Annotated in this window: 50 protein-coding genes and 3 tRNA genes (1 of these 53 running past the window's edge); 37 read left to right on the top strand and 16 right to left on the bottom strand. The window is 50.4% G+C overall.

Annotation, left to right across the window (positions count from 1 at the left end):
* Positions 1-330: 330 nt before the first annotated feature.
* On the bottom strand, positions 331-1,083 hold the full coding sequence (locus ABD028_RS04775) for a DUF3307 domain-containing protein (RefSeq protein ID WP_343842382.1): 753 nt from the start codon (positions 1,081-1,083) through the stop codon (positions 331-333).
* Positions 1,076-1,711 (bottom strand): hypothetical protein, encoded by a 636-nt coding sequence (locus ABD028_RS04770; RefSeq protein WP_343842379.1) that lies wholly within the window; start codon positions 1,709-1,711, stop codon positions 1,076-1,078. The genes ABD028_RS04775 and ABD028_RS04770 overlap by 8 nt, the downstream gene beginning before the upstream one ends.
* Positions 1,712-1,896: 185 nt before the next feature.
* Here ABD028_RS04770 and glnS point away from each other — a divergent pair, with 185 nt between their 5' ends.
* Positions 1,897-3,561, top strand: coding sequence for a glutamine--tRNA ligase (glnS, locus tag ABD028_RS04765; protein ID WP_343842377.1), 1,665 nt, complete (start codon positions 1,897-1,899; stop codon positions 3,559-3,561).
* A 302-nt stretch (positions 3,562-3,863) separates the two neighbouring features.
* Here glnS and ABD028_RS04760 read toward each other — a convergent pair whose 3' ends face one another.
* Positions 3,864-4,610: a YciK family oxidoreductase gene (locus tag ABD028_RS04760; RefSeq protein ID WP_343842374.1), complete on the bottom strand. Its 747-nt coding sequence runs from the start codon at positions 4,608-4,610 to the stop codon at positions 3,864-3,866.
* A gap of 301 nt (positions 4,611-4,911) precedes the next feature.
* Here ABD028_RS04760 and ABD028_RS04755 point away from each other — a divergent pair, with 301 nt between their 5' ends.
* Together ABD028_RS04755 and sohB are read left to right on the top strand one after the other, a co-directional pair.
* On the top strand, positions 4,912-7,503 hold the full coding sequence (locus ABD028_RS04755) for a VolA/Pla-1 family phospholipase (RefSeq protein ID WP_343842371.1): 2,592 nt from the start codon (positions 4,912-4,914) through the stop codon (positions 7,501-7,503).
* A 102-nt stretch (positions 7,504-7,605) separates the two neighbouring features.
* Positions 7,606-8,634 (top strand): protease SohB, encoded by a 1,029-nt coding sequence (gene sohB, locus ABD028_RS04750; RefSeq protein WP_343842368.1) that lies wholly within the window; start codon positions 7,606-7,608, stop codon positions 8,632-8,634.
* Between the two features lie 258 nt (positions 8,635-8,892).
* Here sohB and ABD028_RS04745 read toward each other — a convergent pair whose 3' ends face one another.
* Positions 8,893-10,239 (bottom strand): dicarboxylate/amino acid:cation symporter, encoded by a 1,347-nt coding sequence (locus tag ABD028_RS04745; RefSeq protein WP_343842366.1) that lies wholly within the window; start codon positions 10,237-10,239, stop codon positions 8,893-8,895.
* Between the two features lie 128 nt (positions 10,240-10,367).
* Between ABD028_RS04745 and ABD028_RS04740 the strand changes: the two genes are divergently transcribed.
* Positions 10,368-12,596 carry an Ig-like domain-containing protein gene (locus tag ABD028_RS04740; RefSeq protein ID WP_343842365.1) on the top strand — a complete coding sequence of 743 codons (2,229 nt, stop codon included), beginning with the start codon at positions 10,368-10,370 and terminating at the stop codon, positions 12,594-12,596.
* Positions 12,597-12,652: 56 nt separating this feature from the next.
* On the opposite strand, the gene ABD028_RS04735 is transcribed toward ABD028_RS04740, so the two are convergent.
* Positions 12,653-13,207 (bottom strand): M15 family metallopeptidase, encoded by a 555-nt coding sequence (locus ABD028_RS04735; RefSeq protein ID WP_102796954.1) that lies wholly within the window; start codon positions 13,205-13,207, stop codon positions 12,653-12,655.
* A 101-nt stretch (positions 13,208-13,308) separates the two neighbouring features.
* Here ABD028_RS04735 and ABD028_RS04730 point away from each other — a divergent pair, with 101 nt between their 5' ends.
* From ABD028_RS04730 to ybaK, 9 genes are all read left to right on the top strand, one after another.
* Entirely contained in the window at positions 13,309-13,653 is a 345-nt protein-coding gene (locus ABD028_RS04730) for a VOC family protein (RefSeq protein ID WP_343842362.1), read from the top strand.
* Between the two features lie 53 nt (positions 13,654-13,706).
* The gene (locus tag ABD028_RS04725; RefSeq protein ID WP_343842359.1) at positions 13,707-14,195 is read left to right on the top strand and encodes a TlpA family protein disulfide reductase; all 489 of its coding nucleotides are present in this window, start codon (positions 13,707-13,709) and stop codon (positions 14,193-14,195) included.
* Between the two features lie 111 nt (positions 14,196-14,306).
* Positions 14,307-15,431: a M14 family metallopeptidase gene (locus ABD028_RS04720; RefSeq protein WP_343842357.1), complete on the top strand. Its 1,125-nt coding sequence runs from the start codon at positions 14,307-14,309 to the stop codon at positions 15,429-15,431.
* 168 nt (positions 15,432-15,599) lie between these two features.
* Positions 15,600-17,282, top strand: a complete 1,683-nt coding sequence (locus tag ABD028_RS04715) for an alanine/glycine:cation symporter family protein (protein ID WP_102796950.1) — start codon at positions 15,600-15,602, stop codon at positions 17,280-17,282.
* A gap of 62 nt (positions 17,283-17,344) precedes the next feature.
* Positions 17,345-17,737 carry a zinc ribbon domain-containing protein gene (locus tag ABD028_RS04710; protein ID WP_102796949.1) on the top strand — a complete coding sequence of 131 codons (393 nt, stop codon included), beginning with the start codon at positions 17,345-17,347 and terminating at the stop codon, positions 17,735-17,737.
* Complete coding sequence (locus ABD028_RS04705) at positions 17,737-18,012, top strand: YeaC family protein (protein ID WP_343842354.1); 276 nt, start codon at positions 17,737-17,739, stop codon at positions 18,010-18,012. Before ABD028_RS04710 ends, ABD028_RS04705 begins: the two co-directional genes overlap by 1 nt.
* Positions 18,002-20,779: a DUF349 domain-containing protein gene (locus ABD028_RS04700; RefSeq protein ID WP_343842352.1), complete on the top strand. Its 2,778-nt coding sequence runs from the start codon at positions 18,002-18,004 to the stop codon at positions 20,777-20,779. Before ABD028_RS04705 ends, ABD028_RS04700 begins: the two co-directional genes overlap by 11 nt.
* Positions 20,780-20,870: 91 nt before the next feature.
* On the top strand, positions 20,871-21,284 hold the full coding sequence (rnk, locus tag ABD028_RS04695; RefSeq protein ID WP_343842348.1) for a nucleoside diphosphate kinase regulator: 414 nt from the start codon (positions 20,871-20,873) through the stop codon (positions 21,282-21,284).
* A 40-nt stretch (positions 21,285-21,324) separates the two neighbouring features.
* Entirely contained in the window at positions 21,325-21,789 is a 465-nt protein-coding gene (ybaK, locus tag ABD028_RS04690; RefSeq protein ID WP_343842345.1) for a Cys-tRNA(Pro) deacylase, read from the top strand.
* Between the two features lie 455 nt (positions 21,790-22,244).
* Here ybaK and ansA read toward each other — a convergent pair whose 3' ends face one another.
* Positions 22,245-23,252, bottom strand: coding sequence for an asparaginase (ansA, locus tag ABD028_RS04685; RefSeq protein ID WP_343842343.1), 1,008 nt, complete (start codon positions 23,250-23,252; stop codon positions 22,245-22,247).
* A 170-nt stretch (positions 23,253-23,422) separates the two neighbouring features.
* Here ansA and ABD028_RS04680 point away from each other — a divergent pair, with 170 nt between their 5' ends.
* The 8 genes from ABD028_RS04680 (at position 23,423) to ABD028_RS04645 (ending at position 31,792) form a co-directional block, all read left to right on the top strand.
* Positions 23,423-25,231 (top strand): DUF885 domain-containing protein, encoded by a 1,809-nt coding sequence (locus ABD028_RS04680; RefSeq protein WP_343842340.1) that lies wholly within the window; start codon positions 23,423-23,425, stop codon positions 25,229-25,231.
* 190 nt (positions 25,232-25,421) lie between these two features.
* Positions 25,422-27,686: a carbohydrate binding family 9 domain-containing protein gene (locus tag ABD028_RS04675; RefSeq protein WP_343842337.1), complete on the top strand. Its 2,265-nt coding sequence runs from the start codon at positions 25,422-25,424 to the stop codon at positions 27,684-27,686.
* Between the two features lie 461 nt (positions 27,687-28,147).
* Positions 28,148-28,792: a UvrY/SirA/GacA family response regulator transcription factor gene (uvrY, locus tag ABD028_RS04670; RefSeq protein ID WP_102796940.1), complete on the top strand. Its 645-nt coding sequence runs from the start codon at positions 28,148-28,150 to the stop codon at positions 28,790-28,792.
* Positions 28,793-28,880: 88 nt separating this feature from the next.
* Positions 28,881-30,701: an excinuclease ABC subunit UvrC gene (gene uvrC, locus ABD028_RS04665; protein WP_102796939.1), complete on the top strand. Its 1,821-nt coding sequence runs from the start codon at positions 28,881-28,883 to the stop codon at positions 30,699-30,701.
* A gap of 61 nt (positions 30,702-30,762) precedes the next feature.
* On the top strand, positions 30,763-31,326 hold the full coding sequence (gene pgsA / locus ABD028_RS04660) for a CDP-diacylglycerol--glycerol-3-phosphate 3-phosphatidyltransferase (protein WP_343844025.1): 564 nt from the start codon (positions 30,763-30,765) through the stop codon (positions 31,324-31,326).
* A 153-nt stretch (positions 31,327-31,479) separates the two neighbouring features.
* A tRNA-Gly gene (locus ABD028_RS04655) sits at positions 31,480-31,555 on the top strand.
* Positions 31,556-31,559: 4 nt separating this feature from the next.
* Positions 31,560-31,633 (top strand) — tRNA-Cys (locus ABD028_RS04650).
* A gap of 72 nt (positions 31,634-31,705) precedes the next feature.
* Positions 31,706-31,792, top strand: a tRNA-Leu gene (locus ABD028_RS04645).
* A 370-nt stretch (positions 31,793-32,162) separates the two neighbouring features.
* Here ABD028_RS04645 and ABD028_RS04640 read toward each other — a convergent pair.
* Both ABD028_RS04640 and ABD028_RS04635 read right to left on the bottom strand, forming a co-directional pair.
* Positions 32,163-33,326, bottom strand: a complete 1,164-nt coding sequence (locus ABD028_RS04640) for a serine hydrolase domain-containing protein (RefSeq protein ID WP_343842333.1) — start codon at positions 33,324-33,326, stop codon at positions 32,163-32,165.
* 395 nt (positions 33,327-33,721) lie between these two features.
* Positions 33,722-35,035, bottom strand: a complete 1,314-nt coding sequence (locus ABD028_RS04635; RefSeq protein ID WP_343842331.1) for an aminotransferase class V-fold PLP-dependent enzyme — start codon at positions 35,033-35,035, stop codon at positions 33,722-33,724.
* Between the two features lie 177 nt (positions 35,036-35,212).
* Between ABD028_RS04635 and ABD028_RS04630 the strand changes: the two genes are divergently transcribed.
* From ABD028_RS04630 to ABD028_RS04615, 4 genes are all read left to right on the top strand, one after another.
* Positions 35,213-35,566 carry a YciI family protein gene (locus ABD028_RS04630; RefSeq protein WP_343842329.1) on the top strand — a complete coding sequence of 118 codons (354 nt, stop codon included), beginning with the start codon at positions 35,213-35,215 and terminating at the stop codon, positions 35,564-35,566.
* A gap of 48 nt (positions 35,567-35,614) precedes the next feature.
* Positions 35,615-36,166 (top strand): YdeI/OmpD-associated family protein, encoded by a 552-nt coding sequence (locus tag ABD028_RS04625; protein WP_343842326.1) that lies wholly within the window; start codon positions 35,615-35,617, stop codon positions 36,164-36,166.
* Between the two features lie 61 nt (positions 36,167-36,227).
* Entirely contained in the window at positions 36,228-36,785 is a 558-nt protein-coding gene (locus tag ABD028_RS04620; RefSeq protein WP_343842324.1) for a DUF5655 domain-containing protein, read from the top strand.
* Between the two features lie 59 nt (positions 36,786-36,844).
* Positions 36,845-37,129 carry an Rdx family protein gene (locus tag ABD028_RS04615; protein ID WP_343842322.1) on the top strand — a complete coding sequence of 95 codons (285 nt, stop codon included), beginning with the start codon at positions 36,845-36,847 and terminating at the stop codon, positions 37,127-37,129.
* A gap of 25 nt (positions 37,130-37,154) precedes the next feature.
* Here ABD028_RS04615 and cmoB read toward each other — a convergent pair whose 3' ends face one another.
* Positions 37,155-38,123 (bottom strand): tRNA 5-methoxyuridine(34)/uridine 5-oxyacetic acid(34) synthase CmoB, encoded by a 969-nt coding sequence (gene cmoB / locus ABD028_RS04610; protein WP_343842319.1) that lies wholly within the window; start codon positions 38,121-38,123, stop codon positions 37,155-37,157.
* Between the two features lie 51 nt (positions 38,124-38,174).
* Complete coding sequence (gene cmoA, locus ABD028_RS04605) at positions 38,175-38,906, bottom strand: carboxy-S-adenosyl-L-methionine synthase CmoA (RefSeq protein ID WP_102797085.1); 732 nt, start codon at positions 38,904-38,906, stop codon at positions 38,175-38,177.
* Positions 38,907-39,057: 151 nt separating this feature from the next.
* Between cmoA and ABD028_RS04600 the strand changes: the two genes are divergently transcribed.
* On the top strand, positions 39,058-39,984 hold the full coding sequence (locus ABD028_RS04600; protein ID WP_343842316.1) for a M14 family metallopeptidase: 927 nt from the start codon (positions 39,058-39,060) through the stop codon (positions 39,982-39,984).
* 15 nt (positions 39,985-39,999) lie between these two features.
* Here the strand turns inward: ABD028_RS04600 and ABD028_RS04595 are convergent, their stop codons facing one another.
* Complete coding sequence (locus ABD028_RS04595; RefSeq protein ID WP_343842313.1) at positions 40,000-41,223, bottom strand: EAL and HDOD domain-containing protein; 1,224 nt, start codon at positions 41,221-41,223, stop codon at positions 40,000-40,002.
* A 445-nt stretch (positions 41,224-41,668) separates the two neighbouring features.
* Between ABD028_RS04595 and pheS the strand changes: the two genes are divergently transcribed.
* The 6 genes from pheS to phrB all read left to right on the top strand — a co-directional run bounded on the left by pheS (position 41,669) and on the right by phrB (position 48,275).
* A complete protein-coding gene (pheS, locus tag ABD028_RS04590; RefSeq protein ID WP_102796925.1) occupies positions 41,669-42,649 on the top strand; it encodes a phenylalanine--tRNA ligase subunit alpha in 981 nt (326 codons plus the stop codon).
* 14 nt (positions 42,650-42,663) lie between these two features.
* Positions 42,664-45,051 (top strand): phenylalanine--tRNA ligase subunit beta, encoded by a 2,388-nt coding sequence (pheT, locus tag ABD028_RS04585; protein ID WP_343842309.1) that lies wholly within the window; start codon positions 42,664-42,666, stop codon positions 45,049-45,051.
* A 4-nt stretch (positions 45,052-45,055) separates the two neighbouring features.
* Positions 45,056-45,352: an integration host factor subunit alpha gene (locus tag ABD028_RS04580; RefSeq protein ID WP_102796923.1), complete on the top strand. Its 297-nt coding sequence runs from the start codon at positions 45,056-45,058 to the stop codon at positions 45,350-45,352.
* Positions 45,353-45,602: 250 nt separating this feature from the next.
* Positions 45,603-45,836 (top strand): DUF3912 family protein, encoded by a 234-nt coding sequence (locus tag ABD028_RS04575; RefSeq protein ID WP_343842305.1) that lies wholly within the window; start codon positions 45,603-45,605, stop codon positions 45,834-45,836.
* A 63-nt stretch (positions 45,837-45,899) separates the two neighbouring features.
* Entirely contained in the window at positions 45,900-46,832 is a 933-nt protein-coding gene (locus tag ABD028_RS04570; protein ID WP_343842302.1) for a YbgA family protein, read from the top strand.
* Positions 46,833-46,835: 3 nt separating this feature from the next.
* On the top strand, positions 46,836-48,275 hold the full coding sequence (phrB, locus tag ABD028_RS04565) for a deoxyribodipyrimidine photo-lyase (RefSeq protein WP_343842299.1): 1,440 nt from the start codon (positions 46,836-46,838) through the stop codon (positions 48,273-48,275).
* 32 nt (positions 48,276-48,307) lie between these two features.
* Here phrB and ABD028_RS04560 read toward each other — a convergent pair whose 3' ends face one another.
* Positions 48,308-48,649 (bottom strand): hypothetical protein, encoded by a 342-nt coding sequence (locus ABD028_RS04560; protein WP_343842296.1) that lies wholly within the window; start codon positions 48,647-48,649, stop codon positions 48,308-48,310.
* A gap of 129 nt (positions 48,650-48,778) precedes the next feature.
* On the opposite strand from ABD028_RS04560, the gene ABD028_RS04555 reads away from it, so the two are divergent.
* Positions 48,779-49,537 (top strand): Nif3-like dinuclear metal center hexameric protein, encoded by a 759-nt coding sequence (locus ABD028_RS04555; protein WP_343842294.1) that lies wholly within the window; start codon positions 48,779-48,781, stop codon positions 49,535-49,537.
* A 10-nt stretch (positions 49,538-49,547) separates the two neighbouring features.
* Positions 49,548-50,312 carry a methyltransferase domain-containing protein gene (locus tag ABD028_RS04550; RefSeq protein ID WP_343842292.1) on the top strand — a complete coding sequence of 255 codons (765 nt, stop codon included), beginning with the start codon at positions 49,548-49,550 and terminating at the stop codon, positions 50,310-50,312.
* Here ABD028_RS04550 and ABD028_RS04545 read toward each other — a convergent pair.
* Together ABD028_RS04545 and ABD028_RS04540 are read right to left on the bottom strand one after the other, a co-directional pair.
* Entirely contained in the window at positions 50,296-51,282 is a 987-nt protein-coding gene (locus ABD028_RS04545; RefSeq protein WP_343842289.1) for a 2-hydroxyacid dehydrogenase, read from the bottom strand. The two genes, ABD028_RS04550 and ABD028_RS04545, sit on opposite strands and share 17 nt — an antisense overlap.
* A gap of 17 nt (positions 51,283-51,299) precedes the next feature.
* The gene (locus ABD028_RS04540) at positions 51,300-51,788 is read right to left on the bottom strand and encodes a glutathione peroxidase (protein ID WP_343842287.1); all 489 of its coding nucleotides are present in this window, start codon (positions 51,786-51,788) and stop codon (positions 51,300-51,302) included.
* Between the two features lie 86 nt (positions 51,789-51,874).
* Between ABD028_RS04540 and ABD028_RS04535 the strand changes: the two genes are divergently transcribed.
* A complete protein-coding gene (locus ABD028_RS04535) occupies positions 51,875-52,738 on the top strand; it encodes an NAD(P)-dependent oxidoreductase (RefSeq protein WP_245921619.1) in 864 nt (287 codons plus the stop codon).
* 3 nt (positions 52,739-52,741) lie between these two features.
* On the opposite strand, the gene ABD028_RS04530 is transcribed toward ABD028_RS04535, so the two are convergent.
* Together ABD028_RS04530 and sbcB are read right to left on the bottom strand one after the other, a co-directional pair.
* A complete protein-coding gene (locus ABD028_RS04530; protein WP_343842281.1) occupies positions 52,742-54,397 on the bottom strand; it encodes a flagellar assembly protein A in 1,656 nt (551 codons plus the stop codon).
* An 89-nt stretch (positions 54,398-54,486) separates the two neighbouring features.
* Positions 54,487-55,917, bottom strand: a complete 1,431-nt coding sequence (gene sbcB / locus ABD028_RS04525; protein WP_343842279.1) for an exodeoxyribonuclease I — start codon at positions 55,915-55,917, stop codon at positions 54,487-54,489.
* A gap of 326 nt (positions 55,918-56,243) precedes the next feature.
* Here sbcB and ABD028_RS04520 point away from each other — a divergent pair, with 326 nt between their 5' ends.
* A complete protein-coding gene (locus ABD028_RS04520) occupies positions 56,244-57,275 on the top strand; it encodes an isoaspartyl peptidase/L-asparaginase family protein (RefSeq protein WP_425542057.1) in 1,032 nt (343 codons plus the stop codon).
* A 228-nt stretch (positions 57,276-57,503) separates the two neighbouring features.
* Positions 57,504-57,671: the 5' portion of a CBS domain-containing protein gene (locus ABD028_RS04515; protein ID WP_102796910.1), read on the top strand. 252 nt of this gene lie beyond the right edge of the window; 168 of the gene's 420 nt are visible here — the first part of the coding sequence; it begins with the start codon at positions 57,504-57,506; the stop codon falls past the right edge of the window.

Here is a 57,671-nt window from a genome sequence, read left to right as displayed (position 1 = left end):
AACCTGAGAGGCTTGGGTGTGAGGTCAGGCGCTATAGTGCTGAGTGTATGTTGCCGGTTATCTATGCTGAAAACGTTATCATTGGCAGTTTAGTCTGCCTCGCGCTCATGCTCTGTCAACGGATTTCTGCCATCTGACCACTTAATTCAGCTAACTGCCGACTGATTTACTGACCACTTCCCCCTGTCGGAATCAATTCCGACCCACTGTGGGTTGGGCTTCAGCCCAACAACAATGAAGCATGATTGCTCTTTTTTATCACAAAAAAGTGAAAATATTTATATATCAACAGGTTATTCTGATACCTTTTCGCACGTCGCACGTCGCACCTCACACCAAGCCATTAACCAGGCGCAAAGTCAGGATACCCAGCAACAAACTGATAGTGACACTGAGTAAGGTGCCGAGCATCACATACTCAGTCAGGCGACGGTCTTTCTGGTGAGTCAGATCACCGAAACGGAAGACAGATTTGGCCGCCAGCAGAAAGCCGACGCCAGCAAATTGCTCTAACAGCGTAAAGGTCAGAATCAGTATACGCTCAAGCAAACCTATGGCGTGTCCTGCTTTAGGCAGGCTGCCTTCGGTGACATCCAGTGTCCAGTTGCGTAATAACAGCGCAATAAGTACCGAACTGGGACGTAATATCAGCAGGTAGGCTATCAGCACGATCAGATGTGTTGGCGTGAGCAGCCAATCCCAGCACCATTTAAGCCAATGCCAGCTTTGTGATAATTGCATGGCAATCAACAATATGATGGTCAGGTGTAAGCACTGATCCAGCAGGAAGTAACGGGTATGGACAGGACAATAAGATTTAGCTAAATCAATAACATAGTGACTGCATCCGAGTAATAAGGCGAGCCACAGCGGCTGCCAGAAAGTCGGTCCCCAGCCAAAAGTCCATTCCCAGATAAACAACACCAGCCAACTTAACAGGGTATGCACTAAGGCATGCCAGATAAGCTTAGATGAACGATAGTGGCGGTTTAGCCTGTCATTAATCCAACTGAGTGGATGCAAAAAGAAGTCACCAAGCAGGTGGGCGCTAAGCAGGCCGAGAAGGAGTAACAGTTCATCCATGAAAATACCTGTCTGTCAGTTGTTCACAGTAGCGGATCGCGTCTGTCAGTAGATCATAGTGTGCCTGGTTTAGCAACTTGGTGGCATTCACCCGGGAAGTATGCAGGCGCTTGGCAACGGCCAGGTGATTCTTGTCTTCCAGGGTCAGGTATTCAAACAGTGCCTGGGCTTGGCGGGCTGTCATTTGCTGAAGCAGAGCGTCTGTCAGCCTCAGATGAATTCCGGCATGCCAGTTAAATCGCTCATTTGTGCTGCCGATGCCTAACAGTTGCCCCTGTGGAAGACTATCCAGTTTGGTGCCAGAAAGGGTAAAGGCTTCACCTGTGGCACTTTTTATGTCTGGTCTGGGGTTGCTGACCGAGCCTATACCTATACCTAAGCGACAATCCTGCTGGCGGCTTTTCATGGCGAGTCTTAGCAGCAACATGGCATTTGCCCAGTCTCTGGGTGTGTGCAACTGTAATTGGAAGGCATCGCCCCGATAGATGTTGTATTGGCCCGCGTATACTTCATTGAGATATCGCAGAGTCTGGTCGAGGTGGTAGAGCAGGGCATCGTATTGATCACTGGGTACCTGGCCTGAGGCGACCAAATCCCCTGTGAGTACGGCATTGGCTGATATTCCCATGTAACCTCCTGTGGTTACTTTTCTTTATGTAACCAAATTTAGTTACTTTTTGCTAAGTAATCAATAGGGGTTACATAGATGTCAGTTAGAATCCATCAACCTACTCAACACAAGGCTGCTGTAATCCCTCCACAAACTGGTATAATGCCAGCCTTTTAAATAAACCTATAACGACAGGGGTGGTAATGGCCGAGACAGACATTCGTCCGACCAATTTTATTCGTCAAATCATTGATAAGGATCTGACAGAAGGTGTACATGATCATGTGCATACCCGTTTTCCACCAGAGCCTAATGGCTATCTGCATATTGGTCATGCCAAGTCCATTTGCCTCAATTTCGGTCTGGCTCAGGATTATCAGGGTCAGTGCAATCTGAGATTTGACGACACCAACCCCGAGAAAGAAAACATTGATTACGTTAACTCTATTCAAAGTGACGTTAAATGGTTGGGTTTTTCCTGGGACGGTGAGATTTGCTATTCCTCTGATTACTTTGAGCGCCTGCACGGCTACGCCGTGGAACTAATCGAAAAGGGGCTGGCTTATGTGGACTTTTCCAGTCAGGAAGCCATGCGTGAGCTGCGCGGCACCCTGAAAGAGCCTGGTAAAAACAGCCCTTATCGCGATACATCCGTGGCAGAAAATTTGGCCCACTTTGCCAAAATGACGGCAGGGGAATATGCCGAAGGGCATTGTGTATTGCGCGCCAAAATTGATATGGCCTCGCCCTTTATGTGTATGCGCGATCCGGTTATCTACCGGGTCAAGTTTGCCCATCACCATCAGACCGGTGACAAGTGGTGCGTATATCCAATGTACGACTTTACCCACTGTATCTCCGATGCTATCGAAGGGATTACCCATTCACTTTGCACTCTGGAATTTCAGGACAACCGCCGTTTATACGACTGGGTTCTGGACAATATCAGCATTGAGTGCCGACCGCGCCAGTATGAGTTTTCCCGGCTGAATTTGGAATATACCGTATTATCTAAGCGTAAACTGATTCAGCTGGTCGACGAAAAGCATGTGGATGGCTGGGACGATCCGCGTATGCCGACTATTGCAGGCCTGCGTCGCCGTGGTTACACCGCAGCGTCTGTGCGGGAATTCTGCAAACGCATTGGTGTGACCAAAATGGACAATATGGTGGAAATGGGCATGCTGGAAGCCTGTATCCGTGATGATCTGAATCAAAATGCTGCACGGGCCATGGCGGTGCTGGATCCCCTTAAAGTGGTGATCGAAAACTATCCGGCCGATCAGGTTGAAACTCTAAGTGCCCCTAATCATCCCTCTGATGAGAGTATGGGCAGCCGTGACATACCCTTTACCCGTGAGATTTACATTGAGCGTGAAGACTTCCGTGAGGAAGCCAATAAGAAATTCAAGCGCTTGGTATTGGGCAAGGAAGTGCGTTTACGAAATGCTTATTTCCTTAAAGCTGAGCGGGTTGAAAAAGACGCAGAGGGTAATATTACCACCTTATACTGCACGTACGACCCGGATACCTTGGGTAAAGATCCTGCTGATGGACGTAAGGCCAAAGGAGTTATTCATTGGGTCTCTGCCAGTCATGGGGTACCGGCCGAAGTACGTTTGTATGACAGATTATTCAAAGTGCCAAACCCGGCCGGTGAAGAAAACTTTACCGACAGTATTAATGCTGAATCACTGACTGTGGTACAGGGGATATTGGAGCCGAGTCTGGTCAGCGCTGAGCCTGGCAAGGCCCTGCAGTTTGAGCGTCTGGGCTACTTCTGTAAGGACAAGCAGGCCGATAAACTGGTATTTAACCGCACTGTTGGTCTGCGTGATACCTGGGCCAAAATAGAAGGTCAGGAATAAGGTTTAGCCTTTTAACAAGATTATTCTGCTGTATGGCGGAATAATCTTGTCTTGCCTGACAGATTGCTGGCTGGTCTTGATTACCTTTGTCGGACCCCGCCAGCTTAAGTTGTTGGAAACCCAACCCACAGTGGGGAGGGATGTATTCCAACTGTAAAACACCGATAAACACTGTGGGTCGGACTTGAGTCCGACGGGATTGACGTCGTCAGCTTTAAGTGAGCAGTCGGCAGATAGCAGAGGTTAGTTGTCAGAGCGCGAGTGCAAATCATCAAGCTGCCTCACACCTCACACCTCACACCTCACACCTTAGGCTGAGCGTCGATGCTCTGACCATTTACGTCTTTGCTGTTATCTGCCATCAGGTAAAGATACAAGGGCATAATATCTTCTGCTGTTTTCAGCGTTTCCGGATTTTCGCCAGGATAAGCTTTCGCACGCATTTTGGTGCGTGTGGCGCCAGGATTAATGCAATTAAAACGGATCGGCGAATTGGCGTACTCGTCGGCTAATACCTGCATCATGCCTTCAGTGGCGAACTTAGAGACGGCATAGGCGCCCCAGTAAGCGCGACCGTTCCTTCCCACACCCGATGAGGTAAAAATCACCGACGCACTCGGCGCCCGCTTCAATACCGGCAGCAATGCCTGTGTTAACAGAAACTGACTGGTCAGATTGACCTGCAAAATTTCCTGCCATTCCTTTTCTTCAATTTGCGCAAAAGGGCGCAAATAACCCAGCAGGCTGGCATTGTGCAGTACGCCATCCAATTTACCGAATTGTTCACTAATGGTTTGGGCAAACTGCTGGTAATGACTGGACGTTGCGCCGTTCAGATCGAGCGGAACTATGGCGGGTTCAGGTCCACCAGCTTGCACAATCTGATCATAAACCGCTTCGAGCTTACTCACTGTGCGGCCCAGCAGGATAACCGTAGCGCCTGCCTTGGCATAATTCAGAGCGGCGGCCTGACCAATGCCATCGCCAGCCCCTGTCACCAGTATGACTTTGCCCGCCAGGGCATTTTCCGGAATTTGATATTGCTGCATGAATAACCATCCAAATGCATGAAAACCGGCGGATTTTAGCACTTAATTAGCATCCTGTGCGGGAAAAATACCGCCCAACAAGGCTGTCACAAACAGTTAACAAAACTTTGCAAATCACTAGCAAAGTCCATAATATTGCATTAACTTTAACTGGTCATACTTGTTGGGATATCCCAGTGAAATCCCTGCTTTGACTGGCTAAAACGCAAGCAAGATGGTGCGTTTTTACCCAGGTGCCGACAAGGAAAGGTCCAGTCGGGCTGGTGCAACAAGAACAAAAAACAGGTTTTGGGGAGACACAATGAGAAAATTAGTAATCAGCGCTGCAGTAGCTTCGGTATTGGGGCTGACTGGTTGCGGCGGCGGTGAGTCATTAAGCGACATCCAGTCCGATGCAGACAACACACCGGCCAAACCTTTTGCCAGAATCGTGTTCGATCCTGGTGCCAGTACACCAAGGCTGAATGTACCAAACGATTTGTTGATGGCATCTAACCGCAGTCCGAACTTTTTTGACTTTACCATCAATACCGCCCTGGACTCAGGTTTTAATGCCGGGGATCCACAATCTGCGTTAACTGCACTGGACGGCTGGTCCACCCAGCATCCGTTTAAAATTGATATCGATGTGCCTAGTGGCGTTAGCCTGGATGGCGCTTCGGTCAGTGCCAGTTCCATTCGTTTGTTTGAGTCTACTCAGGCACTGGAAGGCCAGGAGCCCTTGTGCCAGGCCATTGCTGCTGAAGCGGGTGCTCCAGGATTGCCATGTGTTCTGGGGGATGAACTGCAATGGGGAGTCGATTATATTGCCCAATTGCCAACCGGCCAAAGTGGTGCGGTGCAATCCATTCAGGTTATTCCGCTTAAGCCTTTCAAACCCGCGCAGGGCTATATGCTGGTGGTGACCGATGACCTGAAAGATACCGATGGCAGACCGGTAAAAGGCTCAACCAGTTGGGAACTCGCCTCGCAGGACCCAGAAACGCATCCTTTAAGCTCTGCTGCGCAAAAGCAGTTACAGAATATACTGAACTTCTTTATGACCTTGCTCGGCGGTGAGGGGTTTGAACGGACCGATATCTCTTATGCGGCATATTTTTCAACCCAATCTGCAGGTAAGGTCCTTTCAACAGTAAAATCCATGCAGGTTGCTCAGTTTGCTCAGGCAGTCGGTGCAGGTATGGACCCGCAAACCGCAGCAGCTCAGTATTTGCCTGTTATTCAGATTGGTAGTGCGGCTGCCCCGGATGTGTATTCAGCCTTGGCCCCAAGGGCACTGGGCGAAGCTATGTGGACACAAATATCCGCCCTTGGCCTGAATACCTGTGCTGGTTTGGTGGCGGGCTTACAAAGTGCCAATCCGCAAATTGCCGGTACGGCCACGCAAGTATTTAATCAGTTGGGTATGTACTGCGCAGCAGGTATGCGTCAGGGCAGTATGCAACTGGATTATTATCTGAGTAAAACCGCACCTACCAGTGATTGGTGGCGCGCCGCCTGTACTAACGGTGCCATGCTTAAAAGCATGGGGGCAGAAGCCATCGGAACTATTGTGGCAGCGGGCCTGACCGGCCCTTACAATGCGCAGTGTCAGGCCTTATCTGAAGGACAGTTGTTTGACTTGGATTTAAAAACGGCGGGTGTGATTGATTTTGACGACCCACGCCACCTGACCAAGTTCAGCCCGATTCCTAAGAGCCGTGGAAAAGAATCCCTAACCGTTCAGATTACCGTGCCTGATCCTAATTACGCCAATATTATCAACGCGCAATTGGGGCAACCGGCCATCAGTAAACCTGCAGCAGGCTGGCCTGTGGTGATCATGCAACATGGTATTACCTCAAGGAAAGAGGACATGCTGGCTGCCACCGGGGTGCTCTCGCTGGCAGGTTTTGCCACCGTGGCTATCGACCATCCTTTGCATGGCAGCCGCGGTTTTACCATTGACGGCAAAGTGGTTAACGCCACAAGCGGTACCGGTGGTGCGCCCACTGATTATCTGAATCTGAGCAGTCTGCTGACCGCCAGGGATAACCTGCGTCAGAGCATTGCCGATATTCTGGGTTTACGTTTGGGGCTAAATGCTGATGTAGACTTGTCTAATGGCAGCCCTGCCTTGCTGGATGGCACCAATGTGTCCTTCCTTGGGCATTCGCTGGGGGCCATTACCGGTACCAGTGCAGTTGCCTTAGCCAACACCAGTCTGGGTGGTCAGTTGGTTCCCTTTGATGGTATGTATAAGATGCAGGCTTCTACATTGGCCATGCCTGGTGGTGGTGTAGGGGGCTTCCTGCTGGAATCACCTTCATTTGGTCCTTTAATCAAAGGCTCACTGATGGCGCAGGCTTCACCAGAGTTTCAGGCGGCGCTGCAGCAATATATGCAGGCCAATGGCATTCCTGCCGTGACGCCAGCATTACTTTCTGCCTTCTATCCACTGTTTGAAGCGCAGCTCAGCCCGGCTCAACTAGCCACTGCTAATGCCACCTTCTCAAGTTTTGCCTTTGCCGCGCAAACCCTGATTGATGCAGGCGATCCTACCAACTATGCCATGTCAGTTGGGGCCAGCACCCCAGTGCATATGATTGAAGTGGTGGGTGGCAATCAGGTTAATGGCGAAGTGAGTCTTCCTGACCAGGTCATTCCAAACAAAACCAGCCTGCCACTGGCCGGAACAGAACCGCTGGCTAAGCTGATGGGATTGTGGCCGCCTGTTGTGTCTGATACTCAGGGTAGTGGTCTGGTGCAATTTGCCGAAGGTACGCATAGCTCCATATTAGACCCTGGCCCAAGCGCCGCCGCGACAACAGAAATGCAGCGTCAGTTGGCTACCTTTATGGCGTCAAAAGGTATGCTGATTAAAATCAATAACACTGACGTGATTGCCCAGTAATCAAGCAAAGTGTAGAAACATAAAGCCAGGTCCTTGACCTGGCTTTATTTTTTCTGCCATCGTCCCCACATTCAACTGCATGACCAATTTGGAGAATCAAGCTTGGAATTTCTATACGAATACGGACTTTTTACGGCCAAGGCCGCCACCCTGGTTGTTGCCCTGCTATTAGCGGTGGGGGGCATTATTGGTTTGGCCAGCCGGCAGAAAGCCGACAAAGGTGAGCTGGAAATCCATTCTGTTTCTGAACGTCTTGATGAGCTGACTCAACATGCTAAGCAGATGATTCTGAGTAAGGATGAATGGAAACAGCAGGAAAAGGCACTGAAGAAACAAAAGAAGCAGGAGCAAAAAAAGAACAAATCTGAACCCGACGAGCCAAAACCTAACTTATTTGTGGTGGATTTTAAGGGCTCTATGGATGCCCACGAAGTGGACTCACTAAGAGAGGAAGTTACCGCGATTCTATGTATTGCCAAACCCCAGGACGAGGTTTTAGTACGTCTGGAGAGCGGTGGTGGTGTGGTACATGGCTATGGGCTGGCCGCCTCACAATTGCAGCGTTTACGCGACGCCGACATTAAGCTAACCGTTGCGGTGGATAAAGTGGCGGCCAGCGGTGGCTATATGATGGCTTGTGTGGCGGATAAGGTTATTGCATCCAAGTTTGCCATTATTGGCTCCATCGGCGTGATTGCCCAGCTTCCCAACTTTAATAAGTTGCTGAAGAAGCATGATATTGATTGGGAGCAGCATACTGCCGGCGAGTTTAAACGTACCCTGACTGTATTTGGTGAAAACAACGAGGCGGGCCGTCAGAAGTTTCGTGAAGAGCTGGAAGAAGTGCATAAGCTGTTTAAAGGTTTTGTGCAGCAGCATCGCAGTGAACTGGAACTGGACAAAGTTGCCACTGGCGAGTACTGGTACGGAGTGCAGGCACTGGAACTAAAACTGGTGGACGCGCTACAGACCTCAGATGACTTTTTGCTTAAAGCCAATCAGGACAAAAAAATCTTCCAGGTTAAATACAGCCGTAAGAAAAACCTGATGGAAAAACTGGGCAAAGCAGCCAGTCTGGCCATCGAGTCCAGCATTGGCCGCTGGTGGCAGAAATCACAGCATCCGCTGTAAAAGCTGTGTCGGCGAATGTTCTTACAGCGCCGACCTGTGGCCATCCCTGGATATCGTCGGTGAGTGCTCCATGCCACACCGGAATACGACCACCATGGATGGTGGAAGTGCAGAAAACGCAGGAGCAGCTTTTCTGCCCATCCATCCCTGGATATCGTCGGTGAATGCTCCATGCTACACCGACATACCATCCATCCCTGGATATAAAAAACCGCAATGACTTGCGGTTTTTTTGTGTTGCTAGAAGGGCGGTGAGCTTTATCGATTTTTCTCGAAGTGCTCGAAATCCACATTTTCCTCACGGGCACCGGCATTGGGGTTGTTGTAGGTATCCAGGTCCAGTTCCCCTTCGCTTTTGGCCACAATACAGGCCACGGTGCAGTCTCCGGTGACATTGACGGCGGTGCGGGTCATATCCAGCAACCGATCAACCCCAATAATCAGGGCAATCCCTTCCACCGGCAAACCAACCTGCTGCAATACCATGGCCAGCATAATCAGCCCTACACCAGGTACACCCGCCGTGCCAATGGATGCCAGGGTCGCGGTCAGGATCACCATCAGATAGTCTGAAACCGACAAATCCACCCCATAAACCTGAGCAATAAATACCGTGGCTACGCCCTGCATAATGGCGGTGCCATCCATATTGATAGTGGCGCCCAAAGGTACGGTAAAAGAGGCCACGGTATTTTTAACGCCTAACTTATTGCGTGCTGTTTCCAGAGTAACCGGCAGGGTAGCGCTGCTGCTGGACGTACTAAAGGCAAACAGTGCCGCGTCGCGCATCTTTTTAATCAGTTGCACAGGATTAAGGCCGGACAACAGTTTAAGCAACAACGGGTAAGATACAAAGGCGTGTACCAGCAGCACAAAGAGGACCAGGAAGAAGTACTTCAGTAAGCTGGTAAAGGTGTCAAAACCGATGGTGGCAAACAGCTTGGCCATCAGGGCGAATACCCCATACGGTGCCAGATTCATCAGAATCGTTACCAGGCGCATCACCACCTTGTTCAAATCTTCAAATAAGTCGCCCAAACGTTTGCCTGCACTGCCAGACATGGCCATCGCCACACCGAACAAAACTGAGAAAACAATAATCTGCAGCATGTTTCCTTCGGCCATGGCATTGATGGGGTTGGTGGGGAACATATTAATGATCACCTCAGACAGGGAAGGCGCTTCCTTAGCGCTGAAGGTGGTGTTGGTATCCAGGTTTATACCTTCACCCGGGGCGACCAGCAATGCAAACGACACCGCCAAACTGATGGCCAGCGCTGTGGTAAATAAGTAGAGCAAAATTGACCTGCCGCCCAGACGCCCCAATTTACTTGGGTCTGACAGATTACAGGTGCCACAGACCAGCGACACAAAAACCAGCGGCACCACCAACATTTGCAGGCTGGCGATAAAAATTTTACCTATGATATTAAATATACCTTCTACCAGAAGCGTATACGTAGAAACCTCCAGGCCTAATACCCGGAAGGCAAAATCTCCGCTATCATCAAACAGAGCTCGAAGAAGGGTTCCTAACAGAATGCCGGCCAGCATGCCGAAGAAAATTCTGGTGGTAAGACTGTACTTGGTTGCAGTGTGGGCCATAGATGTCCAGGTCGTTATAGTTATAAGCGGCTAAGACTAACAATTTTGCCGGATAAGCTGAAATTAAAAAATACCCAATTCAGACAAACGGCTTATCCATAAGACAATCAGAGGTTAGGGAGATAAGAATGAAGTCAACCTTTAAAGTCGTAGCTGTTTATTTATTGAGCCTGCTGCTCGTTGCCTGTGGTGGTGGCGGCTCGCTTAGCACCGATGGTGGGGGTAATCCCACTACACCGGTTGAGGAAGTCACCATCGGCTTTACTGTTGTGGATGCCCAGGGTAATGAAGTGAATCCCAGCAATAGCACGCTGAGTGCTGCCACGCCGTGGCGTATCAGAGCCAAAACTCAGGTAAATGGTGCCAATGCTGCCAATAAACTCGTCACCTTTGTTATGCCTGCCGATGGCTATGCGACATTTGATCCTGCCAGCGGCACAGCCACGTCAAATTCTGATGGCATTGCTGAAATTGGCATTAAAGCTGGTGAAGTTGCAGGTGGCTTTAGTGTGGTTGCCCGCAGCGGTGAATCTGATGACTTTACCCTGAATCTCACCTCTGCAGGGGATGGCAATCAAACATCCGTGGATATTGCCAAACTCAGTTTGTTTGCCAAAGGCCAGAATACCATTCTGCCTTCATCAGGTGCTGACGGTATTGAACTGATTGCCCTGGTGCAAAATTCATCTAATGCGGTGGTTGAAGATGTTGATGTGCGCTTTAGTGCCAGTTCAGGGCAGCTAGCCAGTAGCCTGGTGACCTCCGATGCTGAAGGTTTGGCTAACAATGTACTGAGTACCCGCAACGAACCGGAAAACCGGGATATTACCGTTACTGCAACGGCTGGAAACCAGACAGCACAGCTTACTATTCGGGTGGTTGGAACCACAGTGAAAATAAATGGTCCGGCTTCGGTCATCATCAATGATGAGGCAGAATTTGCTATTACTGTTGCCGATTCAGACGGAAATGGTCTGGTTGAACGGGCAGTGCAGCTCACCAGTCAAAGTGGTGAATTTCCAGATTTAAGCAGTGATACGGTGTTAACCGGTGCCAATGGGCAGATTCTGGTGAAGTATCGGGCTACCAGTGCAGGGCAAGATGCTATTACCGCGCGGGCACTTAATGCGCAGGCCAGCTTTACGGTTACCATTCAGCAGGATGACTTTAGTTTTCAGGGCTTACCTGCTTCCACAACTAAACAGATCCCAATTAATACCTCCAGTTCAATCAGTGTGCGCTGGTTTAAAAATGGTGTGGCTTACTCAGGTGGCACGGTGGCTTTTAATACCTCACGCGGGGAATTTGTTTCTTCCCACACGGCCACAACCAATGCCAGTGGTATCGCGGCGGTCAATATTCGCTCAAGTAATGCCGGGCTGGCCGCAATTTCTGCCGAGGGTACGGACGCTAATGGCAATATTGTCACTGCCCGCGCTCAGGTTGAGTTTGTGGCCACGCAGGCGGATCGCATTATTGTGGATGCCACGCCGGATACCGTCGGTCCTAATGGTCAAACTGCGACTATTACCGCATTGGTGTTGGATCCTGATGGTAACCTGGTTAAAAACAAACAGGTGGAATTTACCGTGGATGACACCAGCGCTGGCTCTATTTCTGCGCCAACCGCTATTACTGATAATCGCGGGGTTGCTACAGTGGTCTTTACGTCTAATGCCGTCACCGGTGCCGAATCTGTCAATATTAAGGCTGTGGTGGCAGACAATCGTAGCGTGGAAAGCTCAACATTGTTAACTGTGGCCAACCGTCCGTTTGATATTACGCTGGGTTCGGGCAACGTTGTTGTGGTACCCGAGGATAACACCACCTATATCAAAGAGTTTGCCGTTTTCGTTACCGGCTCCGATGGTGCGCCTATAGCGAATGAAGACTTACGTGCCGTGCTGGAGCCTCTGCCATACAGCCAGGGCGGCTATTACCGTAAAGGGACCTGGCAATGGGACAGTATTAGGGAAGTATGGGTACCGGTTGTCACCGCCACTTGTGTCAGCGAGGACGTCAATGATAACGGTTTACTGGATCAAAGCGCTACGGTTGACGAAGATACTAATGGTGACACCTTCCTGACGCCGGGTATTGTTGGCAGCCTCAGATTCAAAGACAGTGATTCGATCACCGATGAGAACGGACGGGTTACCTTACAGTACGAATATCCAAAAGACCGAGCGCCCTGGACCAGTGTGATTATTAAAGTGCTGGGTCGTTCTGAGCGTACAGAAGATGCAGAAGGCCAAGTCTATATTCTTGACTATGCCGGTGCTGATGCCGCAGACGAAAAGTCATCTCCACCCAATAGCTGGTATGGTACCGGGGCTAATTGTACTGATGTACTCTAATCGTCTTCTCTGAAGAGCAAAGTACCGGGCTTGTCCCGGTATTTTGCATTTAGGGGTTAAACCAACATCCCCTCAGCAAGCAAACCATTACCGCGTAAAATGGCCAGCAGTTCATCTGGCTGTTGTGTTTTTAACGGGTTGCCACCCGGGCGTAACTGGGCGTGGGGGAATTCGCGAAAGCTTTGCCAGTCCCCGGCCCAGTGCATACCGACTTCTCGGACTCCCTGACCATAAATATCCCAGTGTTCTTTGGCATCCACATAGCTCCATTCCGGTTTGCCACCCAGCAGTGGCACCGCGTCCCAGGCCTCGCCATAGTTATGCCAGGACTCGCCCGGCGCGGCATTAGTGACATGACGGCCATAACAAGGGCCAACCTGGTGAATAATATCGGCCAGAAAGCCAAAGCCACGTTGGCGAAACTTGTTTTGTTTGTCCTCTATTTCCGCTCTGGCCCTGGACTGCCGGTAAAGCCTGGCCTGCTCTTGCAATGGCCTTAACGTGCAGTAAATTAACAAGTCAAAGCCACCAACATCACGACAAAACTGTATTACTTGTTGCGCTTTGACTTTTACTTCAGGCACCAGGTCATTTAGGTCCCGTGACGCCATAGTGATTCTCCAGCAAAGGGGATAAAGTGACTCTAGTCGGTGAATAAAAATTCGCCAATTCGAATAAAAAAAGTAGACTCAGATTTTTAAGGAGAATAACGATGCAGATTCTGGGATTACGTTTTTGCCGCATTACTGATAATGCGGATGAGGTGATCGCGTTTTTTGACAAGTTGGGGTTACCTCGTCTTGATGGCTGTGATTTTGGTGACAGTGGCGCGATTTTCCCGGCCGGAAGCAGTTGGCTAGAAATCTGGCAGCAATCCGAGCATATGCCGGCCGGTTTTATGTTGCAGATCCTGGTGGACGATGCCGATGCCTTTGCGGCCCAGGCCAAAGAACAGGGATTGTCACCGCAGGGGCCCATGGATGAACATGGTGAACGTATCTACTTTTTACAGCCACCTGGCGGATTTGCCTTGTCTTTTCAGTCAAAGTTGCAATAAGTTTCGCCTTTTACGGTCTGTTTAAAGACTTTTTCAGGGTGAATACTTATTTAATGCCTAAAAGACTCTTATCCTCCCTGCAGTGGCTGCTGTTATTACTGGCTCTGGGGGCCATTTATCAGTGGCAGAAACGCCATTTGCTGGACACCGGCAGTGAGGTTTCCGTGACCGCCTTGCCACTGCTACAGGGCGGTACCGCCGAATTGGCAGAGCCAGGTAAGCCAACGCTGATTTACTTTTTTGCCCCCTGGTGCAATATCTGTGCAGTTAGCATAGGTAATTTGGACGGTCTGGATCACGAGCAGCTTAATATCAAACGCGTGGCAATGGATTATGCCTCGCTCAATGATGTGGCTGAATTTGTTGAGGATAACCAGGTGAAAGGCGATATTCTGCTGGGCCACGAAGGGCTAAAGCAGCACTTCAGGGTGTTGGGATACCCCACCTATTATTTGCTTGACGCAAACAATCGCATCGTTGCCAGCGATATGGGCTATAGCTCAACTATCGGCCTGAAAGTGCGCCAGGCTCTGGCGCTTTAGGTTTCACGCGCTGATTGGGGGCTAAGCGGCTGGTTCGACCCTTTTAGCTTGTGAGAAATGATGCACTTTATGTTAGATTAGCGCGGTCATTCACCTAACGTCATATTTACAATGAGAATAAGCTGCAATTTTGATAGCGGTAATATTCAGGTGGTGCGGGCTGAGTGCCCCGACGATATCCATCTGACCATCAAAAAAGACAACCAATCTGACTTTTATCAATGGTTCCATTTCAGGCTGGAAAGTCAGCCTATGGTTAACCACAAACTACGTATTGGCGATTTAGCCAAATCAGCATACCCAGACGGCTGGCAGGGTTATCAGGCGGTTGCGTCTTATGACCGTCAGGAGTGGTTCCGCGTGGACTGCGAGTTTGACGGTGATACCCTCACGATCGACCACACCCCCGAATATGCCACCACCTATTACGCCTACTTTGCCCCGTATTCATATGAACGTCATTTGGATTTACTGGCCTGGGCGCAGACGTCTTTTGACTGCGAACTAAGTCATTTGGGCGAAACACTGGACGGTCGCGATATGTCATTACTGACCATCGGCCATGCTGAACCCGGCAAAAAGGCCGTGTGGATTGTCGCGCGTCAGCATCCGGGTGAAACCATGGCCGAGTGGTTGATCGAAGGCCTGCTGGAAAGGCTGTTGAATGAAGACGACGGTCTTTCAAGACAACTGCTGGAACAGGCGGTGTTCTATGTGGTGCCTAATATGAACCCAGACGGCTCGGTCCGCGGCCATTTACGCACCAATGCCAAAGGGGTGAACCTCAACCGTGAGTGGGCGCATCCCTCTTTGGAAAACAGCCCCGAGGTTTACCATGTGCGGCAAAAAATGCAGCAAACAGGCGTTGATATGTTCCTGGATGTGCATGGTGATGAAGCTTTACCCTACAACTTTGTCGCCGGTGGTGAAGGTACGCCCAATTACAACGATAAGCTCGCTCATCTGGAAAGTACCTTTAAACAGGCATTAATGTTAGCTACGCCGGAATTTCAGGATACCTACGGTTATCCCAAAGATAAGCCAGGTGAAGCTAACCTGACCGTGGGCTCCAATGCCATTGGCAATGACTACCAATGTCTGGCTTATACCCTGGAAATGCCGTTTAAAGATAATGCTGAGTTGCCCTGTGCAGCCTATGGCTGGTCACCTCAGCGAAGCAGAAAACTGGGCGAGGATGTACTGGTTGCCATTCGCGCCGTACTCAGCCAGCTTTAACGACTCTATAGGGTAGGGAAGCCCGAATAAGCAAAAGGGAAAGTCTGACTTTCCCACTATAACAATAAGCGGTATTGCCGCAGTGCCTGGCACGCTGGACGCGCGCCGGGCAGATTTTAGCAACAGATGGTCATCTGAACCTGAATAACGATAACAAAGGGGAACGCGTTGGAATCCTTCAATCAGTTTTTACTCAGCCTGGACGGCATGTTGGGAAGTGCCGCCTGGTTTCCTTATGTGCTGCTGGGCGTTGGTTTGTTTTTTACTCTGTATCTGGGCTTTCCCCAGATCCGCTACTTCAAGCATGCCTGGCTGGTCGTCAGCGGCAAACTGGATAAGAAAGGTGCGCCCGGCGATACCACGCATTTCCAGGCCCTGACCACGGCTTTGTCAGGTACAGTAGGTACCGGGAACATCGGTGGTGTTGCTTTTGCCATTTTTCTGGGTGGGCCGGCTGCACTGTTCTGGATGTGGGCCACCGCCTTTTTGGGCATGACAACAAAGTTTGTTGAAGTCACGCTTTCACACAAATACCGGGTGAAAACCGAAGACGGTACCATGGCCGGTGGTCCCATGTACTACATGGACCGTCGACTGAATATGAAATGGCTGGCGGTTGCGTTCGCCATTGCCACAGTAATCAGTTCCTTTGGTACCGGTAACCTGCCGCAAATTAACAATATCGCGCAGGGTATGCAGGCAACCTTTGGCCTGGAACCGATGCTGACCGGCGGCGTACTGGCGGTATTGCTTGGTTTGGTCATCCTGGGGGGGATTCACCGCATTGCTAAAGTTACGTCCAAAATCGTACCTTTTATGTCGGTGCTGTATGTCATTGGTGCGTTGGCCGTTATTTTGTACAACGTCGAGAACATAGGCCCGGCCTTTGCGTCGGTTATCTCTGACGCCTTTACCGGCTCAGCAGCGGCAGGCGGCTTTTTGGGCGCTACTATTGCATATGCCTTTAACCGTGGGGTAAACCGTGGTCTGTTCTCTAACGAAGCGGGACAAGGCTCAGCCCCTATTGCTCACGCTGCTGCCAAGGCCGACGAACCCGTATCAGAAGGTATGGTGTCCATCCTTGAGCCGTTTATCGATACCATTATTATCTGTACCCTGACAGGCTTGGTGATTTTGTCTTCTGGTGTCTGGAAAGAAAAATTCGACAACGAATTTGAACGCGCCGATATGATGATTCTGGCCGGACAGTACGAAGAGCAACGGGACGAAGACCGTCATCAGTTATTCCTCTACCTCAACAAAGAAGAGGGGCACAGTGTTGAAACGTTCAACGGTAAAATTGAAGTGGTGGCAGGTAAAGCGGTAAGTCGCGGTTTCACTATTATCAATGCCCGCTCCATTGCCGAAGAGGTGGTATTTAGTGTTGATGCCAAAGAAGACCTTTACACCGGAACCCTGAATGTAGTGGACGGTCGCCTGCAAAAAGACAATATTCTGGTGTCGGGCAAATCGCTGGTGCATTCGGCGCAGCTTACTACGCTGGCCTTTACTCGCGGATTTTTTGGCGACTACGGTCAGTACATCGTATCTATCGGCTTGCTATTGTTTGCGTTCTCCACCGCCATTGCCTGGTCTTATTACGGTGACAGGGCCATGACCTATTTGCTTGGCCCCCGTTCGGTGATGCCATATAGGGTGTTTTACGTCGCGGGCTTCTTCTGGGCGTCATTCTCTGATACCACCCTGGTATGGAACCTGGCGGCCGTGGCCATTGTAGTGATGACCCTGCCTAACCTGTTCGGTATTATGGTGCTGCATAAGGAAATGAAAGAAACGGTCAACGAGTACTGGCGTGATTTCAAGGACAAACAGGCTAAAGACAAAGCCTGATTGGAATAAAACAAGCGCGGCCCAGGCCGCGCTTATGTTATGTCATTAAAAAAGGGGGAACCATGGCCCTGACTAATTGCCCATCGTGCAATAAGAAGATTTCCGACAAGGCCAAGTCTTGCCCACATTGTGGTTTTGCTGCCGGGGCGGCAAGTGAAGACGATATTCTGCGTAAGCAGCGCTTTAATAAATTTAAAAAGGCCCAATCCATTCAAACCCAGTCTATGGTTGCCATGCTGATGTTTATTGCTGGCTTTGCCATTTTGTATTGGGGGGACGGCCCGTCGACCGAGTTTGCCTGTAAGTTGTCATTTAATCTGGTGAATAACAGCAGTCCCATCTGCCTTTGGCATGGGCAGTTGCAGTACAATATTGCCATGAGTTGTTCGGTGATTGGCTTTGTCTGGTACGTGGTCAATCGCATTCGTTTGATTTTTATGAAGAAGTTCGATTAATGAATATTCAGCAGATGGTCAATGCCATGACCCCGCAGGTTTACCAGCGCTTGCTACAAGCGGTGGAAACCGGCAAATGGCCTGATGGTTCCACCTTAAGTGAAGCACAGCGTGACAGCAGTATGCAGGCGGTGATGCTTTATCAGGCTCAGGTCCTGAAGTCCGATGAGCATATGACCATTGGTGCAGATGGCAGCATAGTGCATAAGTCTAAACAAGAATTGAAACAGCAGTTCCAACCCTCTATTGCCAGGTTTAAAGCGGATGATATTTAAAAGTTTGTTTCGTCCCAAGTATCAGCATCCTGATCCTAAGGTCAGGCAGGCGGCCATTGCGGACTTAGACCCAGCCCAGCCAGAGCACAAGACGCAGTTACATGAAATGGCGTTCAACGATGAAAATCTTAACGTCAGGCTGGCCGCCCTGGATCGGCTGGACAGTTTTGCCCTGTGGTGGAAACTGGCACAGACCGAAAAGCAGGAACGCATTCATAAAAGGGCGCAGCAGCGGGTGGAAGCCACCTTACTGGAAGGTCAGGGGGAAAGTCTGAGCGATAAACAACGTCAGACCTTTGTGCAGGAATGTACCAATCATGGCTTGCTGGAAAAACTGTTACTGCAAAAATGGCAGCATGACGAGCCAGCGCTCAGTCAGGCAATTCTGGCTAAGCTTAACAAGGCATCTCTGCGGCAACGGGTAATGTTTGAAAGCCACAACGCAGATCTGCCGCTGCGACTGGCTGAACTGGAACAGGACGAAGACTGCCTGCAACGCATGCTGCGCAAGCATAAAGATAGCCGCGTGGTAGCGCTGGCCAGACAAAAGCTTGAAAAGTTAAGCCAGGATAAAATCGACAAGCAACAACTGGAAAAAAACTTGCGCCTGATCCTGGCTAAGTTACTGGCCCTTAAAGATAACCAGGATTATCCGTTATTGTGCCAACAACTGGATGAGCTCAAAGCACAGTTTTCTGCTTATCAGCAGCAGTTGTCTGAGCTGCCACAGGCAATCAACGAGGAGATCAGTCAGAAGTATCAGGATTTGTGTCAGAAGGCCGAGCGGCGTGCCGAGTCTGTCAAACAGGCCTGGCAACAAGCTGAAGCTGAGCGTGAAGCGGCTGAACTCGAGCAACAGTTGATAGCAAAGACCCGCAGTTTGCTTGAGACATTGAGCAGTCAGGATACTGCGCTGCAAATGACTGACCCACAAAGGCTGGATTTTATCCAGCGTATTGGCCAATGCCGGGCTGAGCTGAGTCATATCAGCAACAGTCGCGACACAGAGTCATTGCAAAATCGTCTTAATCAGGCCGAAATGGATCTGCAAAAACTCCCGGCCTTGCAACAAGCAGTGCAAGGGGCCAAGGCACTGCTGAGCACCTTGCAGGATGTTGCCGTGCCAGACAATTTGGCTGAATTGAATGAGGCGCAAAAAGCCTGGCAGGAAGCACGCAGTGCTTACCGTGCACTGAAACGTCAGTTTGATGCCTTATGGCCGCAGTCGGTGCAAAAAGACTGGCAGACGTTGGACAAGGCCTGGCAAAACGCTATTCATACCCTGAATCAGGAAGCCAAAGCACAACTGAATAAGGTCAGAGGCAGTCTGCGCAAAGTTCAGGAGTTGGTGCAAACCGGTAAGTTCCACGCTGCGATGTCCATGTATCAGCGAGTACAGCAATGGCATCAGGCCCTGCCTGAAACAGAGCAGGACAAAGTACAGCGTTTGTTCGAACAGGTCCGCGAACATATTGAAAACCTGAAAGAATGGCAGGCCTATATCGCCCAGCCGCGCAAACCTGCGCTGCTGGAAGAAATTCAGGCATTGGCTGATAAACCGCTGGATGCTAAAGCGCAGGCAGACAAGGTTAAACAACTGCGCAGCCAATGGAATACCTTAGGCAAGCTCGACACCGAGGAAGATCTGCAATTGAATCAGACCTTTGACTTGGCTTGTGAACTGGCGTTTGCGCCAGTCAGGGAACAATATGCGCTGGAACAACAACGCCGTGAAGCCAACTTGCTGGCCAAGCAGGGGCTGCTTGAACAGCTTCGGCAATTGCAGGTGCAGACAATGGACATGGACCAACTGGCCAAGTCTTTGCAGAGTCTGCAACAACAATGGCGTGATGTGGGCGACGTGGATTATCGCCAGTTACAGAATTTGAATCAGCACTACCGAGAGCTATGTGCACCGGTTAAAGCCAAACTGCAAAGCTGGTATCAGGACAATGAAGCGCAAAAACAGCGCCTTATCGATAAAGTGCAGGAGCTGTTGGCACTGGATGATATCAATGAAGCCACCCATCAGGCCAAGCAGGTACAGGAGAGCTGGAAGCAGGTTGGTCGTGTACGGGCTAAACAGGAAAGATTGTTGTGGGACGCATTTCGCCGTGCCAATGACGCACTGTTTGCTAAGCGCAATCAGGAGTTTGACAACCGCCGTCAGGCCAATCAAACCCTGCTCAGCGAAGTACAAGACCTTCTTAAACAAACGGAGTTGGCACTTGTTTCGCTGCAAAATCATGCAGAGTTGCTAACCTTGCAAGAGCAAACCAGTGAAAAGCTGCAAGCGCTTTTGGCACAACTGGATGATAAAGCTGCGCAGCAGGTGCAACGTGACTGGCAGAAAGTGCAGGACAAATTTGCGGCTAGGGCTGACACCTTGCGCCAGCAGCAGCAACTGGCTAAGTATGAGCTGCTGTTCGATGTGTTGGGTGGTTGGTCACAAAATCCGCCGCCAGAGCAGATTGAACGTTTGCCTGGCAGTTGGCGTCAGGCATTTTTGCAACCTGGCAGCGAGCAGAGTCGCTTGCAGTTGCTGATTAAAATGGAATTACTGCGTGGCCAGGCGTCAGCTACAGAAGACACTGAGCTTAGACGTGAAGTTCAGCTACAGATGATGACCGACAAACTTGAGCAGGGTGAAACACCGGATATGGACCAATTGTTATGTCAGTGGATTAATCAGGGGCCGTTAAGTGTTGAAGAACAGGAGCAATTGCCGCGCCTGACACGACTTTTTGCCCCCCCAGGTGGCATTTGACCCGCAAGCAATAACGCTGGCCCCGTCAAATGACGGGGCTTTTTTTTATGTACTGTCCATTTCCTGAATACGGAAGGACTAAAGAGGAAAAATGACAACGCAACCCAGAATACTCATTTCCAACCAGGACGCTGATCGGCTGGAAGCCATGCTGGATTCATTATCGGACAAAGCCTTTCCCGGTAAAACGGAATTGCTGAGGGAACTGGATCGGGCCGAGAATGTTGACAGCTGCGACATTCCGCCCGGGGTGGTTACCATGAATTCCACGGTGCGATTTAAGGTCGTGTCCAGCGGTGAATCATTCTGTAAAACCCTGGTGTTTCCCAAAGATATGGATGACACAGGCGACAAGATTTCTATATTGGCTCCGATTGGCAGCGCCCTGATCGGCCTCTCGCAGGGGGATGATATGCAATGGCCGGCGCCAGGTGGTAAAACATTGACCGTGCATATTGATGAGGTACTCTACCAACCAGAGCACGCAGGCCAACTGCACCGATAACCAGACGCCCAGCAATGGGTGTCATCTATTCAGGATAAGCATGACACCGGCAATCAACAGTCTGCAAAAGGCCAGGGCCGAGTTTAGATTGCATCAGTATCAGCATGACGCGGGTCACCCCTCTTTTGGTCTGGAAGCGGCCGAAAAGCTGGCGGTGACTCCAGAGCGCGTGTTTAAGACGTTGGTTGCTGAAACAGAAAAAGGCCAACTGGTGGTGGCCGTTGTGCCGGTAAATCAGCAGTTAAATCTTAAGCAACTGGCCAAAGCGGCCACATGCAAAAAGGCCGAAATGGCAAAACCTGACAAAGTGCAGCGCACTACCGGCTATGTTTTAGGTGGGGTCAGCCCGATTGGGCAGAAAAAAGCGCTGGCTACTTTTGTACATGTGTCCGCCAGAGAATATACCAGTATCTTTGTTAGCGGTGGACGTCGGGGCCTGGAAATTGAGCTGAGCCCGGATACCTTACTGAGTGCCACTGGCGGCTGCTTTGCCGAGCTGGTTTAGGGCATATTTGCCACTAAAACCACTAAAAGCCGAAAGTTATTCACCGCCGAGTCGCTGAGAGCGCTGAGAAGAGCAAGAGGTGCTTACTTCGTAAGTTGTCAGTTAGCAGTAGACAGTTGGCCGTAAACAGCATGACACTGGCTGAGTGATGGAAGCCAGGGTAGCCATTGAAATTTGTTGGGCTTAAGCCCAACCCACAGTGGGTCGGAATTTATTCCGACAGCAAAGCTAATTCTATGCACCGTGGGTCGGACTTGAGTCCGACAGGGGGGAAGTAGTCAGTAATCAGTCGGCAGTTAGCTGAATTAAGTGGTCAGATGGAAGAAATCCGTTCACAGAGCATGAGGGCGAGTCAGACTAAACTGCCAACTGCCAACTGCCAACTGCCAACTGCCAACTGCCAACTGCCAACTGCCAACTGCCAACTGCCAACTGCCAACTGCCAACTGCCAACATCAAACGCTTAATTCACCACGCAGATTTTCCATCAGTAAACGGCGGGTGTCTTCTACCGGCAGCTTTTTGCTGAGCAGATAATGCAGCTTAGCCAGAGCGGCTTCCAGGGTCATATCGCCACCAGAGACAACGCCTACTTGTGCCAGCGCATTACCGGTGGCATAGCCCGCCATATTAACCTTGCCGCGCAGACACTGAGTACAGTTAAGCACGATAATGCCTTTTTGCCTGGCTTGCTCAAGTTGTTCCAGTAACGCCTGATTTTGCGGTGCATTACCTACGCCATAGCTTAGTAAGATCAGAGCATTTACCGGCTGTTGCAGGGTATTTCTGATCACTTCGCTGCTGATCCCTGGATACAGGGTTACCACCCCTATAGGCTGGGCGGTGACCGGGCTAACCTGCAGTGGTTGCTGCACCACAGGTTTGACTTGCCCTTCCAGTACCTGAATGTTGATGCCGGCTTCCATTAGTGCCGGAAAGTTCGGCGAAGCGAAGGCATTAAAACCATCAGCGTGGATCTTGCGACTGCGGTTACCGCGCAGTAATTGGTTGTTAAAAAATAAACACACCTCATGGACCGGATAATTGGCCGCCAGATACAGCGCATTGAGCAGATTAACCTGTCCGTCACTGCGGATCTCGGCCAGTGGAATTTGTGAGCCGGTGACGATCACCGGCTTAGTCAGGTTTTCCAGCATAAATGACAGTGCCGAGGCGGTGTAGGCCATAGTGTCGGTGCCATGCAGAATAATGAAACCGTCGTAGCTGTCGTAATTGGCCTGAATATCATCGGCGATATGCTGCCAGTCCAGCGGCGACATATCCGAGGAGTCCATGAGCTGGTCATATTCATGAATAGTGAACTGCGGCATTTCATCACGGTGAAACTCGGGCATTTTGCTTAAGGTTTTCGACAGGAAACCAGGTACACAGACATAGCCCTTGCTGGAAGGACGCATGCCGATAGTGCCGCCAGTATAGGCCACATAGATATGTTTTTTCATAGGGTAGGGCTATTGGTATTTTTGCCGTTATTCTAGCGGGTTGCGCTATTGGGCTCAAACCGCACAGCCACAATCTTTGGTCGTCTTTTGCTGCAAGTGGTGGAATTTCATAGTGCAAATACACAAAGCTGTGCTTGAATACCGCAAAAATACAATCAAACAGGAACCCTATGCGTGTACATATTCTTGCTGCCAGCCTGGCACTGGTATTGGCCGGTTGTCAAAGCAACCCTCCGGTGACAGAGATTCAAAGCACCGTTAGCAGCCAACCGGCAGAGAGCGAAGCGGCTAAATTACGTGAACTGGTAGATAACTACTTTAATGAAAACCTGGCAATGAACCCGCTGTCCGCCACCATGGTGGGGGTGATGGATTACAACCACCTGTTTAGCGCGCCTATCAGTGCTGAAAGTCTGGCGAAAACAGCCGCCTTTGAACGTAAATATCTGGCTCTGGCCAAGCAGATCGATGCCAGTCAGTTGCAAGGACAGGATCGCTTAAGCCATGAGATTTTCCTGTATGCCCGCCAGCAGGCGGTGGACGGTCTGCGGTTTCCCAGCCATCTGATGCCCTTTAACCAGATGTGGGGAGTACAGAATTTTTACCCAATGCTGGGCTCTGGCAGCAGTGCCCAACCATTTAACAGCGAAGCCGATTACAACAACTTTATTCAGCGTAGCCAGGGCTTTGCCACATATATGGATAGTGCCATTGCGGCCATGCGTGAAGGGATACAAAGGCAGGTTGTGCTACCTAAAAGCCTGATCGTCAAGGTGCTGCCGCAGTTGCAGGCGCATATTGTCAGCAACCCCCAGGACAGCGTGTTTTATGGCCCGGTTAAGATGCTTGACAGCAATGCCCAGCTCAGTCCGGCGCAAAAAGCCAGTATCAGTGAAGCTTACAATAAGATGATTATGCAGGTCATTGTGCCTGCTTATCAGCGTACTTATGATTTTATGCTGAACGAGTACCTGCCTGCGGGGCGTGAATCCGTTGGGTTGTCAGCCCTGGTGGATGGAAAGGCCTGGTACGAACATATGATAGCGGTGAACACCACGTTACCATTAAGTGCGGATGAGATTCACCAATACGGCTTAAACGAAGTGGCCAGAATTCGCAGCGAAATGAATAAAGTGCGCCAACAGGTAGGCTTTAGTGGTGATTTGCAGGCATTTTTTACACACCTTAAAACCGACCCGCAATTTTTCTTTAGCAGTGAAGAACAGGTGATCCAGGCTTATGAGCGGGTCAAAGCCGATATCAATAGTCGTTTGCCAGCCCTGTTTGAGGTATTTCCTAAGGCCGACTACGAGGTGAAAGCGGTGGAAGCCTACCGGGCCGCGTCATCGGCTGGTGCCAGTTATCAGCAGCCCGCACCAGATGGCTCCAGACCGGGGATTTTTTATATTAATACCCATGATTTAAAGTCGCAGCCCAAATACCTGGTGGAGACCTTAAGTATTCACGAAGCGGCGCCGGGCCATCATTTCCAGATCGCCATACAGCAGGAAGTGGACGCGCTTCCGGATTTTCGTAAATACGAGTTTTATACCGTGTTTGCTGAAGGCTGGGCACTCTATGCAGAAAGTCTGGGTAAAGAGCTGGGCCTGTTTACTGATCCCTACATGTGGTACGGCAGGTTGTCAGATGAACAGCTACGCGCCATGCGCCTGGTGGTAGACACCGGCCTGCATGCCAAGGGCTGGACCCGTGAACAGGCCATCGACTTTATGCGCCAGAATTCTTCCATGGGCGAGGCGGACATTGAGGCCGAGGTGGAGCGCTATATCGCCATACCTGGTCAGGCCCTGTCCTACAAAATTGGTCAGCGTAAAATCCGCGAGTTGCGGGAACAACTGGCTGCCCAGCTTGGCGATACATTTGCTGTTCGGAAGTTCCATACCCAGGTGCTGATTGACGGTGCCATGCCGATGCCGGTACTGGAAGCCAAACTCAAGCGTTGGGCCGCAGGGCTATAAGCTGAATATAGCCGACCTGCTGGTCGGCTTTTTTATACAGGCTTGTTGTTTATGTACTGTCGTCGCGGCAGCAGAGACTTGCCTGGCATCACAAAATAGTTGAAGATCAGCGCCTTAATTTTCAGGGGAAGGGCACTCAGCCCAACGACGAGCCTGCCACAGAATGCATGGCCGTAAGGACAAATTCACAATGCAACAAGCCAGACTAACCGCCATGCTTGGGCTACTTAGCCTGAGTGTGCTGGCCGACGAGACCATTCCGCATCTAAATCAGCCCATTGAACTGGATGGCTGGTTTGACGAAGCCATCTGGCAACACGCCAAAACTATTGCTATCTACCACATTACTGAGCCGTCCGATCAGGGCGAGGCAGAGGTGCAAACCAGCGTCAGGGTATTTGAAAATGGTGAGTATTTATATCTTGCCTTTGACGCCAAGGACCCAAACCCACAGCAAATCAGAGCCGCCTATCGAAAGCGCGACAATATCTGGGGCGACGACATCGTTGGGGTGAAAATTGATACCTATGGTAACCACAGGCTGGCCTATCAGTTTTTTGCCAATGCTTTGGGCAGCCAGGCTGATGTGATTGAGAATGCTGTAACCGGCGATGAATCATCCGGTTGGGATGGCCACTGGCAGGCGGTCGGTCATATTACCGAGCAGGGTTATCAGGTGGAAGTGGCGATCCCCTTGCATATTATGAATTTCCCCAATATTCAGGGGCCGAAGCAATGGGCCATGGAATTTGTGCGGTTCTGGCCCAGAAATCAGGAACAACGTATTTCCAGCGTGGATATCAGCCATGCCAACGAATGCTGGGTATGCCAGATGCCTTTGTATACCGGCTTTGCCGATATTCGTTCAACACAAAGCCTGGTGCTGGCCCCGGCCTTGGTCAGCAGCATTGAAGACAGCCGGGACCGCAGCACAAATTCAGCCTGGCAACGTCAACGGCAACAGCAGTTAGGGCTGGACCTGAAATGGAGTATCAGCGAAGACGTGACGCTGAACGCTACCCTGAATCCCGACTTTTCGCAGGTTGAGGCGGATTCGGCACAATTGGCGGTAAACGAGTCATTTAACTTGTTTTTCGACGAGAAACGCCCATTTTTTACCGAGAATGCTGACTATTTCACATCGCCCTGGGATTTAGTCCACACTCGTAACCTGTTAGCTCCTTCGTTGGGGGTAAAAGTAACCGGGCGGGTGGCAGAGCATACCTTTGGCTTGTTTGTCGCCGATGATGACAGCACGTCATTTATTGTGCCGGGCAACCTGAGCTCTGCGTCTGCCACGTTAGCCGAAAAAAGTAAAAACCTGGCAGCCCGCTATGCGCACAATCTGACCAAACAGCTGACGCTGGGCGCAATGACCACTTATCGTCAGGCTGATGACTATGCGAATCGTTTGGGGGCACTGGATCTGAACTATCGTTTCACCGAACAGGACACGCTGACCTTGCTAGTGGCGCATTCAGAAACGGATAACCCGGCACAGTTATCGTCCTTACTCTGGGATGAAGCCGTCGTTCGCGCCAGTCAACCGACCCAGTCAGACCATGCCTGGTATTTGCATTACGAGCATAGTTTCCAAAATGGCAATGTGTTTATTGAACATGAAAATATTGGCGAGGATTTCCGCGCTGATTTGGGCTTTATGCCTCAAGCTGACTGGAAACGCAGCGTGGTAGGGGGCGGGCATAGCCTGTATCCGCAGCAGCCAAGTTGGTGGAGTGCACTGCACTTCTATCTGGATTGGGACATTACCCATAATCAGGCCAATGAACTGCTGGAGCGGGAATGGGAAGGTAGTATCGGCCTGGACAGTCTGTGGGACAGCGCGATTGAATTGGGCTTCTTCCGCCGTGAGCGAGCCGGACCGCGTACCAATCACAACCTGTTGACGATAACGGGTAATGCCTGGCGATTCGACGAAAAAGGCCTTACATTTTTTATCGAAGCCAGCCCGTTATCCAGTACTTACCTGAGTGTGTATGTGGAGAAGGGCGACGAACTGGACCTGTACAACAACAGGTTGTCTGATTTGTTGTATATGGAGTCTGAGGCCAAAGTCGCCTTTAACCGCAACCTGCAATTGCAGGTACGCAATGAATACACGCGGCTGAAAGACCAGGGCAATGACGTGTTGGACGCCAATCTGACCGACTTGCGCCTGACTTACCAGTTTTCCAGCCATTCGGCGTTGCGCCTGACCATGATATTGGATGACACCCATCTGGGCCTGGCGCATTTTAACCCGGCAGCCAGAGAAGGTTTGTACCGCCGTGAACAAGGGTTGTCCTCGCAGTTGCTGTACTCATATGAGGTGAATCCACAAACGGTGTTTTTCCTCGGCTATTCAGAATATGCCAGTCAGAACGACAAGATGCTCAGCCTGCGTGCAGATCGACGAACCGCTTTTATGAAGATGTCCTACGCCTGGTTTATTTAGCATATCGGTTTGGCTGGCAAATATGGTAAAACAAAGCCACACAGTTAAAACACAGGGGGCAGGGTGGATATACGGGCGCAGAAGTGTCGATGCGGCGGTCAACCAGGCCCTTTAGTTGCCGTACCAGGCTGTAAAGATCGCTGGACGATTGCATGCCAGATTAAGGTTTGCCAGGCACGTAATACCGGGCAGGGCCGCGTGCATGTGATACAAGGCTGGAACCGTCTTGCCAGCCATTTCTATCGGTAGCGGACAAATGCTGAGCAGCGATGACTTCAGCTGCTAACAGCCCTTTTGCTAAGGCGCTATTTTACTGATGTGTATAGCCAATGATTGGAGTATGATAGCTGGCACTAGATGGTAAAAAAAACGACACTCGAAGCGGAACTCGAAGTGCGAGGATTTCAGGTAACGGAACACTTTAAGCTCACAACAACAAAAAAACGCCTGGAGCTATTCCTTTGATTAAGATTTTTCTGGTTGACGACCATGATCTGGTACGAACCGGTATCAGGTTGATTTTGGACTCCGAGAAGTCCTTTGAAGTAATTGGTGAAGCCGACAGCGGTGAGGAAGCGGTAAAGTTTTGCCGTACCCAGCACCCTGATATCGTGATGATGGATATGAACATGCCAGGCATCGGCGGCCTGGAAGCAACCAAAAAAATTCTGCGCCATAACCCTCAGGTTAAGGTGATATTTCTCTCTATGCACAAAGAAAACCCTATTCCGGCCAAAGTGATGCAGGTGGGTGCCTGGGGTTTTGTCACTAAAGACGCTGAGCCGCGGGAGATGATCCGGGCGATTTTCCAGGTTTGTTCCGGGCAGAAATATATAGCTCCGGATGTGGCCCAACAGATTGCCCTGGGTAAAATTGATGGTAACCAGACCGATCCGTTCAGGGAGCTGTCTGAACGTGAACTGCAAATTATGATTATGCTCACTAAAGGTGAGAAAGTGCCGGATATCGCCACCCGTTTAAGTATCAGCGCTAAAACCGTCAACACCTACCGTTATCGTATGTTTGAAAAGCTTGGCGTTACCGGGGATGTGGAACTGACGCATCTGGCCTTACGCCACAAGTTAATCAGCCCGGAACAAATCTGAGGTATTGCCAACCTGCCGGTAGTTTTGCCAGAGTGTAAAGCTGCCGCAATGCGATTGATTCATATAAACAGAGACCCACTGCCAACGCATGACCAGCGCCTTTGATCACAAAGCCTTTTTGAAAAACCTGACGGGACAACCCGGGGTTTATCGTATGTACAATCAAAAAGACGAGGTGATCTATGTCGGTAAGGCTAAGAATTTAAAAAAGCGTGTATCCAGTTATTTTCGCAGCAATCTGGACAGTGTAAAAACCCAGTCTCTGGTCCGGCAAATCCAGCATATGGATGTGACGGTTACCCATACCGAAACCGAAGCCTTTATTCTTGAAAACAACTACATAAAAAAGTACCGACCACGCTACAACGTGCTGCTGCGGGATGACAAAAGCTACCCTTTTATTTTGCTAACCGACCATCAGCATCCACGTCTGACGCTGCATCGGGGCGGCAGAAAGCCCAAAGGCGAGTATTTTGGCCCCTACCCCAGTGCCTGGGCTGTGCGGGAAAGCCTGCGCACCATGCAAAAGCTATTTCCGGTGCGCCAATGCGAAGACAGTTACTACAAAGCGCGCACCCGCCCTTGTCTGCAATACCAGCTTAAACGCTGTGCCGGCCCTTGTGTTGAAGGGCTGGTTAGCGACCAGGAATACGACCAGCAGGTGCAACTGGCACGGCTGTTCCTCAAAGGCAAGAATGCCGAAGTGATCGATGCACTGGTTAAAAAGATGGAGCAGGCCAGTATCGACCTGAAGTTTGAAGCGGCCGCCCGCTACCGGGATCAGATCTCGGCGCTCAGAAAAGTACAGGAACAGCAGTGGGTCAGTGGCGACCAGCCGGAAATGGATGTGTTTGGTTTTGCCTACCGTAACGGCATTGCCAGTATTCAGGGCTTCTTTATTCGCGATAACAAACTACTGGGCAGCAAGAGTTATTTCCCCAAGGTACCGGCTGATATCGGCCCGCAGGAAGTGTTTCAGTCGTTTCTGCTGCAATATTATCTGGCGGGTAATAAATCGGTGCCCCGGCAAATTGTTGTGCCGATGGTGCTGGAAGACAGTCAGGCCATTGAGGAACTGTTGAGTCGTCAGGCCGGACATAAAGTGCAGTTTTTCCAGGGGGCCAGAGACGAAAAACGCCGCTATTTAAAACTGGCCAATACCAATGCCGAAGCCGCGCTGGAGGCCCAGCAGAGCAGCCAGAAATCGGTGTTTGCCCGCTATCTTGAACTGGAACAGGTGTTGGAGCTGGACAGCCCGGTGCAACGTATGGAATGTTTTGATATCAGCCATACATCCGGGCAGCAGACGGTGGCATCCTGCGTGGTGTTTAATCGTGAAGGGCCATTTAAAAGTGATTACCGGCGCTACAACATTGAAGGGATTACCCCAGGGGATGATTATGCAGCGATGGATCAGGCCTTGCGCCGCCGTTACAGCAAAATAACCGATGAAAACAAGATACCGGATATTCTGTTTATCGACGGGGGCAAAGGGCAACTGGCGCAGGCCGAAGCCTGCTTTGAAAACTGGCCGCATAGCAAAATGCCGATGCTGATTGGTGTGGCTAAAGGCACCAGTCGTAAACCCGGCCTGGAAACCCTGATTCTGGCTGGTAGCCATGCCACTATTCCAATGCAGGCCGATTCTGCGGCGTTACATCTGATTCAGCATATCCGCGACGAAGCGCACCGTTTTGCCATTACCGGCCATCGGGCCAGACGACAAAAAGTCAAAACCCAGTCCAAACTGGAAAACATTCCCGGCGTAGGGGCCAAACGTCGGCAAAGCCTGCTTAAATATATGGGGGGCATGCAGGAAGTGTTAAGTGCCAGTGCTGAAGAAATAGCCAAAGTGCCAGGGATCAGTGAAGAACTGGCATTGATTATCCATGAACACCTGCATTTGTAAGGGCAAATTGGTGTAAGATGACGCGCAGAAAAACAGAACCGGTATGAATGTGACAAGCAGTATGTGGACCATCCCCAATATCCTCACCTCCCTTCGAGTGTTGTTAATTCCGGTTTTTGTGATTGTGTATTTTCTTGATTGGAAGTGGGCACACCAAACGGCGGCCTTTATCTTCTGGTTTGCCGCGATTACCGATTGGTTCGACGGCTATCTGGCCCGCAAACTGGGGCAATCTACCGCCTTTGGCGCCTTTCTCGACCCGGTGGCCGACAAGCTAATCGTGGGGGCTGCGCTGATTATGATTGCGCATAGCTACGACAGTGCCTGGATCACCATCTCGGCGGTGCTGTTAATGTCACGGGAAATCTTTGTCTCAGCGCTGCGGGAATGGATGGCCGAGTCAGGCAAGCGCGATACCGTGCAGGTGTCTTTTATTGGTAAAGCCAAAACCATGGCACAAATGCTGGCATTGATCGGCCTGTTATCGGAACTGGAATATTTTATGGGCTTTCCCATTTACTGGGTGACGCTGGGCAAAATCCTGCTGATTATCGCCACTGTGTTGTCGGTATGGTCAATGTGTATTTATCTGAAGGCGGCCTGGAAGCATCTGACAGCGGCCTGACTGTTGGAAAATAGGGCGTTTGAGTCAAAATTTCGGCAGTCGACACGAAAATGACACTTTTGTGGTTGACAGCCAAGGCGGTGACGGTAGAATTCAGCCCACGTTTAGGGAGGCAGCCCAGTAAGGCAAGACTTTCCTAACAGATAGAAAAATGCGGGAATAGCTCAGTTGGTAGAGCACAACCTTGCCAAGGTTGGGGTCGCGAGTTCGAGTCTCGTTTCCCGCTCCAAATTGGCGGAATGGCAGAATGGCTATGCAGCGGATTGCAAATCCGTGTATCTCGGTTCGACTCCGGGTTCCGCCTCCATCTCTCAACGCAATGCGTTGATTTCTCGAAAGCAAGTCGCTTAATAATCTGACGGCTGAGAGAAACCCCGATGCCCGGGTGGTGAAATTGGTAGACACAAGGGATTTAAAATCCCTCGGCGGTAACGCCGTGCCGGTTCAAGTCCGGCCCCGGGCACCATTTAAAATCAAGCACTTAGCTATAAATTATTGCCCATCCTGTAGTTTTACTATCTACCATTGGAACCTATGCTGAATTGCTCAGGTCAAAATGTAGTCAGTTGAGTAAAGTGTTATCTATACAGGAGAATGCCCGTGAAACTCGATTTGCAATATAAAAGCTTTAGATTAAGAGTTTCTTTAGCTTAGGCCTGGGTCACGGCAGTGGCCGTGACCCAGCGAGCACCAAAAGCCGCGCCCGCGGCTTTTATTACTATTAAGCCCACCAATCAATCGTTTAATCAACAAATACCCCCATTACTGCGTACTTGTTCGTTCTTCTCTTCTGTTCTTCTCCGTGTTCTCTGTGCCTCTGTGGTGAATCCAAGCGTTTAGTCCAAAGTCTCAGCAAACTTAACCAACCGCTCACCAATCATAGCGGTACGCAAAAAATAGCCTGAATTGCTCAGCACAACCACCACGGTGTTATGCTGCAAGTCGCGCCAGTAAAAATTATTAAACGCCTGCCACACCCCATAACTGCTAACCCGCGGAAAATCCTGAACATTCCAGCTAAGTCCCGGCACAATAACTTGACCTGAGACTTTTTCCTCCACCCATAAACCATTGTCTAGCCGGGTAGGTTGATAGGCCTGCTGATAAATCTCTTTGGGCAACAGGGTACCGTCCCGCAGGGCCTGATCCCAGATAACCAAGTCGTGCGCACTAGCATAAATGTTGCCGTCACCGGCCACGCCATCGAAATGATTCAGATCCTGCTCTACGGCGGGACCCAAGTAGAAAAACTGTTTGCTAAAACCATAGGCCCGGTCTTTTAACTTGTCTGTATTAACGCATTTATTGACCACCGCAGTGCTAATCATACCCAGTGGCGCAAAAATGTGAGACTGCAAAAAGTCAGCAAAAGACTGACCCGTAACCCGGCTGATAACTTCGGCCAACAATACATAGTTGCTGTTGGAGTAGTCGTTCTGTTGCCCTGGTGTGAATTTAAGCTTTTGTGCCGGCGCGGCCAGCCAGCTGATCAGGTGCTGCGGGGTGAACACTATGCCTTGTTTCTTTAACAATGCCGCTAAGGTGCGGCTACGGGCATAGTCTGGTATGCCAGAGCTATTTTTCAGCAGATGATCTAAGGAGATATGCTGATAGCGGCTAAGCTCCGCAATATGTTGGCTAACAAGATTCCGGCGTGACAGCCGTCCTTGATGTTCGAGCATTAAAACGGCAAAGGCGGTGATATGCTTGGATACCGAGGCGAGATTAAAGGCCGTAGTGTCACTGATAGGCTGCCCCTGAATATTGGTGTTGCCGATATTGCGCTGAAACAGAATATTGCCGTTTTGCGCAATTACTATACTGCCATTGAATTTGCGCTGATGGGCCAGGGCATCTAACCACTGTGACAAGGCCTGGTGCTTTGTGTTTGGCGTGGCTTGCTCCACCGCGCTAAAATCGGGCAGGCTTAGTACCCGGTATTCAAAAAAGATAAACAGACCCACTACCAGCGCGACAACTCCCACGGCGATTAGCAGCATAAAACCCTTCCCTGTATCTGATGTTTAAGCAGACAGTCTACTATTTAGGTAATTGCGATGATGTAAGTCTTTGTGCAGATGTATGTTGTTGGCGAGCTTGGAAATATCCAGGTGGTAATTAAAAAGGCTTCTCGCAAAGACGCGGAGACGCTAAGAACAGCACGCTGAGTGTTAACACTATAATGTTTGGATTATCAGCCTTTCTATTATTTCGTGTTTTTCGTGGTTAGAGCTGTTCATCCAAACAAAACAATAGCTTATATGGGACACTGAGCGTGCTCGGAATGCCCTTAAAGTGATAAAGCCCTGCACCAACTCCGTGTTCTCTGTGCCACTGTGGTTATTAACAAATTTCTCGCAAAGACGCTGAGACAAGCTCGCTGATTGCCAACCTCTCAAGCCAGTGCAGCAATAGCAGCCAAAGCCCGCTCTATTTCCTGTTCATTATTAATCAGACTGGGAGCAAAGCGCGCATAAGATTGTCGGTAAGGGGTTGCGCTCATAATAATCCCCTTACTGTGCAAGGCCTTTACTACATCATCTGCTGACATACCTTTTACATCAAAACAAACCAGGCCGCTGGAAAGCCCGGGATCCATCGGGGTATAAAGTGTCACATGCGGCATCTTGGCCAGACCCTGTTTGGTCTGACTATTCAGTTGATGAATGCGTTTTTGCACATTGGCCTTGCCCAGTTGCAGATGCAAAGCAAAGGCCTGGGGTAAGGCCCAGCGATGTTCAAACGAATGAAAACCACCGGGTGACATATGTTCACCTATGGGCACCTGGTCCTGGTTGCTGTTGCCCAACCACACATCGTATGACTGACTAAAGCTGGGGATAACCGCATTACTGCTTTGCCAGGCCCGCTCGTTGCCCCAAATCACGCCGGTGCCACGAGGGCCAAAGATCCATTTATGGGTACCAGCAATAAAAAAGTCACAGCCCAGTTGGCTGATATCCTGATCTTCAATACCAAAACCATGTACGCCATCCACACAAAACAGAATCTGTTGTGATTCACTGCGTTTGGCATTGATTTTTGCAATGGCATCGGCCATGGCACGAACAGGTAATTTAACTCCGGTAGAGGAGTGTACCCAGGTGACTGCCACGACACGGGTTTTGGCTGAAATACCGGCTTTTAAATTTGCCAGTACTTCTGCTTCGCTAACCGCTGCGGGGTGTTTATACAGTGCAATACGTTTGACCTTGGCACCGGTGCGGTCGGCGCGCAGTTGCAACGACAAATCGGTAGAGTAATGGTCATGTACGCTTTGCAGAATTTCGTCATCGGCGGCCAGTTTCAGGCCGCTGTATACCAGTGCCAGCCCCATGGTGGTGCTGTCGGTCAGGGCGATTTGTTCAGCCCGAACCCCCATATAGCCGGCGGCACTTGCACATATTTGCCCGTCTATAGTCATAAAATGGGCGTGCCAGTAATCTGCCGGGTTACTGTCAAAGGCACGCCGGTGTGCCTCAATGGCATCGGCCACGGGTTTTGGGTGTGATGCCAGTAGAAAAGTGGCCAGATGAATATAGTCATAAGTGAGCGGAAACAGCTTTCTCAGCCCCTGCCAATCTGCCGGGGCAATAGGGGGAGTCACACCGCTCTGCGGTGGCTGCGTATTGTCTGCCAGGGTAAGCTGACTCAGGCTGGTGGCGGCAACGGCCAGGCCTGCTCCAGTCAGAAAAGTGCGGCGATGCATCATAGGCTCCAACAGGAATAACCTATCCAGTATAGGAGAACCAGGCGAACATGATGTGTTTTAAGGCGTGGCGCTGGTTTGTACAAAAGGATGGCCGCAATATACAGTTAACGGCATAGTCCGCGCGGCGGTTTGTATAGCGTCGCAGCTGTTGCACGTTTCAACCGGAGCCTGAACATGAACAGGGTTTATCTGCTGCTGATAATATTGTTAAGCTGGCCGGCCCTGGCGGGTGAACAACCGCCATCGCCGTTATTTGTGGTGCATATTGAAACCGGGCCAGCCTGGCGCAGAGATGTGCCGCCCAAGGCACAAACGGGTTTTGCTGAACATGCTGCCAATATGCAGCGCTTAAGACAGCAGGGCATCATTGCCTTTGGTGCCAGGTATGAAGAGTTTGGCATGCTGGTATTTCGTGTGGCCTCAGAGCAAGAAGCTAAAGCGATCATGGATGCCGATCCGGGAGTGAGTGGCGGAATTTTTAACTATCGTGTCGCGCCACTTAGTGTTTTCTACCCCTGGCAACAGTGAGTTAATATGGGCTGTGCAACAAGAGGGTGAACAGGAATGGAGGTAAAGATGGAACAACAAAATAGCCTGGCAAAATTTCAGGCCAAATTGCGACAAGCCAAAACATCAGATAAAGAGCCCTGGGCTTTTGTGGTATTGCCGATGGCGGTGAGTGACATTCTGCCCAGGCGGGGCCGTACCAGCGTAGAAGGCACAGTGAATAACGCGCCTTTTACCGCACTATTGGAGCCGGATGGTAAGAAAAGCCATTGGCTGCGTATTGATCAAAAACTGATGCAGGCTGCCGGCGTTACTATGGGCGATGAAGCTGAGTTTAAAGTCAAACCCGTGGAGATTGAACCAGAGCCAGAAATTCCAGCCGACTTACAGGCCGCGCTGATATCGGCGCCCGAGGCGATGGCCACCTGGCAGGCCACCACCACATTGGCTCGCGTGGATTGGATCCACTGGATCACCACGGCTAAACAGGCCAAAACCCGTGCAAAGCGTATCAGTGATGCCTGCGATATGCTGGCCAGTGGTAAAAAACGTGTTTGCTGTTTTGATCCTTCCGGGTTTTACAGCAAAGCCTTGTCTGCCCCTGAGGCCATCCCAGACTGATAAACCATAACAACAATGGCGAGCTATTTTCTATACTGCATATAAACAACAGGAGCGAATAATGGCTGATATGCAAAAGGCGCTGGCAACCCAGCTTAACAATATTGAAGAACTTACAGGAAACTCGCTGGATGAACTTAAGGCCATTATTAAACAGAGCAACCTGACCAAGCATACCGAGATTGTTAAAATGCTAAAGGATGTGTTCGCTCTGGGCCATGGACACGCCAATACCCTGGCGCATTTTGCCAAGGAAAGTACGACAACAGCCGCAAGTGAATCCGACCCACTGGATGCCTTGTATACCGGACCTAAGGCGGCCCTGCGTGATATTCACGACAGCCTTTTGCAGCATATGAATCAGTTTGGCCCGTTTGACACGGCAGCAAAACAAAAATATGTCAGCTATCGTCGCAACAAGCAATTTGCCATGATTGGACCTGCCACCAATACCCGGGTAGAACTGGGGTTGAATATAAAGGCCTTGCCAGAATCCCCACGTCTTGAAAAGCTACCTGCCGGGCAGATGTGCCAGTATCGGGTTAAGCTTAGCCATCCAGAACAAGTGGACGATGAAGTGATTGCCTGGATAAAAGCTGCATACGACAATGCGGGCTAAGAGTGCGGTCCGCATCCCGGCTATTGAATACGCCAGATCACCGTCCATAAAGAGAAAATATGGCAAAAGTTGAAATCAAATATTGTACCCAGTGCCGCTGGTTGCTGCGTTCTGCCTGGATGGCGCAGGAACTGTTAAGCACGTTCGAACAGGAAATCACCGAGCTGTCACTGCTTCCTGCCAGCGGCGGTATTTTTGAGGTAAGCGCCAATGGGCAATTGGTATGGAGCCGAAAACAGCAGGGCAGATTTCCGGAGATTACCGAACTAAAGCAGGCCGTGCGTGACGCCATTGCACCGGATAAGCCGCTGGGCCATGCCGATAAAAAGCCGTCAGCTGTATAGAAATTAGTCAAGCAGCAATGAGTGTCTAAGCTGTGGCAATAGTGACAGCGCGCACCGGCGCTGGGTACCCTTCAATGGTCTTGCTGGGATCTTCAGGGTCGAGAAAGTCTTTGAGTGAATGGGTGGTCATCCACTGGGTACTGCGCTGTTCATCGACGCTGGTGGTGGACACATCCACGGTGCGAATATGTTTAAAGCCCAGGCGTTGCAACCAGCTTTCAAGCGCCTTTACGCTGGGAATAAACCAGACATTACGCATTTGCGCATAGCGCTCGCCAGGCAGAAAAACCTGGTGCTCATCACCCTCTACTACCAGGGTTTCCAGCACCAGCTCGCCGCCTTTTCTGAGCAGACTCTTAAGCTGCTGCAAAAAATCCAGCGGGCTTTTACGGTGATAAAGTACGCCCATGGAAAATACCGTATCAAAACTGTTAAGTGCCGGTAAGGCTTCGATACCCAGGGGTAACTGGAAGACCTGCTGATCCTGAATAAAGTGCTGCATGATCAGAAACTGCATCAGAAACAATGGGTAGGGGTCCACCCCCACCACCAACTCAGCACCCTGACCGCGCATACGCCACAGGTGATAGCCACTGCCACAGCCCACATCCAGCACACTTCGACCGGCAAGGGGGCTTAGATGCGGTAACACGCGATCCCATTTCCAGTCAGAGCGCCACTCGGTATCCAGGTGAATACCATGCAGGTGAAAGGGGCCTTTGCGCCAGGGTTTGAATTGCTGCAACAAGCCAATTATCTGTTTCTGGGTGTAGTCATTGATATCCGCCGCACTGCCAATACGTACCTGACTTAGCAAATCTACGTCTGCAGAGGAGGTGGCAGGCAGTTTTGCCAGCAGTTTTTGCCATTTTTCCAGGTCGGCTTTGTTTTGCCCTTGCCAGTCAGCCAGCTGGGCGGGCAGCACTTCCAGCCAGTGACTGTGTGATGTACCGGCAATTCGGCGGTAAAACTCCTGAAACTGTTGCATGCTCAACCTTCTGACTTACTACTGTTGATACGACTTAGAAACCAAGCTGTTGCACCATTACTTAATGGCCACCAGTGACGCGAAATTAAAGCACTTAAACCACAGCAGCACATCACTGAAACCTGCCTGCTTAAGGCGTTGTTCGTGCTGGCTGAAACTGTCGGTGAGCATCACATTTTCCAGCGCTGTACGCTTCTGGCTGATTTCCAGTTCGCTGTAACCATTGCGGCGCTTAAACTCGTGATGCAGCTCAATCAGAAGCTCATTGCCAGCTTCGCTGGGGTGACGGATCTTTTCCGACAAGACCAGAATGCCACCAGGATTCAGCCCCTGATAAATACCTTGCAAGATATCCAGGCGCTGTGGTGGTGCAATAAACTGCAGGGTGAAATTCATGACTACCATAGCGGCATTGGTAATGCGGATATTCTGTAAATCATCACATACCAGTTGAATCGGCACGTCGGACTTAAACGCCTGAATATGTCGCTGGCAACGTTCGATCATGGCCTGGGAGTTATCCACGCCGATAATCTGACATCCCGGGGCTTGAATATAGCGACTGGCGGCCAGACTCACCGCGCCAAGGGAACAACCTAAATCATAAAGTTGTGCGCCGGCCTGCATATATTTGCCAGCCATCTGACCAATCGCATCCACTATGGTGCTGTAACCCGGTACCGAACGCTGGATCATATCCGGGAACACCTCGGCCACATTTTCGTCAAAGCGAAAATCAGAAACTTGTGCCAGCGGGCTGGAATAGATGGCGTCTTTACCTGATGAGATCATGCTGTAAGGGGCTGATTTAAAAAGGGCGCTTATTCTAGCCTAAGGCGTGTGTAATAGCCATGTTATGACAGGGCGGAGGATGACACTGTGTGCGTATTTGCTACCATAGGCGACCATAAATATATGGCTAACTTGGTAATCAATAAAAATGAATGCAGCAGCACACCCTTACCCTATAGGTACACCAGGCACGCCTTGGAATAACAGTGACAAACAGCAATGGCTGGCGCTCCAGTCGGTAAAGCGCAGTTACCAGACTGATGTTGTTCAGCCGCTAGAGACCATGCAGTCGGGGTTAGCACTGCTGCAATATGGACAATTGCAATACGGTGCTGCCACCTACCCGCTATTTGCGCTCAAGTCCGCTCAGTGGCAAAGCAATAAGCCGGTGGCGCTGATTACCGGTGGTGTACATGGCTATGAAACCAGCGGCGTACATGGCACTCTGCGTTTTGCACAAGCGCATGCCGATGACTATGCCGGGCAATTGAATCTACTGATTGTGCCCTGCATCAGCCCCTGGGGATACGAAACCATTAACCGCTGGAACCCATCAGCTATTGACCCTAACCGCTCTTTTTATGCCGAAAGCCCGGCGGGGGAGTCGGCTGCGCTAATCAAACTGCTGGGCACGATCGCTGAGCCGATCCTGTTGCATATTGATTTGCACGAAACCACCGATACCGATAATTCTGAATTCAGACCGGCATTGGCGGCTCGTGACGGCACTTACCATGACAACTGGAATATTCCCGATGGCTTTTATCTGGTAGGAGACAGCCACAAAGCGGAAGCAGATTTTCAGCGCGCCGTGCTGGATGCGGTTGAAAAGGTTACCCACATTGCCGATGCAGATGAAAACAATCGGTTGATTGGCTCACCGCTGGTGCAGCATGGGGTGGTGAATTATGACACCAAAAAGCTCGGGCTGTGCGCCGGTGTCACCGATGCCAGATGGGTAACCACGACTGAAGTGTATCCTGACAGCGACAACGCCACCCCCGAGCAATGTATTGTGGCGCAGGTAGCGGCAATACAAGGGGCGCTGGGATATATGCTCAGGCAGATGGCGTAACGCTGTGCGACAGGATCAGACGGTATTGGTTTCAAAATCCTCTGACCACTTTATCGCTCTGGTGTAGAGATCGGGTAACAGCTCTTCTTTGATATTCAACGCCGAACAGCCTTTTTGTGTCCAGAACCAACTGCCGCTTTCGTACGCTTTTACCAATTCAAGAATGGAACCTAGCATACCAGGCTCTGCCAACAGGGCCTGTTTAACTTCTGCTTCCAACGGCAGTCTTTCCAGCACTTTGTCCATTGGCGAGCCGAGTAGGGCGTCTACCAAAGAAAACAAGCCGGTTAGAAATGCCATACCGGATAAGCCTGGTGCAGTTTTTTCACAGACCAGCTCACAGAATCGGGCGCGTAGAATGGACATTCGGATCAGTTCCAGTGGCTTGTTATTGCCACCCAGATGCGCCGTGGCAATCAAGCAGATAAACTTTCTGGCTTGCTCTTCACCCAGATAAATCAACGCCTGCTTAATGGAACTAATCGGCTCGCGTACGTCAAACAGCCCCGAATTAATAAAACGCAATAATTTGTATGACAGTGACAAATCGCGTTCAAAATACATGGCCAGCTTGCTGTAACTGAAATTGGGTTTAAGCACTTCCAGATAAATCGCCAGGATCATATGGTGCTGAGCTTCGATGTCCTGATGCTCCAGCATCTCTGGTACGCAAAAAAAGTAGCCCTGGAAAAAGTCAAAGCCGAGATCCTTGGCTTGTTCAAACTCTTCGTGGCTTTCAATTTTTTCCGCCAGGAAACGCACGCCTTTGCGACGGCGCAGGGTTGGCAAAATATTAGCGATTTCAGCAAAGCTGGTGCGACGAATATCGAATTTGATCAGCTTGGCGAAATTAAGGAAGCGTTCCCAGTCCGGGTGATAAACAAAATCATCCAGTGCAAACCTGTAACCCTTATGGAAAAGGTTCCGGCAGGCCTGGTAGATCTCATCACTGGGTTCCACATCCTCCAGTACTTCAATCACAATATCACCCGGCGGCAACAGTGCCGGTATCTGATCCAGCAGGCTTTGCTGGGAAAAGTTAATTAAGGCCTTTTTATTACGGCTTAATGTCTTAAAGCCCAGATTCAGGTGCTGATTCAAAACCAGCCGACTGGTGGCGACGTCAGGTTTGACATGGCGGGGAAAGACATTTTCAATGCCGTCGCGGAAAAACAACTCATAGGCCACGGTTTGTTGCCGTCGGTTAAGAATTGCCTGCCGTGCTGTGTAGACTTTCATACTGATAACTGATCTTCCTGTTACCGGGACTCATACCGCAAGAATGGAAGGCTTCCTGCAGGCAACAGACTACCCGGTTTAGCGCCCATGAGGCGCTTATTGCGAACAACACAGAACAAACCTAAGGGTGCTCTGATCACAAACGGGCCGGATTGTACATGAATATACCTGACTATCAGGTCCGTCCTGGTTAAAAAACCTCCAGCCTGGTTGAAGCGCTCGCTAAACCTATCATAGCCGCTATATTTGCCTATCTGAGCCTGTTTACATTCTATATGAATCGACTCAAGCTTTGGTTGAGGGCTTAACCTACTTATTTTTAGCCCTTTTTAGGGCATTTACCTAGCAGTAAAAATACACTTTCGTGTAGAATTCGGGGTTTTATTCTCTTGTACACAGCACATTGCTGTGGTGCAAAGCCAGATGCATTGAAATTGAGGAAAACATGGATCTTGAAGCCATAAGCAAAGAGGCTGCGGCATTGGTGGCAAATGCCACCGATATGGTCGAGCTGGATAAGGTCAGGGTCGAATTCCTGGGTAAAAAAGGCAAATTGACCGAGCTGCTTAAAGGCCTGGGTAAATTGTCTGCCGAGGAACGTCCTGCTGCCGGTGAACAAATCAACAAAGCCAAACAACAGATTCAGCAGATGATCCATGCGCGTTCTGAATTACTGCGCCGTCAGGAATTGGATGCGAAATTGGCTCAGGAGCGTGTGGATGTGACCCTGCCTGGTCGCGGCAAGGCCAGCGGTGGATTGCATCCGGTCAGTCGCACCATCGAACGTATCGAGAGCTTTTTTACTGAGTTGGGTTTCTCGGTTAAATCCGGTCCGGAAATTGAAGATGGTTTTCATAATTTTGATGCCCTGAATATTCCTGCGGATCATCCGGCCAGGGCCAATCATGACACTTTTTACTTCAATCCTGATTTGATGCTGCGCACTCAGACGTCCGGCGTGCAAATACGCACCATGGAAGCGCAAAAGCCACCACTTAGGATCATTTCGCCAGGACGGGTCTACCGTAATGACTACGACCAAACCCATACCCCGATGTTCCATCAGGTAGAAGGACTGATGGTGGATAAAAATGTCAGTTTTGCCGACTTAAAAGGCATCCTCAGTGATTTTGTGCGTAACTTCTTCGAAGCCGATCTGGAAGTCCGTTTCCGTCCGTCTTACTTTCCCTTTACTGAGCCGTCGGCTGAAATGGACGTGAGAACCAGCAGTGGCAAATGGCTGGAAGTTCTCGGCTGCGGTATGGTGCATCCTAATGTACTGCGCGCTGTCAATATAGACCCTGAAGAATACACAGGTTTTGCCTTTGGTATGGGGATTGAGCGCCTGACTATGCGTCGCTATGAGGTCAATGACCTGCGCGCTTTCTTCGAAAACGACCTGCGTTTCTTGAAACAGTTTAACTAGGAATAAATAGCAGCATGAAATTCAGTGAAAAGTGGTTAAGAGAATGGGTTAACCCTGCTATTTCCACCGAGGCGTTGTCTGAGCAGTTATCCATGGCCGGCCTGGAAGTCGATGGTGTGGAAGCCGTAGCACCAGACTTCAGCGGTGTATTGGTGGGGGAAGTGGTGGAATGTGGCCAGCATCCTGATGCCGATAAGTTACGCGTAACTAAAGTTAACGTAGGTGGTGATGAATTATTAGACATCGTTTGCGGTGCCCCCAACTGCCGTCTTGGCTTAAAGGTGGCGGTAGCTGTGGTCGGTGCTGTACTGCCGGGCGATTTTAAGATTAAGAAAGCCAAACTGCGTGGTCAACCGTCTCATGGCATGCTGTGTTCTGCGTCAGAGCTGGGTTTATCAGAAGACCACGATGGCATTATTGAGCTGCCACTCGATGCGCCAATCGGCCAGGATATTCGCGATTATCTGCAGCTTGACGATGTCACTGTCGAAGTGGATTTAACCCCAAATCGTGCCGACTGCCTGGGCATCAAAGGCCTGGCCCGTGAAGTGGGGGTGTTAAACCAACTGGCGGTAAACAGCCTCGCCATCAACCCGGTTGAAGCCAAGACGGATGTCAGTCGCAATATCGTGCTGGACGCGCCGCAGGCCTGTCCTCGCTATCTTGGCCGGGTGATTGAAAACGTCAACATGCAGGCCAAAACCCCAACCTGGATGAAAGAGCGTTTGCGCCGTAGCGGTGTGCGCAGCATTGACCCGGTGGTGGATGTGACCAACTATGTATTGTTGGAACTCGGCCACCCAATGCACGCTTTTGATAATGATGTTCTGCAAGGTGATGTACATGTCAGGCTGGCCGACGATAAAGAAAAGCTGGTATTACTGGATGGCGAAGAAGTAGAACTGGTGTCAAACACATTATTGATTGCCGATGAACAAAAAGCCCTGGCCATGGGCGGCATTTTTGGTGGTAAAGCCTCTGGCGTTACCGCTTCGACCACGAATATCTTTTTGGAAAGTGCGTTTTTTACCCCAGAAGCCATCAAAGGGCGGGCTCGCCAGTATGGTCTGCACACTGATGCGTCGCACCGTTATGAGCGTGGGGTGGATTATAAGTTGCAGCGTGATGCGATGGAGCGGGCCACGGCACTCCTGTTGTCTATCGTCGGCGGTCAACCTGGCCCCGTGGTGGAAGCGGTCAGTCAGGCAGACTTGCCCACCGATAAGCGCGTTGAACTGCATCGGAACCGATTGGATCGCTTGATTGGTATTCATATCGATAGCGATAAAGTCACAGATATTTTCCAGCGACTGGGTCTTGATGTCACTTATGCTAACGATACCTGGACAGTGGATGTGCCCAGCTACCGCTTTGATATCGCTATTGCCGAGGATTTAATTGAAGAAGTGGCCAGGGTTTATGGCTATCACAATATTCCGTCGGCGTCGCCCACCGGGCGGTTGGAAATGTCCAGTCATCGTGAACAATCCACGCCACTGATGTTGATGAAGCAGCGTCTGGTCAGCCTGGGTTTCCAGGAAGCCATTACTTATTCGTTTGTGGACCCGAAGGTACAAAAAAGTCTGTTCCCAGACTTTGATGCCTTGGAACTGCCGCATCCCATCTCGGTTGAAATGTCATCCATGCGGCTAAGCCTGTGGCCAGGCTTGCTGCAGGCGGTTTCTTATAACCAGAAACGTCAGCAAAGCCAGATTGCACTGTTTGAAACCGGTTTGCGTTTTTTGCCTGATGCCAGCGAAGCCGCTGGTGTGTCACAACAGCCGGTAATAGGTGGCGTACTGGCCGGCCAGCGTCAAGCTGAACATTGGGACATGGACACGACCGCGGTTGACTTCTTTGATGCCAAGGCCGCAGTGGAAGCCTTAATCGCCACCACGGCAGCGCCACAGGAATTTAGCTTCCAGGCTATTGAACACAGCGCTTTGCATCCGGGTCAGGCGGCAGCCGTTTTGCGCAATGGCAAGCAAGTAGGACTGCTTGGGGCGGTGCATCCACAGTTTGAAAAAGAGCTTAAACTGAATGGCCGTACCTATGTGTTTGAACTTGAATTAGACGCGCTGAGTGAGCGTCGTTTACCCCAGGCCAGAGAGATTTCCCGCTATCCTGCCAATCGCAGGGATATTGCATTGCTGGTGAAGGACAGCCATACTGTCGCTGACATACTTGCTTGCATAGAAAAATTTGGTGGAAATCAGCTAGTTGGCCTAAACTTGTTTGACCTCTACAGAGGAAAGGGCATTGCGGATGGGTATAAGAGCCTGGCGATTTCCTTAATACTGCAGGACCCAGCGAGAACCCTTGAAGAGCATGAGATTCAAGCTGTGGTAGAGAAAATTCTGGCCGCGTTGTCAGAGCAATTTGAGGCATCTCTGAGGGATTGAGTTTATGGCGCTGACCAAAGCCGATATGGCTGAACATTTGTTCGAAAAGCTGGGCATCAATAAACGCGACGCAAAAGATATGGTGGAAGCCTTCTTCGAAGAGGTCAGGGAAGCTCTCGAATCAGGTGAACAGGTGAAGTTGTCCGGTTTCGGCAACTTTGATCTGCGCCAGAAAAATGAGCGTCCCGGGCGAAACCCCAAGACTGGTGAAGATATTCCGATCAAAGCCAGGCGTGTGGTGACTTTCAGACCCGGGCAGAAGCTTAAAAGTCGGGTTGAGCATTCCAAACCGCTAGACTGATGACAGGAAGAACGCAGGGTAACTCCTGCGTTTTTTTATGCCGTCATAGGTATGGATTGATATATCAGGATATGTGAATGCATATCCAATTGGCCTGTGGTTTTTGTCGGTTTAGATTAAAATTAACCGCAGTGCAGCCACTCCTTTTTGTCTGGTCCCAGACAAATGCGAATTGCAATCTGAACTGGATGTTGTTGAACCTGAGTTGTCAGGGGCGGCATCCGAATAGTGATTTTTGTATGAGGTTCGCATGCCACTACCTAAAGCTCAGGTCGATTTACCCAGCCCGCCAGCCAGTTTGCTTGGACGTTGTGTGTATATTAAACGCGGCCCCTATCAGGGACGCAAAGCCAAAGTATTGCGCCAGGTTAACCCTGACAGTTATCAGATTGGGGGAGAAGATCTGGGGGAACATCTGATTATGGTTAAGCGGGATCAAATCATTGCCGGGCGGCGCAGTAACAGGAAAAAACGCGCTAAATAGCCATTGATCCCAAACCGCTAATCTAGCGTAGTATTAGGGGTATGTAATCAACGAGGTTAAACCATGCCCCGAATTGGCGTAAGCGCATGTGTGATGGGTGACAAAGTCAGGTATGACGGTGGTCATAAGCAAAGTACCTTTGTAACCCGTCAGCTACATTCTCATGTCATCTATCAACCAATTTGCCCCGAAGTCGGCATTGGTCTGCCAGTACCAAGGCCGACTATACATTTGCGCGAGATGGCGGATGGCCTGCATCTTACCGATTCCCGCAATGGCATGCTTGATCATACCGAGGCACTGCAATCTTTTTTTACTCAGCAATTACCTAAGCTGGAAAAATTGGATGGCTATATTCTGGCGGCCAAAAGCCCCAGTTGTGGTATGGAACGCATTAAAGTCTACGATGAGAATGGCCAGTTATTGCACCGCCAGGGGCAGGGTCTGTTCGTGCAGCTACTGCACAAGCATTTTCCGCATCTGCCCATGGAAGAGGATGGGCGACTGAATGACGCAGGTTTAAGGGAAAGCTTCATCACCCGGGTATTTGTGTATCAGGAATTTCGCGATAAGGTGATGAACAATCCCAGTGTGCATGGACTGGTGACCTTTCACAGTCGGCATAAACTATTGGTGATGGCCTATAATCCGCAGCTTTATCAAGCATTAGGCAGATTAGTGGCCAAGGCAAAAGGCGCTGAGCAGACAACGGCAGAAGCCTACCTGGCGCTGATTATGAAAGCCTTGTCCAAACCAACCAACCGGCGCAAACATACCAATGTACTGATGCATATGCAGGGATACTTTAAACGTCATCTCAAACCGGCTGACAAGCGGGAACTCACTGAGCAAATTGAACACTTCAGGTTAGGCCAACTGCCGTTGATGGCACCCATTACCTTGCTTAAGCATCATTTACGTCACTTTCCTAACGACTATTTAGCGCAGCAATCGTATTTTTCTCCCTATCCGCAGGAATTGGGATTGAGGGCCTGATTTTTGAGTGCATTAGTATGGTTTCGCAGTGATCTACGCGGCGTCTGGCATAGTCCGTTAACTTACGCAGTGGCTAATCACCAGACAGTGACGGCGGTATTTTTTATCACGCCACAGCAGTGGCAACACTACGGTTTGGCACCCATAAAGCTTGACCTGTTAGTACGTAGGCTGTTGCAGCTAAAGCAGGAACTGGCCGATAAAGGTGTGTGTCTTAATATCATGCAGGTCGCTGATTTTGCAGCGATCCCTGAAAAATTAAAGGCCATATGCACCGAGCAGCGTATAACACATCTGTATCTCAATGCTGAATATGAACTGGATGAACGGCGCCGTGACCAGAAAGTCAAAGCCTTACTGGCTGAGCAGGGGATTGTTACCGGCATTTTTCATGACACCTGCATGGTGCGGCCCGATCAACAGTTGAATAAAGAAGGTAAACCCTACAAGGTTTTTACCCCTTATTTTAATCAATGGCTGGCACACTTAAGAAACGATCTGCCGCACAGCCAGCCCTGGCAAGCTGTGCAGCTTACCCTCTCGTTGCCCGAAGCACTTCTTGACTCAGACAACAGTATCCAGCGCTATATGCAAAATGCGGATGAGATGGGATGGCCCGCTGCATCAAGTGCACTTGATGAAAAAATAGATGATTTTCTGACCGACGCTGTCAGCAGGTATGCGCAAAGCCGGGATTTCCCCGCACAGCATGGCAGTAGTGGCTTGTCGCCCTATTTAAGTATCGGTGCGGTGGCACCAAGGCAACTGGCGCATAGCATGCTGATTCGGTTTGGCGAGGCCATGCTGGATGGTTCGGGGGGCGCACATGTATGGTTGCGTGAACTGGCCTGGCGTGATTTTTACCGCTATGTGATGTTTCATTTTCCCCATCTGTGCATGCATCGCTGCTTTATCGAAAAGTATGATGCCTTCAATTGGTGTGATGACCGGAATTTATTTGACGCCTGGTGTCAGGGGCAAACCGGTTACCCCATAGTGGATGCGGCCATGCGCTGCTTAAATGCCACAGGTTGGATGCACAACAGGTTACGTATGATTGTGGCAAGCTTTCTATGTAAACATCTGCTGCTGCCATGGCGCTGGGGTGAGGAGTATTTTATGTCGAGGTTAATCGACGGAGATTTTGCCTCAAATAACGGTGGGTGGCAGTGGAGTGCTTCAGTGGGCACTGATGCAGCCCCTTATTTCAGGATCTTTAATCCCACTACCCAGGGACAACGCTATGATCCGGACGGCGAGTTTCTGCTGCAGTGGTTGCCAGAACTCAAGACGGTACCTAAGAAACATCTGCATGAGCCACAGAAATGGCAAGCTGCATCGTCTCTCAACTATCCACCCCCCATAGTGGAGCACAAACAAGCGGTAAGCAGCACAAAGGAAAGGTTCGGACAATTTTTAGATATGCACAAAAAAGCGACCTGATGGTCGCTTTTTTAAACCTTGGCTTTGGCCAATTAACGTGGTTCGCGGCACAAATGGTCTTTGGCCGCCAGTTGCTCTGCCCAATAGGCCTTAACGTTAAAAGAGGATTGTTTGGCCTTGGCTTTGGTTGCTGCAGGCTTTTTGGCGGCGGGCTTGGCTGTGGAAGTGGCCTTTTTCTCGGTCTTGGCTGCCGGGGCTGCCTTGGCACTACCTAATTCGCCGATCATTTCTTCCAGTTGTGCCAGGCGCAGGTTCTTACCACCATCAACGGAGTACCACCCACCTTTGGCCTCAATTACCGGAGCCTTGCCATGGGCGGCCTGGTAGGCTTCAGTGAATTTGGCGATAATCTCGTCTTTATCCAACTTACTCATACTCGGGGACTCTCCCAATACATTAAACTTAGTGCTTTTGGGCACTTAAAACAGCAGAATGCATTGTTATACCTTCTTTGCTATTTAATGTCTAATTTTCAACCCTTTTGTTACAAAAACAGGCGATTCATGACTATCAGCAGACAACAGCTCATCGATTATCTTGACCAATTGCTCAGCCCGGCGCGAATTAAGGATTACTGCCCGAATGGATTGCAGGTTGAGGGTTGCGAAAAGATAACCCGGGTGGTCACTGGTGTAACGGCCAGTCAGGCCCTGCTGGATGCCGCCGTTGAAGATAATGCCGATGCGATTATTGTGCATCATGGCTACTTCTGGCGCGGTGAAGATGCCACCATTCGTGGTATGCGGAAGCAGCGTCTGGCAACCTTACTAAAAGCCGATATCAACCTGCTTGCCTATCATCTGCCATTGGATATTCATCCTGAACTGGGCAACAACGCGCAGCTTGCACAATTACTGGAGATTCAGGTGGAAGGTGCTTTAGAGATAAATAATCCTCAGTCTGTAGCGATGCGGGGCCGTTTTGCACAAGCGTTGGATGCACAAACATTAGCCAGCCGGATTGAAGAGAGGCTGGGCCGAAAACCCCTGGTAGAAGCCAGCAACAAGCCCATTAACACCGTGGCCTGGTGTACTGGTGGCGGACAGAGCTTTATTGATATGGCAGCAGAGCAGGGCATCGACGCATTTATCACCGGTGAGGTGTCTGAGCAGACCATTCATGTGGCACGGGAATGTGGAATCGCCTTTTTTGCTGCCGGTCACCACGCCACGGAGCGATATGGTGCCAAAGCGTTGGGAGAGCACCTGGCGGCTGAATTGGGTTTGCAGGTGCGCTTTATTGATATAGCCAATCCGGCCTGAGGTAAGACGGATGCATAAACAGTACAGCCAGGATCAAAGTTTTGATCGCATCGCCGAAAAGTTTGAGAAAAATATCTACGGCACCACCAAAGGTCGGCTGCGCCATGAATTGCTAGAGCATTATCTGCACCAACATTTGCCAAAAACACCGGTGCGGGTGCTGGACGCCGGTGGCGGTACCGGGGTCATGACCCAGACTCTGGCAGAGCTAGGCCATCAGGTAACACTGAATGACGTGTCAGAAGATGCCCTGGCTATTGCCAGGCAAAAGCTGGCCAATTACCCGCAGGTTTCCTACCACTGCGGGCCATTGCAGAAGCTGACAGAACAGGGCGAGTTTGAGTTAGTGCTTTGTCATGCGGTTCTGGAATGGCTGAGTCGTCCTTTGGATGCATTGGATTCGCTGTTGCAAAATCTGGCTCCGGGCGGCCAATTGTCTCTGAGCTTTTTTAACCGTGACGCGCACGTATTCAGTAATCTGATTTATGGTAACTTTGACTATATTGATAAGGATTTTGTTGTACCTAACCGGGTGCGCCTGAATCCCAATAATGCGGTGTGCCCCAGCCAGGTGCTGGACTTCCTGCAAGCCAGCGGCTTGCAGGTGGTGCACAAAGCCGGGATTCGTTGTTTCCACGACTATGTACGGGATAAAAGCATTCAAACCAGTCACTATGAGCAGATTAAAGCCAAAGAACTGGAGTACGGCACCCGTCATCCGTATTTATGGCTTGGCCGCTACTTCCATTTAATTGCCATCAAGCCAGGCGGGTAAGTTCGTCACTTTTACCTTGCCCGGCCAAGCGCAAATTGTTCAGTGTCACCGCCGCAATCTGACACAGGGCTTCCTGAGTAAAAAAGCCCTGATGACCAGTGATCAGCACATTGGGAAAGGTGCACAAGCGCTGGAACACATCGTCCTGAATAATCTGATTAGACAGATCTTCAAAGAACAAATCCCCCTCCATTTCATACACGTCCAGGCCCAGAAAACCAATTTTCTGGCTTTTCAGCGCCTGGATCACCGCCTGCGTGTCCACCAAGGCGCCTCTGGATGTGTTGATCAGCATTACGCCGTTTTTCATTTTGGCCAGCCGCTTTGCATCAATCAGGTGGCGGGTATCCGGGGTCAGCGGACAATGCAGGCTGATAATATCTGCTCGCTCACATAATTCATCCATTGAAGTATATTGCCCGCCGAGCTGTATAACTTCCGCACTGGGGTAAGGATCGTGGCATAGCAACTGGCAGCCAAACCCATGAAACAGTCTGGCAGTAGCTATACCTATACGCCCTGTGCCGATCAGGCCAATCGTTTTGCCATGCAGGTTAAAGCCTAGTAGGCCGTCCAAAGAGAAATTGCCTTCTTTGATACGGTTATAGGCCTTGTGTAACTTACGGTTAAGGGTAAGGACCAGGGCCAGGGTATGCTCTGCTACTGCTTCCGGGGAATAGGCCGGAACTCTGGAAACTCCAATTCCCAGCGCCTTAGCGCTGTCCAAATCGACATTATTAAAACCTGCGCAGCGCAGGGCAATATGCCGTACACCTTGTGCATGCAGGGCGCTCAGAACCGCTTTGTCCAACTGATCATTAACAAACACACAGACCGCGTCAAAGCCCTGCGCCAGACTGACGGTTTGCTTATTCAACCGGGATTCGATAAAGGTTAGTGATATGTCGCCTCTGGCCTGGTTTAAGTACTGTTCGTCATAGGCCTTGGCACTAAACACGGCAACTTGCATAAAATCTCCTTATTTATTCACTTTGATAGCAGCGCTTGAATATCAGCCCGCATGGCGTCTGGTTTAGTGGTACTGGCGTAGCGTTTTACTACCTTGCCCTGCTTATCCACCAGAAACTTAGTGAAATTCCACTTAATACTTTTACTACCTAAGATCCCCGGAGCCTGGTCTTTTAAATATTGATACAGCGGAGCGGCATGCTGACCATTGACCTCCACTTTAGCAAACAGGGGAAAACTGACATTAAACTTCAGGTCACAGAATTGTTGAATATCCGTATTAGAGCCTGGCTCCTGCTGTCCAAACTGGTTGCATGGAAACGCCAGGATCTCAAAACCCTCAGGTCCAAGTTGCTGGTACAGGTGTTGTAATCCGGCATATTGCGGGGTGAATCCACATTGGCTGGCAGTATTAACGATAAGTAGCACCTTACCGCGATAATCGGACAGCGTTTGGGTTTGGCCGTTGCTTAGTTGCATGTCAAAATCATGCACTGACGTTGTCATGAGTTCTCCTGAGGATAATGTGCCATGGGCCTGAGCTATGTCAGCATAAATTATCAGTTTCGCCAAGCAACAAAAGGGCTGTTTTCATGAAGGTGAGTTTTATCGGATTGGGGGTGATGGGCTATCCCATGGCCGGACATTTGCAAAAGGCAGGTTTCGATGTCTGTGTATACAACCGAACCCGGCAAAAAGCCGGGGAATGGGTAAAGCAATATCAGGGCACCCTGGCCGACACCCCTAAACAAGCTGCTTCTGATGCGCAACTGGTGTTTGTTTGTGTGGGGAATGACGATGATCTGCGCAGCGTGGTGCTGGGTGAACATGGTGCGTTGGCTGGCATGCAGGCTAATACAGTATTGGTAGATCACACCACCGCATCAGCCAGCGTGGCGCGCGAACTGGAAGCTCTATGTGCCGAAAAGCAGGTGGGCTTTTTAGATGCACCAGTATCTGGCGGGCAGGCCGGTGCTGAAAATGGTCAGTTAACTATTATGGTCGGGGGCAAGCAAGCGGCCTACCAAAAAGCCGAGCCGGTGATGCAAAGCTATGCGCGTTTTTGTCGGTTGCTGGGCGATTGCGGAACCGGACAACTGGCGAAAATGATGAACCAAATCTGTATCGCTGGTGTGGTCCAAGGACTGGCAGAAGCCATGAATTTTGGGCAGCAGGCCGGACTGGATTGTGAGGCCGTGGTTGAGGTGATCAGCAAAGGTGCCGCGCAGTCCTGGCAAATGGAAAACCGCCATAAGACCATGCTGGCAGGTGAATACGATTTTGGTTTTGCTGTGGATTGGATGCGTAAGGACTTAGGCATTGCCCTACAACAAGGCCGGGAGCTTGGCGTGACCTTGCCGGTTACCGCGCTGGTTGATCAGTTCTATGCCGACGTGCAGGCCATGGGCGGTAATCGCTGGGATACATCCAGTTTATTGGCCAGGTTAAAACGCTAATCGTTATTTGGGCTCAAAATGCCATTGGTGCTCAAAATAATGCACCCGACCGCGTGAATAATCGCGGTCGGCCTTCCAGGTGCGGTTATTCAGTTTGACGATAACCCCTGCGTGCAGCTTTTTGCTGGCGGACATACCAATAATATTTTGATATTGCTCTTTTGCCTTGCGCAATTCTTCCACTTTCTTGGTGACCCAAGCCAGTAACTGCTCTTCACTTTTATACAGTTTTACCGCCATATTGACTTTCCTGGCGAGATCACTGGGCAAGCGCTTCTTTTTTATTATCTCCATCCGGCCTTTATGACGATAGTAATTGTCTTGTATCTGTTTAAGCATCTCATCCATTACATCGATGCGTTCAACCAGAAAATTAAAACCCTCGCTGTAATCCACAAACAGATTAGAGCCGGAGACCGCGCCAATAGTACCTGCCTGGATTGGCCCCTGACACTGGATTTCGCAGCCAAACAGATTGCCGTTGGGATTATCAATAGGGCCTACCGTAACACTGCCCCGACAGACGATCAGGCTGTGGGCCAACTGTTTACCCACCGTCACATTGCCGTTACAGGTAATATCTAAACCCTGGCCATGTTGCACATGAATACTGCCTTGCGCAGAGAGCTTGGTGCTGTATTCATTTCTGCCATTTTCACTCTGCTTGCCCATCGCACCTTGTGTGATAATGATATCGCCGCCGGCCTGGATAATGGCGGACTCAACAAAGCCGTTAATGGTGACATCACCGGCAGCGGTAATGATCATCTTTTCGGTAACATCCCCGTTGACGATGACTGCGCCGTCATAATTGACATTACCAGTGCCGACGTTTACTCCCTTGCACACAAAGGTTTCATCTACCCACATATCACCCTGGTTAAACTTGGGCATGCCAGCGATTTCAGCCAGCAACAGATTTTCATCGTCTGGGCTGACCACAGTGCCACTGCCAGGCTTTAGGGGTTGCCATTCACCTGGCGTCGGCTGCAAACTCTCGCCCCTGACCGTAAAGCCTGTGCGGCCCTGGCTTGGCGGAGTGCGGCGCAACAACGGCGTACCGGCTTTTACACAGATAACATCGCCCAAATCGCGCATGTCCACTCTGGATACACTGATTTCCTGTGGACGTAAAATGCGTTCAAGGGCATTAGGAACCAGGGGTAACATTCTGGAATTGCGGCCAGGTCGCATGGGTAAACCTTTGGCGACCACTTCTTTTATTTGTGTGCCAGGGGGCTCTATGGCGGCTAACTGTAAGGCTATTTTCAGGCGTTTTCTCGACAGGCCGCGTTTAATATCGGCGTTGCGGGCCATCTTCAATAACTGCGGGTAATTAGGATTGGCACCGCCGCAGGCGCTGGTCAGGCTGAGCTCAGCCAGCATATCAGAATCAAGGAGTTTGAATTTTACTTCGGCATCGCGACGCTCGGCCACCCGCTCATTGATTTCCCGGTGGCTGTTGTTTTCTTTAGCTTTGTGGATATCCTGCTGAATCTTGACCAGGGTATCTTCCAGTACAAACAACTTGCCATGCTCACTGTCTTTAATCAGTTGAATCAACTGCTTGGCGTCGGGACTACTGTCCACTTGTTCGGTGTGAACATTCAGCCTGAGAAATTTGCCACTGTCTTCCAGGACTAGGGTTATACCCTTCATACTTCCACCCTGTTAATGCCATTGCCTTGTTATCGACAACAATAAATTAACATTTACCATATCTTACTGGCGCTGTCTGCTACTGGATGCTAAATGCTCTGCGCATATTGATACAGGGCGCGTAAAATTGCCAGCTTGTTGCTGTCCTGTTGATGTTGTTGCCCTAATTTTTCCAGCTCCTGCAGGTATTCTTCCATATTGATACTGGCTTGTGCTGCGTTATCCAGTAATTTTGTGCGGCGATGCTCCTGCCATTTTTGTACTTCATCGGCACTCAGACTGGCCGGAAAGTTTCTGGCCCGGTAGCGAAACAGCAATGTTTTAAGCCTTGGGTCATCAAACTGCCAGTCCAGCGCGGCCAACTGATCGGCGTTGGCTTGCCTGACCTGATCGCAACGGGCACGATCTGCATCAGATAAAAAGCCCCCGCTATACAGCGCGTAATCTGGATCCTGCGCATCCTGTGGGCTTGAAGTGTCAAACAATTCCTGGAGTTTTTGTACCAGGTTGGGAATAGCGCGAATACGCTCCAGGTTTTGCAGGCACGCGTCACGGTCAATACCCAGGCGTTCGGCGTTTTCCGGGCTCAGGGTTTTAGCCGGTGCCACCACCGGGCACTTGTTTAGGTGAATCAGCTTAATCGGCAGGCGCTGTTCGCCTTCTTCCAGCATTCTCGAGCTTTGATAAAGTTTTTCACGCAGTTGCTCACTGTTCAGCTCGGCCAGAGGGGTTGGGTCGAGTGCCAGATTCAATACCACCACCGCATTGCGATTAACTGGATGCTGACAAACTGGAGCCACCCAAGTGCAGCAACCCTGATGCGCCGGGAGCTTGGAAGAGATATGTACTACCGGGGTCATACGATAGCAGTCTAGCTGTGCCTGGACTTTCTTCTTGTTACGCAAATCAAACAGATAATTATAAAGTTTGGGCTGCTTTTCTTTTACCAGTTTTGCCAGCGCAATAGTCGCATATACATCGGACATGGCATCGTGAGCGGACTCATGGCTGATGCCGTTTGCCTGGGTCAGGTCCTCTAGCCGGAAGCTTGGTGTGCCGTCGTCTTTTTGCGGCCAATTGATACCTTCCGGGCGCAGGGCATAGCAGGCCCGAACCATATCGATAATGTCCCAGCGACTATTACCCTGTTGCCATTCCCGCGTATAGGGATCGTAAAAATTACGGTACAGGCTGTAACGGGTGACTTCGTCGTCAAAGCGAATGCTGTTGTAGCCTGCCACACAAGTGTTCGGCTGACTGAATTCCTGATGGATCCGGGCCATAAACTGGGATTCCGGCAAACCATCGCGCAGTGTGAGCTGCGGTGTAATCCCGGTAATCAGGCAGGCCTGTGGATGGGGCAGGTAATCACTGGGGATCTGACAGTACAGTTTGACTGGCTTGCCTATGGTGTTTAACTCCAGATCCGTGCGTATTCCAGCAAACTGAGCGGGATGATCTTTCTGTGGGTTGGCACCCCAGGTCTCGTAGTCGTGCCAAAAAATAGTCGAACCGGACAAACAATAACCTTCCAATAGCCAGTTGAGTAGATGGCATGAATCTCAGCAGATTATTAGCCGAAACTCAACCGATTAGCCGTTTATACTGGATAGATATCGGCGTATTAATACTAATGAAGGAACGGCTATCCACAACCATTTATTGACTATAAATGGGTGCCTGAAAATTTGAGGGCTTACAAGGTTTAAGTTATTGCCCCTGGCATGGCATTCGTTAAAGACTGCTATTGTAGGGACGGCCGACAAGCCTATCGGAAAAAATTCTGTTAGGCTCGCTGCTCCAACAAACTGTTTGGTCAATATACAATAACGACAGGACACCCTATATGAAGCGCAATCTCGCCATCTTGCTGAGTTTAACCGCCATGACATTATCTACCCAGGCCCAGGCCCAGGCCCAGGACCATTCTCCCATAGCTATTGCCATTCATGGTGGTGCAGGCACCGTCAGTAAAGCCCAATTAACCCCAGAACGTGAACAACAGTACCGGGCGAAGCTGGAAGAGGCGGTGACGGCTGGTTATGCACTCTTGCAAAATGGCGCGTCTAGCCTGGATGCCGTGGTGGCATCTGTGCAGATACTGGAAGACTCACCGCTATTTAATGCCGGCCGGGGAGCGGTGTATACCTATAACGGTGAGCACGAACTGGATGCCTCGATTATGGAAGGGAAAACCCGTGCTGCTGGGGCGGTGGCTGGGGTGAAAACCGTTAAGAGCCCTATTGCTCTGGCTCGGGCGGTGATGGAAAAATCCCATCACGTCATATTAAGTGGTCAGGGGGCAGAAGATTTTGCTGACACTCAGGGGTTGGAGAAAGTGGAAAACAGCTATTTCGACTCCGATGCCAGGCGCCAGCAACTGGACAAAGCCAAAGAAACCCTGAAACAGGATAAGACTGCTTTTTCCCGCCCGGATATGCTGGATTACAAGTTTGGTACGGTGGGTGCGGTGGCATTGGATAAACAAGGCAACCTGGCGGCAGCCACGTCCACCGGCGGCATGACCGCGAAACGCTGGGGAAGAATTGGAGATTCTCCTATCATTGGGGCTGGAACCTTTGCTGACAATCAAAGCTGCGCCGTATCCTCTACCGGTCATGGTGAATATTTTATCCGTTACAATGTGGCTGCAGATATTTGTGCCAGAAGCCAGTATTTGAATATTCCCGCCAAAGTGGCGGCGCAGTCTGTTATCCACAATGTGCTGAAAAATGCCGGCGGCAGCGGTGGCGTTATCCTGGTGGATAATCAGGGCGAAATCAGTATGCCGTTTAACACGCAGGGGATGTACCGGGCCAGTGTGGATGTAAATGGTAAAGTACAGGTCGCTATTTTTGCTGATGAGTCAGCGCAGTAACTACTCTTTCGTTTGGCGTTACCGACAGGCTGAATAACAACGGCCTGTCGGTTTCATCAATTTTTTAGCCCGCCACTGTGAATAACCCGATTTGTGGGTCTACTCTTAACTTATACCAACTTATTTCAGCGACTTAGCTGGGTTGGCTTTGCTGCGTGATAGTCGTTCAGTTGGCGGCTACTTTACCAGTTGCTAGGCACTGTGCTTCAAAACAAAAGGGGAGGCTTTATGGAGTCCTTGCAAGTCAGTGATTATATGAATCGTCGGCCAGTGACCTTTGCCCCGCATATGACGGTGGCAGAGGCGGTGGAAAGGTTGTTGCACAGTCGCCAAACAGGTGGCCCTGTGGTGGATGCAGAGCGCCGGCTGGTGGGTTTTCTGTCTGAGCAGGATTGT

The organism is Bowmanella denitrificans, assembly GCF_039522935.1.
In the GTDB taxonomy this organism is placed as follows: domain Bacteria; phylum Pseudomonadota; class Gammaproteobacteria; order Enterobacterales; family Alteromonadaceae; genus Bowmanella; species Bowmanella denitrificans.
This window is presented reverse-complemented; position numbering and strand designations above follow the sequence as displayed.

Bases quoted from the DNA above. Each gene is read 5' to 3' on its own strand.
- ABD028_RS04775 (WP_343842382.1), bottom strand. From the start codon at position 1,083: ATGGATGAACTGTTACTCCTTCTCGGCCTGCTTAGCGCCCACCTGCTT.
- ABD028_RS04770 (WP_343842379.1), bottom strand. From the start codon at position 1,711: ATGGGAATATCAGCCAATGCCGTACTCACAGGGGATTTGGTCGCCTCA.
- glnS (WP_343842377.1), top strand. From the start codon at position 1,897: ATGGCCGAGACAGACATTCGTCCGACCAATTTTATTCGTCAAATCATT.
- ABD028_RS04760 (WP_343842374.1), bottom strand. From the start codon at position 4,610: ATGCAGCAATATCAAATTCCGGAAAATGCCCTGGCGGGCAAAGTCATA.
- ABD028_RS04755 (WP_343842371.1), top strand. From the start codon at position 4,912: ATGAGAAAATTAGTAATCAGCGCTGCAGTAGCTTCGGTATTGGGGCTG.
- ABD028_RS04745 (WP_343842366.1), bottom strand. From the start codon at position 10,239: ATGGCCCACACTGCAACCAAGTACAGTCTTACCACCAGAATTTTCTTC.
- ABD028_RS04740 (WP_343842365.1), top strand. From the start codon at position 10,368: ATGAAGTCAACCTTTAAAGTCGTAGCTGTTTATTTATTGAGCCTGCTG.
- ABD028_RS04735 (WP_102796954.1), bottom strand. From the start codon at position 13,207: ATGGCGTCACGGGACCTAAATGACCTGGTGCCTGAAGTAAAAGTCAAA.
- ABD028_RS04730 (WP_343842362.1), top strand. From the start codon at position 13,309: ATGCAGATTCTGGGATTACGTTTTTGCCGCATTACTGATAATGCGGAT.
- ABD028_RS04725 (WP_343842359.1), top strand. From the start codon at position 13,707: ATGCCTAAAAGACTCTTATCCTCCCTGCAGTGGCTGCTGTTATTACTG.
- ABD028_RS04720 (WP_343842357.1), top strand. From the start codon at position 14,307: ATGAGAATAAGCTGCAATTTTGATAGCGGTAATATTCAGGTGGTGCGG.
- ABD028_RS04710 (WP_102796949.1), top strand. From the start codon at position 17,345: ATGGCCCTGACTAATTGCCCATCGTGCAATAAGAAGATTTCCGACAAG.
- ABD028_RS04705 (WP_343842354.1), top strand. From the start codon at position 17,737: ATGAATATTCAGCAGATGGTCAATGCCATGACCCCGCAGGTTTACCAG.
- ABD028_RS04700 (WP_343842352.1), top strand. From the start codon at position 18,002: ATGATATTTAAAAGTTTGTTTCGTCCCAAGTATCAGCATCCTGATCCT.
- rnk (WP_343842348.1), top strand. From the start codon at position 20,871: ATGACAACGCAACCCAGAATACTCATTTCCAACCAGGACGCTGATCGG.
- ybaK (WP_343842345.1), top strand. From the start codon at position 21,325: ATGACACCGGCAATCAACAGTCTGCAAAAGGCCAGGGCCGAGTTTAGA.
- ansA (WP_343842343.1), bottom strand. From the start codon at position 23,252: ATGAAAAAACATATCTATGTGGCCTATACTGGCGGCACTATCGGCATG.
- ABD028_RS04680 (WP_343842340.1), top strand. From the start codon at position 23,423: ATGCGTGTACATATTCTTGCTGCCAGCCTGGCACTGGTATTGGCCGGT.
- ABD028_RS04675 (WP_343842337.1), top strand. From the start codon at position 25,422: ATGCAACAAGCCAGACTAACCGCCATGCTTGGGCTACTTAGCCTGAGT.
- uvrC (WP_102796939.1), top strand. From the start codon at position 28,881: ATGACCAGCGCCTTTGATCACAAAGCCTTTTTGAAAAACCTGACGGGA.
- pgsA (WP_343844025.1), top strand. From the start codon at position 30,763: ATGTGGACCATCCCCAATATCCTCACCTCCCTTCGAGTGTTGTTAATT.
- ABD028_RS04640 (WP_343842333.1), bottom strand. From the start codon at position 33,326: ATGCTGCTAATCGCCGTGGGAGTTGTCGCGCTGGTAGTGGGTCTGTTT.
- ABD028_RS04635 (WP_343842331.1), bottom strand. From the start codon at position 35,035: ATGCATCGCCGCACTTTTCTGACTGGAGCAGGCCTGGCCGTTGCCGCC.
- ABD028_RS04630 (WP_343842329.1), top strand. From the start codon at position 35,213: ATGAACAGGGTTTATCTGCTGCTGATAATATTGTTAAGCTGGCCGGCC.
- ABD028_RS04625 (WP_343842326.1), top strand. From the start codon at position 35,615: ATGGAACAACAAAATAGCCTGGCAAAATTTCAGGCCAAATTGCGACAA.
- ABD028_RS04620 (WP_343842324.1), top strand. From the start codon at position 36,228: ATGGCTGATATGCAAAAGGCGCTGGCAACCCAGCTTAACAATATTGAA.
- ABD028_RS04615 (WP_343842322.1), top strand. From the start codon at position 36,845: ATGGCAAAAGTTGAAATCAAATATTGTACCCAGTGCCGCTGGTTGCTG.
- ABD028_RS04600 (WP_343842316.1), top strand. From the start codon at position 39,058: ATGAATGCAGCAGCACACCCTTACCCTATAGGTACACCAGGCACGCCT.
- ABD028_RS04595 (WP_343842313.1), bottom strand. From the start codon at position 41,223: ATGAAAGTCTACACAGCACGGCAGGCAATTCTTAACCGACGGCAACAA.
- pheS (WP_102796925.1), top strand. From the start codon at position 41,669: ATGGATCTTGAAGCCATAAGCAAAGAGGCTGCGGCATTGGTGGCAAAT.
- pheT (WP_343842309.1), top strand. From the start codon at position 42,664: ATGAAATTCAGTGAAAAGTGGTTAAGAGAATGGGTTAACCCTGCTATT.
- ABD028_RS04580 (WP_102796923.1), top strand. From the start codon at position 45,056: ATGGCGCTGACCAAAGCCGATATGGCTGAACATTTGTTCGAAAAGCTG.
- ABD028_RS04575 (WP_343842305.1), top strand. From the start codon at position 45,603: ATGCCACTACCTAAAGCTCAGGTCGATTTACCCAGCCCGCCAGCCAGT.
- ABD028_RS04570 (WP_343842302.1), top strand. From the start codon at position 45,900: ATGCCCCGAATTGGCGTAAGCGCATGTGTGATGGGTGACAAAGTCAGG.
- ABD028_RS04560 (WP_343842296.1), bottom strand. From the start codon at position 48,649: ATGAGTAAGTTGGATAAAGACGAGATTATCGCCAAATTCACTGAAGCC.
- ABD028_RS04555 (WP_343842294.1), top strand. From the start codon at position 48,779: ATGACTATCAGCAGACAACAGCTCATCGATTATCTTGACCAATTGCTC.
- ABD028_RS04550 (WP_343842292.1), top strand. From the start codon at position 49,548: ATGCATAAACAGTACAGCCAGGATCAAAGTTTTGATCGCATCGCCGAA.
- ABD028_RS04545 (WP_343842289.1), bottom strand. From the start codon at position 51,282: ATGCAAGTTGCCGTGTTTAGTGCCAAGGCCTATGACGAACAGTACTTA.
- ABD028_RS04540 (WP_343842287.1), bottom strand. From the start codon at position 51,788: ATGACAACGTCAGTGCATGATTTTGACATGCAACTAAGCAACGGCCAA.
- ABD028_RS04535 (WP_245921619.1), top strand. From the start codon at position 51,875: ATGAAGGTGAGTTTTATCGGATTGGGGGTGATGGGCTATCCCATGGCC.
- ABD028_RS04530 (WP_343842281.1), bottom strand. From the start codon at position 54,397: ATGAAGGGTATAACCCTAGTCCTGGAAGACAGTGGCAAATTTCTCAGG.
- ABD028_RS04520 (WP_425542057.1), top strand. From the start codon at position 56,244: ATGAAGCGCAATCTCGCCATCTTGCTGAGTTTAACCGCCATGACATTA.